Source organism: Photobacterium jeanii, assembly GCF_001650345.1.
In the GTDB taxonomy this organism is placed as follows: domain Bacteria; phylum Pseudomonadota; class Gammaproteobacteria; order Enterobacterales; family Vibrionaceae; genus Photobacterium; species Photobacterium jeanii.
This window is the reverse complement of the sequence record NZ_LVHF01000012.1, coordinates 576715-634385: the sequence shown is the minus strand read 5'-3', so window position 1 is coordinate 634385 and position 57671 is coordinate 576715. Positions and strand designations below refer to the sequence as shown.

The window sequence follows — 57671 nt, the reverse complement described above, 5'->3', positions numbered from 1 at the left end:
CTTTTACCTGATGCTGTTCAATGAAAATAGCAAATTCTTCGCCACCAATTCGACCAAATAAACTCTGGTCGCCAATACAGTTGGTACATACTCGGCAAAAATGTTGAAGAACATCGTCACCAACTAAGTGACCATGCGTGTCGTTGATTTTCTTGAAGTTATCTATATCGAGAATTAATAACCAGCCTTTGCTTTGGTATTTTCGCTGCTCCATTTGTTGCCAGAAGAAACGGCGGTTAGCAACTTGGGTTAATGGGTCGATATTGGCTAGGTACTGTAACTGTATGTTGGCGTTTTTTAGCTCAGCGGTTCTTTCTTGCACCTTTTGTTCAAGCTCTGCATTGCTTTTCGCCAACAGTTCGTTCAAGCGGGTGGTTTCACTTTGCTCTAATTTAAGTTGTTGGATAGTCGCTTGAAGGTGATCTGCCATATCGTTAAATGAAGAAGCAAGTAGCCCAAGTTCATCTTGACGATTGACTTTTATTCGCGAGCTCCATTTACCACCACTGATCAGTTTGACGCCACGTTGGAGCTGAGCAATAGGGCGAAGCATATAGTGGGTTACTTTTGAGCCGTAAAAAATAGCAAGAGAGACCAAAAAAAGAGTGAAGGCAACAGCGAAGTATTTGGTGGCAATAAATTCCCCGATGAAATCACACATAGGGGATATAAAAAGAATGGTTAAATGACGCTTTTGCCCAATTTGATATTGGGTATGGGCACCAATCCACGGATCGCGCCCGACATGAAACTTTGAAACGCGGGGCTCACCGCCATTGGGCGCTAAATTGATTTTGTTCCATAGGATATTCGCGACAGGAGTAAGCGGGGTGCCTAACTCCATTAGAGGAGGAAATTGGTCTGTTGAGCTAGCAACAATCGTCCCTTCTTCACTGATCAGCATAATGCTGCTGTTTTTACTGAGGGTGTTTTTCGCCAACTCGTGTTGGAGTGTGTTTAAGGTTAGATCTAAGCCCCATACACCAAGAAGGTTGCCCTGCTCATCGTATTGCGCTTTCGCTAAGCTCACACCTAATACTTTTTCGATAGCCCCTGGGTAGATATCACTCCACACAGGTCTATTACTGGTTACTGCCCGGCGATACCATTGGCGAACACGAGGGTCGAAGTGTTCATTCGTATTGATGATTTGAGTACCTTTGCCCGATGCGTCAGCACTATAGCTAATGGTTTTCCCTGCTTTGGGATGCTCAGTTTCAATCCGAATAAAGTTACCGTTTTTGTCACGACCAAGTGAGAGTAGGCCGCCTTCAGCATTGGCAAAGTAGAGATAATCGATTTGTTGGTGGTGAGCGAGAACGCTAGAAAGGTAAGCCAGTAATTTGTCGCGATCTTGCACAATTTGAGCAAAGTCCTGATCGCTTTTATCTTGATGTTGGTAAACAGTGTAAGCTTCGTCGAAGAAGTCATCGAGATGGTTGGTGATAACACGACTAGATTGTCGAAACATTTGTTCGACACTTTTTTGCAAAATTTGGTCAGAGCTGGCATACCACATTAAGCCGATAGGGATCGCAGTTATCAGTACGAGAAGTGATAACGTTACTTGGACCCGAAAGCTCAAATTTTTGGTGTTTATATTCACCATATTAGGCATCCAACGTGGCACGTAAGTAATATTCTGCTAAAAGAGATGGCGAAAGGATAATATAACAAGTATGAATGTTTCAAACGTTATAGAAGAAATAGAAGATTTATCTATCATGAAACGTTAAGGTAGCAAGAAAATAACTACATTCATGGTGATGCTAGTATGCTTACTCATACAAGTATCTCGATGACATCTTAAATGGTGGAGACAATATGTTTACAGGTATTGTGCAAGGTACGGCAGAGATTGTTGCGATTGAGAAAAAAGAGCAGTTTCAAACCCATGTTGTACGCTTAGACCAAGCTTGGCTAGCGGGAATTGAACTCGGGGCGTCTATTGCTCATAACGGTTGTTGTTTGACGGTGACTAAGGTTGATGGCGATCTTGTTTCATTTGACCTGATGCAGGAAACACTTAAAGTGACTAACTTAGGTTTGATGCAAGTGGGCGATAAGGTCAACATCGAGCGAGCTGCTAAGTTTGGTGATGAGATTGGCGGTCATTCTATGTCTGGACACATTATGTGTACAGCGACCGTGAAGGAGGTGATCCGCACTGAAAACAATTGCCAAGTCTGGTTTACCATGCCTGCTGCGCAGATGAAGTATGTGTTCACCAAAGGTTATATTGGGATTGATGGTATTAGTCTGACTATTGGTGATGTGGTGGATAACACCTTTAACGTTAATTTGATCCCTGAGACGTTAGCGCGTACTAACTTATCTTGGCGTGAGCAAGGCGATGTCATCAATATCGAAATCGATCCGCAAACTCAAGCCGTAGTGGATACGGTTGAGCGTGTGATGGCGAGTAAAGCCGCGAGCTAAACAAGATTCAATGAAAATAATAACGCCCAGCATTAGCTGGGCGTTGTTGTTTCTAGTGCTTATAACTCTGCTGCCATACGAATTGAATTGAAGCCAACAACATCAACTTTACTTGTCTTTTATGAGTGCTCAGAAGATTTGCTCATCATCGGCATCAATAAAGAGGTTAATGGTTTTATGTTGTTCATCAACCTGCATGTTGAGATGAATAGCATGACAGCAAGCAGGGCAATCATCATAAAACTCTTGGCTTCCACCGCTAGTGTCTAACGTAATGTGAATATGATGACCACAGTGTGGGCAGGTGGCCGTTTGTTCTGAATAATGTTTCATCTGTAACTCCTCAATGCGCTAGGCACATACTGCTTAAGCGTCCTTGCTTATATGCGAACATCTTTTGTGTATCGTGTTAGTGGACGTCGATATATTTTCACTTTAGCGTGTCGTTATTCTTTCTGCCTAAAATTAACTATAAAGTTTGATTTCGTAAGTAAATTGAGAGACTGATAAATAACTAGATCCCAAAATTGGATAATTTTTCTAGCTATATGCTCAAACAGGCTTATGCGAAGGATTTATAAAGTGTTGAAAAGGGAACAAACGATGAAGCGCAGAGGAGACAAAAGTTGAGCTTGATGCAAGATGTTATGACTTTGCACCAAGCTGTGAAAAATTATTAATTATAAAGAGGTTAATAATTCTTGATTTACTTCGTGAAGCGAGGAAAGTTTACTATCGGCAATCGCCCAGCGAGGATCACTTGCCACAACATCTTCTGGTACTACGATCCCTTTCATGCGAGCAGCTTTTGCTGCTAATACACCATTAAGTGAATCTTCAAATGCGACACAATATTCAGGGGCAACACCCAGTGCATCAGCAGCATTGATGTACACCTCTGGGTGAGGTTTACCAAAACGTAGGTGTTCAGCAGACACAACTACTTCAAATTCGTCTTCAATTTCAAGTGATTTTAAAGTGGTTTGGATCAGGCTCATCGGTGAAGATGATGCTACCGCCAGTTTCAAGTTCAGTGCTTTACAGTGCGCTAATGTTTCACGAACACCCGGCATCATAGGTTTGTATTCTGCAACTAACTCTTCAACGCGACGAACAAGATTTGCCGTCACTTCTTCGCAGCTAGGTCCTTGCCATGGTTGGCGAGAAAACCAAAGCTCAACCACTTTATCGACACGTAAACCAGTGGTTTCTAATGTGTCTTCTTGGGTCATTGCAACCCCAAGGTTTTGAAATACTTCAACTTGCGCTTTTTGCCAGAAAGGTTCGGAATCGACCAATAGGCCATCCATATCAAATACAGCCGCTTTTAACATCTTACATAGCCATTATGGTTATCAAACAGAAGCATCGCCTGAACATGTTAATGATCAGGCGATGTGAAGAAATGAGATTATGCAGCGAGGATTATTCCGTCAAGCCAAGTTTATTGATTATGTGCTCTGCCTGCCGTAGATATTCTCCACCGAATAGATTGCAGTGGTTCAGAACATGGTAGAGATTATAAAGGTCGCGACGATCTTCATAGCCTTCATCCAGTGGCCATACTTGGTTGTAGCCTTCATAAAAACTTGGAGGGTAGCCGTTAAATAGCTCTGTCATAGCAATATCGCATTCACGGTCGCCCCAATAACTGGCAGGGTCAAAAATGATAGGGCCATTAACTGAAAGTGCACAGTTGCCATGCCATAAATCACCGTGAAGCAATGAAGGTTTTGGCTGATGATGAACGAGATAGTCAATGACGTTGCCAGTAATGGTATCTATGCTACCAAAGCGAATCCCTTTTTCTTCGCAGAGTTGTAGTTGCCATGCGATACGTTGTTCCGCAAAGAAACGGCACCATTTTCGACGCCACTTGTTAGGTTGCGGTGTTAGCCCAATATAGTTATCGAGGTCAAAGCCGTATTCTGCTTGTTCGCCCCATAGGTGCAAGTTAGCCAGTGAACGCCCTAACTCAAATGAGGATTCATCGTCCATCGCTTTGGTTGGGAGATAATTGAGCACTAAGAAGGATTTCTCTCGGCAAGTGCCAAGGTGGATCAGTTGCGGGATTTCAATGCAGTCCGCTTCATTGAGCAAGCGTAAGCTTTCCGCTTCGGTTTCAAATACGGCGACATGTTCGCGGTCATTCAATTTGATGAAGAAACGATCTTCACCATCGCTGATACAAAAGCATTGATTGATATCGCCACCATCAACAGGTTGGTGTTCCCGAATTTTGAACGGTCGATCCAGTACATCTGAAAGCTGGTGAGAAATTGCTTGCCACATAGCACCCTCCACGGCAAATCGATCAATGAAGAAATGTATCAACGCTTGAAAAGCCTAAGGTTTCATCAACATATTAGACTATTTATCGAACAAATAACCGTGCGTTTATCAAGGTTTTATCGCTATGTTGATTTGATGCGTGGACTTTCCTGCCAAATCACTGCCCAAAAGCGCATGAAATAAGACGTTTGACGAAGGTTATTTCTAAGGCGGGAAAGGAAACGTTTCGCTGTAGTGAATGTGGTAATTGGCTGAAAAAACAGGAGGTATTAGCATACCTCCTGTTATGTTAACGCGTAATTCGAAGTTACTTTTGAGCTTAATGCAGGCTTGGAAGTAAGCGGCTTGGCATCAAACTGTTGTAATGGGCTTCGAGTAATAAAGTATTCGCATTTTCGATATCTGGTGCGAAGTAACGATCTTTGTCGTAAAAGCTGACACGCTCACGCAGCAAATGTTTGGCATGTTCAATCCGTTCAGAACTTCTATGTGGTTGGCGGAAATCAATCCCTTGCGCTGCTGCGAGTAATTCAACCGCTAAGATACCACGAGTATTGGCTGACATATCGGCTAAGCGGCGTGCTGCGAAGGTCGCCATGGATACATGATCCTCTTGGTTTGCCGATGTAGGCAAGCTATCAACCGACGCTGGGTGGGCGAGGGTTTTGTTTTCACTTGCCAGTGCTGCTGAGGTGACTTGTGCGATCATAAAGCCTGAATTAACACCGCCATTGTTGACCAAAAACGGTGGTAGTTTACTTAAACCACTGTCGATTAAGAGTGCCATTCTGCGTTCTGATAAACTGCCTATCTCGGCTATTGCTAGCGCTAAGTTGTCTGCCGCCATAGCTACAGGTTCAGCATGGAAATTACCACCAGAGATAATATCGTCGTCTTCGGCAAAAACGAGCGGGTTATCAGATACAGAGTTAGCTTCCACTTCGAGTACTTGTGCAGCATGGCGGATCTGTTGGAGACACGCGCCCATCACTTGTGGCTGGCAGCGTAGTGAATAAGGGTCTTGTACCTTTTCACACTGCTTATGTGATTGCCCGATTTCGCTGGTGGTATCGAGTAGGTGGCGATAAGCCTCTGCGGCATCCATTTGGCTACGATGACCACGAACACGATGAATACGTGGGTCAAACGGACGGCGACTACCTAATGCGGCTTCAACCGACATGGCACCGCACACGGTGGCAGATGCGTATAAATCTTCGGCTGCAAATAAGCCTTCGAGCGCAAAAGCCGTTGATGCTTGGGTACCATTAAGCAGGGCTAATCCTTCTTTCGGTGCCAGCGTAATAGGCGTGAGTCCTGCATACTCTAATGCGGTTTTTCCAGAAACAATATCGCCCTTAATACGGGCTTCACCTTCACCCAATAACACTGTGCTCATATGTGCTAATGGGGCTAAGTCACCGGATGCACCCACAGAGCCTTTTTTAGGAATACACGGGTACACTTCGGCGTTTAACAGTTGGATTAGGGCTTCGACCACCATAGGGCGGATACCGGAATAGCCGCGTGCCAGACTATTGATTTTTAACACCATCATGAGGCGAACAGTAGCGTCGTCCATGAATTCACCAATACCAGCAGCATGGGAGAGCACGATACTGCGCTGTAAGGTTTCAAGATCTTCTACCGCAATACGTGTGTTGGCGAGTAAGCCAAATCCAGTGTTGATGCCATACACGGTTTTGTCTTCTTCAATCACACGAGTGACAGCATCGACACTGGTTAGCATGTCATCGTAAGCCGAAGCATGAAGTGAGATTTGCACACTATGACGGCTAACGTGACGGAGCTGATTAAGGGTCAGCTTGCCCGGTAAGATTTCAATATGATGCATGTTTGCTTTCCTTTGCCGTCATTATTATTGGTTTGATGGTGATGACTGGGCATCTAACATCGGCAGATCGAGCTCTTGCTCTTTGGCGCAGTTAATAGCGATGTCGTAACCCGCATCGGCGTGACGCATCACTCCCGTCGCTGGGTCGTTGCGAAGTACACGCTGTAAACGCTCAGCAGCTTCATCACTGCCGTCACACACAATGACCATGCCTGAGTGTTGCGAGAAGCCCATACCCACACCGCCACCATGGTGGAGTGATACCCACGTTGCCCCTGATGCTGTGTTGAGAAGGGCATTCAATAGCGGCCAGTCAGAAACTGCATCTGAACCATCCATCATGCCTTCGGTTTCGCGGTTTGGGCTAGCCACAGAGCCAGAATCAAGGTGATCTCGACCAATTACGATTGGCGCTTTTAGCTCGCCATTTTTCACCATTTCATTAAAGGCAAGACCAAGGCGAGCACGGTCTTTTAATCCTACCCAACAAATACGCGCTGGAAGTCCTTGGAATTGGATACGCTCTTTCGCCATATCTAACCAATTATGAAGGTGAGGATTATCTGGGATCAGCTCTTTAACTTTTTGATCGGTTTTATAGATATCTTCAGGATCACCTGAGAGTGCCGACCAACGGAAAGGACCAACACCTTCGCAGAATAATGGGCGTATATATGCCGGCACAAACCCAGGGAAATCAAAGGCATTAGTCACGCCTTCTTCAAAGGCCATTTGGCGAATATTATTGCCGTAGTCAACTGTTGCAGAGCCGCGAGATTGTAATGTCAGCATGGCTTTCACCTGTACCGCCATTGATTGCTTCGCGGCTTTTACGACGGCAGCTTCATCTTTTTGGCGCATTTCAGCAGCATGAGTCATGCTCCAACCTTGTGGTAGGTAACCATTTAGCGGATCGTGAGCTGAAGTTTGGTCTGTCGTAGCATCTGGGGTGATATTGCGCTCAACAAGTTCGCTGTAAACATCGGCAGCGTTGCCAAGTAAGCCAACAGAAACCGGTTTACCTGTTTGTTTGGCTTCTTCAATGATCGCGAGTGCTTCATCTAAATTGGTCGCTTTGCAGTCGACATAGCCTGTACGTAGGCGATAATCGATACGACTTTCATCACATTCAACAGCCAGCATAGAGAAACCAGCCATGGTTGCTGCGAGCGGCTGAGCACCACCCATGCCGCCAAGACCACCTGTGAGGATCCAACGACCGTTCGCGTCGCCGTTGAAATGTTGTTTTGCCATTGCGACGAAGGTTTCGTATGTTCCTTGGACTATGCCTTGCGAACCGATGTAGATCCAACTGCCCGCTGTCATCTGGCCGTACATCATCAGCCCTTGTTTATCGAGTTCGTTGAAGTGTTCCCAATTCGCCCAATGAGGGACAAGATTAGAGTTCGCAATCAGTACCCGAGGGGCATCTTTGTGGGTTTGGAAGACGCCAACAGGCTTACCGGATTGCACCAGCAGAGTCTGGTTATCTTCAAGGCGTTTTAGTACTTCAACAATCTTATCGAAGCATTGCCAGTTACGGGCTGCGCGTCCAATACCGCCATACACCACAAGAGCATGGGGATGTTCAGCAACATCAGGATGCAGGTTATTCATCAACATACGAAGTGGGGCTTCGGTTAACCATGATTTCGCATTTAATGTGGTGCCTGTTGGGGCGATGATACGGCGGCTTTCATCTAACCGTGATGTAGCGGTATGGTGCGTCATTATAAACTCCTTGTTACGAACACCTTTTATTCCTACTGCTAAGGTGTGTTGTCTTTAGCGGATTGCTTGGGCAATGAGCCAAGCTAATCGAGCTGCTAGTAGTGTAGTTTGATTATCGATATCAAACCTCGGATTTAATTCTGCAATATCAGCGACCAGTAACTTACGCTCGTGATGCGCATTTCTGGCGTTGAAAATCGGTTGTAAGAGGGCTTCAGCAATATCCAAAGGGATCCCTTTAGCGGCAGGAGCACTGACTCCAGGTGCGACGGCAGCAGGAAAGGCATCCATGTCGATGGTGAGATAAAGGTGATCACACTGCGCGATAAAGTGATTTAAGGCCTCAAGGGCGTGATCAAGCTTGTTATAGGTAAGCTCGGTGTCTTCAATATAAGTCACGCCAAGTTTATCGGCTTTGGCGAATAACGCTTGGGTGTTGCTCGGACGGCTGACACCAAGGCAAGCATACTGAAATGGCCAGCCTTGTAGCTCACAAAAACGCGCAGCTTGATGAAATGGCGTGCCAGAACTGCCTAATGTGCCACCGAGTGAATCCGGTAGGTTACGAAGGTCAAAATGAGCATCAAAGTTGATGATGCCAATACGCGGTATATGGTTATTGGTGGCTTGGTTTGCATGTTGCGTCGCTTGTGATGACGGTGTTGCCGTCCAACTGACATCGTCAAGCGGTTGCTCAATGTTTTGCTTTTGCAGCAAATAATTGCCTAAACCTTGGAACGTGCCCCAAGCAACTTCGTGACCACCACCAAAAACGATAACTTTGTGCTTTTGACGCAGTGCTCGGGCGACATCATCGGCTAATCGCAGTTGAGCTTGCTCAAGATTACCGTCGTTACAATGAATGTTGCCACCATCGTAAACGGGTTCTTTGTGATGCCACGCCATATTGGCGAGAGTTCGACGGATTGCCATTGGTGCATCGTAAGCGCCTGTGCGCCCTTTATTGCGATTCACGCCTTCATCACAAGCAAAGCCTAGCAACATGATCCCTTGTTCATTAGCGTTATCTGCGGGCATGACTTTATGATGCCAACGCATACCAAGTTCGCCATCTTCAGGATCGTGTCTACCTTGCCAAGGGCTCATGTCGATAACTGCAGTTCGGGTATCAATCGGCATAGAAGAAAGCTCCGTCAACAACGCGCGCCAATAAATCAGGTACGCCAATTCGATAAGTTAATTCTGCAGGATGTTCAAGCTGCCAAATCGCTAAATCTGCTTCCATACCAACGCGAATTTGACCTCGAGTTTCGTGCAGGCCAAGCGCTTGGGCTGCATTGCAAGTGACACCGCGTAAACTTTCTTCTGGCGTTAAGCCAAACAGTGTTGATGCCATGTTCATCATTAAGCGCAGCGAAGCCATCGGCGATGTGCCGGGATTAAAATCAGTGGCTATTGCCATTGGCACTTCGGCTGCTCTAAGGTGCGCGATAGGGGGCATTTGGGTTTCACGTAAAAAGTAAAAAGCCCCGGGTAATAAAGTGGCCACTGTTCCGTGATGTTTTAAGCTGTTAACGCCTTGTTGGTCGAGGTGTTCGATATGATCAACAGAGGTGGCTCCCATTGAAGCGGCAAGGGCACTACCTCCTTGATTCGATAGCTGTTCGGTATGCCCTTTGAGCGATAAACCATGCTCAATAGCGGCGATAAATACGCGTTGACATTGTGCATTAGTAAAACCGATGTTTTCGCAGAACACATCAACAGCATCTGCGAGTTGTTGCTCGGCTGCCGCTGGGATGATTTGCTGGCAAATCAGGTCAATGTAGTCGTCGGGTTTATCTTTGTATTCGGGTGGAAGCGCATGTGCGGCGAGTAGGGTAGTCGAAACCTTGATGTCATCGAGTTCGTTAATGCGTTTTGCAACGCGCAACATCTTGAGTTCATCCTCAAGGCTGAGCCCATAACCCGATTTGATTTCCACGGTAGTTACGCCGTCACGCTTAAGCCCTTCCAATCGTTCAATGGCTAGCTCGTATAAGGTGTCCTCTGAAGCTTCGCGTGTTGCTGTGACGGTAGCGAGGATCCCACCGCCTTGTTTGGCAATGGTTTCGTAAGGCACGCCCTGAAGTCGTTGTTCAAACTCATTGGCACGATTACCTGCAAATATAAGGTGAGTATGACAATCGATAAAACCTGGAGTGACAAGGGCGCCTTGGCAATCAATTACATCAGGATGACCATGTAAATCAGCGTCATTTGATTTACCTACAAAGCTAATTTTGTTTCCCGTAATGCCAATAACACCATCGTGAATACACTGGTAGCCAGTTTCAGGCTGCATAGAAACAAAACTCAGATTTGTTAGTACGCGATCCATGATCATTTCACCTTGTCTATTAATGTATATACAAATAAATAGACAATTATTGCGCTAATCTCAAGCTGGTATGTAAAAGAAATGTGATCATAATGCGATTAAAAAAGCAGCGCATACTAATTTTGTGAGTAATGTCAGTGTGATGCACTATTACGTGAGTACATGACATTACACTTGGTTACGAGAGCTCAATTTGTATTTATCTCCAGGGTGATAAAGCAAGGCGGTGCTGATCAAATTCTTATTACTCCAAGTGCGACGGTTGAGTAATAGACAGGGCGTTGATTCGTGCATTTGGAGTAGGGTAGAAATACGCTTGGACGGCAAAATAGCCTCGACCGTATGTTCAATATCACTCAGTGGGCAAGTTTGAACGAGGTACTCGTTGGGGGTCAGTTCAGTGAAGTCTTGAGCTAGATATTCAGGGGCGAAATCCGGATTAACCCACCGTTCCTCAAGCTGGATTGGCGCTTGATCTTGATAGTGCACTATCTGTGTAAAAAAAAGCGGCGTGCCGTGCCTTACACCCAGCTTCAACGCGGTATCGTCATTTGCCGTGACAGTCTTTTGATTAATCACTTTACTGGAATAATGATGACCACGTTCTGTCACTTCAGTGGCGATGTTACTGATGGTCATCAAAGGAGATTCAGCTTTCTTGTGACAGACAAAAGTCCCACGGCGAGGGGAGCGTTGTAGTAGACCTTCGGCAACCAATTCTTTGATGGCTTTGTTCGCCGTCATGCGGCTGACACCAAATTGTTCTGATAGCGCGATTTCGGTGGGAATGCGAAAACCAGGAGTCCATGTCCTGCTTTGGATATGTTGCTTGAGGTATTGTTTAATTTGTAAGTATCGCGGTGATTGACTCATTGTTGCTTTCCATAATTGCCTATACAAATGAAAGCAACATTCAACGATTATTGCAAGTAATGGCAACGATGAGTTTGGCGTGGCTCAAACTATTGCAGGCGTTGATTAACAGTAAAACGGGTTGAGTAAGAATTTAGGCGAATATAAGGATTGGTGGTATTTTATCGACTTTCAAATCAAATGGTTAAATTGGTTGCTATGAACGATAGATATCAGCGCGGATACAATAAACTTAACGAACTCGAGCCAAACGGTGCTGAAGGCTTGATGGAAGCTTTTGCTGATGTATGTCCTGATTTGGCTAAGTACACCATTGAATACCCATTTGGTGATGTACTGCAGCGTGATGGTCTTGATTTTAAAACCCGTGAGCTGGTCACTATCGGTGCATTAACGGCGATGGGTAATTGCCAGCCTCAACTTCATGGCCACATTGTTGGTGCGCTTAATTTAGGGTGCTCAGAGAAAGAAATTAGTGAAGTGATTTTGCAAATGTCTGTCTATGCTGGTTTCCCGGCGGCAATTAATGGTATGACAGTGGCAAAAGCGGCTTTTGCTGAATTTCGTAACAAACAAGAAGCGCAGTAATAAGCCTGAATAAAAACAGCCATAAAGCTAAGCTTTGGTACAAAGAAAGCTACGGTAATGGCTATTGAGTCATCTTTTATTAGCATCTGTGCTTATTTTCAACAAACGTATCTATTTTCAATAATACATATCTATATAGAGGCATGATCCCCTATGCAAACTGCGCCAACAGAAATGACGTTCTTTGAGCGTTTTGAGGCAGATATTCTTGCCAGCAAGAAAACCATCACTATTCGCGATGAAGCTGAGAGTCACTACAAAGTTGGCTCAGTGGTCGATGTGTCTACTTATGAAGATGATCGTTGGTTTTGCCAATTGAAAATTCTCGATGTGTCACCAATTCAATTTTCCGCTTTGAATGACTTTCATGCTGAGCAAGAAAATATGACACTGGATGAGCTTAAAGCGGTTATCCATGACATTTATCCGGGTATTGAGCAGCTTTACGTCGTTACATATCAACTGGTTGAGCAATAATGACTCATTGAGTCTTTGCATTACAGTCAAAGGCTCTGTTATCATCGCCAGACTTTGCTCTCTCTATCGCTCTGTATTGCGGGGTTGGGGAGCAAGTTTCTCATTTTATTCATCAAAGCTTTCAAAGGCTTTACTACTAACATGTGCTACTTGGTGTGTGGCACCACTGTAAGGATAATTCAATGCCTGTAATTACTCTTCCTGACGGCAGTCAACGTCAATTCGACAACGCAGTTTCAACAATGGACGTAGCACTATCTATCGGTCCTGGCCTTGCTAAGGCTTGTATCGCTGGTCGTGTTAACGGTGAACGTGTTGATGCATGTGACCTGATTGAAAACGATGCTTCTCTGGAAATCATCACTGCAAAAGACGAAGACGGTCTAGAAATCATCCGTCACTCTTGTGCTCACCTTTTGGGTCACGCGATTAAGCAACTGTACCCAGATGTGAAAATGGCAATCGGTCCAACGATTGACAACGGCTTCTACTACGATATCGACCTAGAGCAATCTCTAACTCAAGAAGATCTTGAAGTTATCGAGAAGCGCATGGTTGAGCTTGCGAAAACTAAGTACCAAGTTATCAAGAAAAATGTAAGCTGGCAGGAAGCACGTGATACGTTTGAATCACGTGGCGAAACCTACAAGATGGAAATCCTAGACGAAAACGTATCTCGCGATGATCGTCCAGGGCTATACCATCACGAAGAATACATCGACATGTGTCGTGGTCCTCACGTACCAAACATGAGCTTCTGTCAGCACTTTAAACTGCTGAACGTTGCTGGTGCATACTGGCGTGGTAACAGCGACAACAAGATGCTTCAACGTATCTACGGCACAGCGTTCCAAGATAAGAAACTTCTTAAAGCGCACCTAACGCGTCTTGAAGAAGCGGCTAAGCGTGACCACCGTAAACTAGGTAAGCAATTAGACCTATACCACATGCAGCAAGAAGCGCCTGGTATGGTGTTCTGGCACCACAACGGTTGGACTGTTTTCCGTGAGCTAGAAGTATTCGTACGCGACAAGCTAAACGAGTACGGTTACCAAGAAGTAAAAGGTCCACTAATGATGGACCGCGTTCTTTGGGAACGTTCTGGTCACTGGGACAAATACGCAGAGAACATGTTCACGACGTCTTCAGAGAACCGTGAATATGCTGTTAAACCAATGAACTGCCCAGGTCACGTACAGATCTTTAACCAAGGTCTAAAATCTTACCGTGATCTACCATTACGTATGGCAGAGTTTGGTTGTTGTCACCGTAACGAGCCATCAGGTGCACTTCACGGCCTAATGCGTGTTCGTGGTTTCACTCAGGATGATGCACACATCTTCTGTACTGAAAGCCAAGTTCAGCAGGAAGTGACAGCATGTATCAAGATGGTTTACGATACATACACAACATTCGGCTTTGAAAACATCGAAGTTAAGCTATCTACTCGCCCAGAGAAGCGTGTAGGTTCTGACGAAATGTGGGACAAAGCGGAATCTGACCTAAAACTTGCGCTTGAATCAATGGAAATTCCATACGAGATTCAAGAAGGCGAGGGTGCGTTCTACGGTCCTAAGATCGAGTTCACACTGCACGATTGTCTAGATCGTGCATGGCAATGTGGTACAGTTCAGCTAGACTTCGCTCTACCAGAGCGTCTAGGTGCAACTTACGTGGGTGAAGACAACGAACGTCACACTCCAGTAATGATCCACCGTGCAATTCTAGGTTCGCTAGAGCGTTTCATCGGTATCCTTATCGAAGAATACGCTGGCTTCTTCCCTACGTGGCTAGCTCCACAACAGGCTGTTGTAATGAATATTACTGACAGCCAAGCAGATTATGTTCAAGAAATTGTCGAAAAACTGCAAAAAAGTGGAATTAGAGTAAATGCGGACTTGAGAAATGAGAAAATAGGCTTTAAAATTCGCGAACATACTTTGAAGCGAGTGCCTTACATGCTTGTTTGCGGCGACAAAGAAGTTGAAGCAGGCGAGATTGCAGTTCGTACTCGCAAGGGTAAAGATTTGGGTAAATTTAAGATTGATGATCTTGTTGCATTTATGCAGGAAGAAATTAGCAGTCGTAAGCTCAATATTGTGGAGGAATAAGGTATTAAAGGCGGAAGAAGAACCCAAGCACCAGTTAAGCAAAACGCACATCGTCTTAACGGTGAGATTCGTGGCGTACGCGAAGTTCGTTTAACTGGCATCGATGGTGAGTCAATTGGTGTTGTTTCAATTGATGAAGCGATGAATCATGCTAACGAAGCTGGTGTAGACTTAGTCGAAATTAGCCCTAATGCCGAGCCACCAGTTTGTCGTGTGATGGACTATGGCAAGTACCTGTTCGAAAAGAGCAAGGCTGCTAAAGAGCAAAAGAAAAAGCAAAAACAAATCCAGGTTAAGGAAGTTAAATTCCGTCCTGGTACAGACGAAGGCGATTATCAGGTAAAACTACGCAACCTGACTCGCTTTTTAGAAGAGGGCAACAAGGGTAAAGTCACACTACGTTTCCGTGGTCGTGAAATGGCCCATCAGAATCTTGGTATCGAGCTTCTAAATCGTATTAAGGCAGAACTAGAAGACCTAGCGGTCTGCGAAAGCTTCCCTAATCGAGTAGAAGGTCGTCAAATGACGATGATGCTTGCCCCTAAGAAGAAGTAATTACGGCATTAGAAAGTAGCAAAAGCGCTGCTTAACCGCAGCGCTTTTTGTTCGCCTGATTACTAGATTATTAACTATCAACAATGCGGAGTCTCATCATGCCTAAGATGAAATCCAACAAAGGTGCTGCTAAGCGTTTCAAGAAAACTGCTGGTGGTTTCAAGTTTAAGCACGCTACTAAACGTCACATCCTGACTAAACGTACTACTAAGAACAAACGTCAGCTTCGTCCAAACGCTATCCTTCCTAAGTGTGAAGTGGCAGCTGTTGCACGTATGCTTCCGTTCGCTTAATCGTTTTTAGTTTTATTTTTAATATTTTAGTTAGGAGTCTCCTATGCCTCGCGTAAAACGTGGTGTACAAGCACGTGCACGTCACAAGAAAGTTCTTAAACAAGCTAAAGGTTACTACGGTGCACGTTCACGTGTTTACCGCGTAGCTTTCCAAGCTGTTACTAAAGCAGGTCAATACGCTTACCGTGACCGTCGCAACAAGAAACGTACTTTCCGTCAACTATGGATTGCACGTATCAACGCTGCTGCTCGTCAAAATGGCATGTCTTACAGCCGTCTAATCAACGGTCTTAAGAAAGCGTCTATCGAAATCGATCGTAAGATCCTTGCTGATATCGCAGTATTCGACAAAGCTACTTTCACAGTACTAGTTGAAAAAGCGAAAGCTGCACTGTAATTTCAGTCCAGTTTGATCTGAAAAGGAGAGCCTCGGCTCTCCTTTTTTTATTGCTGCCATTTAATATCCCTCTACCTTCTACCTTCTACCTTCTACCTTCTACCTTCTACCTTCTACCTTATTTAATTTCTTCATATCGATGAAAAACCGAGAGCAATTTTAGCTGCGTTGATACGTAACTGTTTTTCCATTGCGATTTGCAATGTAAGAGGGCAGGTATGTGGTTCTAATGCGCTCACTTTGCTGCAATCTTCTAATAGCTCCGTGGTGTTTATGAGTGCTATTTTCGTTTGCTGGTAAGACTTTTCTCGTTTCTTCGTAATAATCTGCAATTGCTTTAAGCGTTTCTGCTGTTTCTGACTCGCTTTTATTTGGCGCATGAGATCGGAGGTCTTGGTTGGGCGAGCAGTAAGCTTTTTATGGAATCTATCTTGTTGTTCAATAAGTATTCCGCTGTGTTGCTTTTCTGCTTGTTGGCTTTGTTTGATTGCGAGTCGGTGATTAGCCAGCAGTGTGGCTAACTGCTGGCGTTGTTGTTGTAGTTGCTGCTTGAGGTGGAGCATAGAATGCATAGCTTATTATATTGGCTGTGTGAGATGACTAGTGTGGCTTACTCATCCATTTCATTGAGGATCTGAACGGTTTTCGCTTCTTCAAGTTTATTGATTAAGCGGTGAGATTCAGCTTGGTCTCGGACGGCTTTACTCAAGGTAATGGTCGCGCTCACTAGAAATAAACTACAAATGCCGTAGTAGCCTTTTACCAGTAAGTCACCAGGTAGCTTTATGATACTGATAACCATAGCAACAACAGCGATAACAAAAGTAGCTTTAGCATAGATTAACCAATACTTGTCTTGATGATTCATAGTTATTTCCTTTTTAAATATAGAGAGTTAAGTTATTGAGTGTTTTTAGGCCGTTTTAAATAGTTCTTAAAAACACTCAATCGAACAGTGTTTTTAATTTATGCGTGAATTTGGATTAATGCAAGCTTAGATGCGATAAATTTTAAACGTTGTTTTTTATTTGGGGTGTTTTGCGATCAATATTGCACCCAAATGAAACAATGTTGTTAGTTGGTTAACGTTTGCTGTTCACGAGATTGAGGTGGCCAAGGATCGTTTTTGAAACAGTTAATTAGGGGCTGATTTGGGTGTGATTGCGTGCTTTCAGGACAGGGGATCTGGAAAGGCGTTTTTTTTTCACTCAATCCCATACTTTTCTTGTAATTCAATTTGGATTTAGACGCTTGTTTCTTTAGTATGTATCGTTACGCGAATTTATATCTCCCTTATGGACGCCACCTATGGGGTGGATGAGGAAATGATGCAACATCTAGACGAGATTATTGCCAACGCAACGGCAGCTATTGAGCAGGCTGATTCACTAGTCGCTCTGGACGAAGTCCGAGTTCAGTACCTAGGTAAGAAGGGTGAGCTAACTCTTCAACTTCAACAACTAGGTAAACTACCACCAGAAGAGCGTCGCACTGCTGGTCAGGAAATCAACAAAGCTAAGCAAGCGGTTCAAGCGCTGTTAGTAGCTCGCAAAGACGCGCTACAAAAAGCAGAGCTAGAAGCGAAACTTGCAGCTGAAACGATTGACGTGACTATGCCTGGTCGCCGTATCGAGAACGGTGGTATTCACCCTGTAACTCGTACCATCGAACGTATTGAAAGCTTCTTTGGTGAGCTAGGCTTCACAACTGAAGCAGGTCCTGAAATCGAAGATGCTTTCCACAACTTCGATGCGCTAAACATTGCTGAAGATCACCCAGCACGTACAGACCACGACACTTTCTTCTTTAACCCAGATCTAATGCTACGTACGCACACTTCTGGTGTTCAAATCCGTACTATGGAAGAAAGCAAACCGCCTCTACGCTTTATCGCACCAGGCCGTGTTTACCGTAACGATTACGACCAAACACACACGCCAATGTTCCACCAAGTGGAAGGCATGCTGGTTGACGAAAACGTAAACTTTGCACAGCTTAAAGGCATTCTGCACGACTTCCTATGTAACTTCTTTGAAGAAGAAGTTGAAGTACGCTTCCGTCCGTCTTACTTCCCATTCACTGAGCCTTCGGCAGAAGTTGATGTTAAAGGTAAAAACGGTAAATGGCTTGAGGTTCTAGGTTGTGGCATGGTTCACCCTAACGTACTTCGCAGCGTAGGTATCGACCCTGAGAAATACTCTGGTTTCGCATTTGGTATGGGCGTAGAGCGTCTAACCATGCTTCGTTACGGTGTAAACGATTTGCGTGCGTTCTTCGAGAACGACCTTCGTTTCCTAAAACAATTCAAGTAATCCAGAGGATTTATCACAATGAAATTCAGCGAATCTTGGCTTCGTGAGTGGGTAAACCCTGCGGTTACCACTGACGAACTAACTCACCAAATTACTATGGCTGGCCTAGAGGTAGACGACGTACTACCTGTAGCTGGTTCATTTACTGGTGTTAAAGTGGGTCAGGTTGTTTCGTGTGAACAACACCCAGATGCAGACAAACTGCGCGTAACTAAAGTTGATGTTGGTGCTGAAGAGTTACTAGACATCGTATGTGGTGCGTCTAACTGTCGTCTTGGTATTAAAGTTGCGGTTGCTACTGTTGGTGCAGTACTTCCTGGTGATTTTAAGATCAAGAAAGCGAAACTACGTGGTCAGCCTTCTCACGGTATGCTTTGTTCTTTCTCTGAGCTGGGTATTGATGTTGAGTCTGACGGTATTCTTGAGCTAGCAGAAAGCGCAGTACTAGGTACTGACTTCCGTGAATTCCTAGGTCTTGAAGATGTAACCGTTGATGTAGACCTAACGGCAAACCGCGCTGACTGTTTCAGCATCCGTGGTCTTGCTCGTGAAGTAGGTGTACTAAACCGCGCAGATGTGACTGAGCCAGCAGTTGAAGCTGTTGCGCCATCTATCGATGATACTGTTTCTATCGACGTTAAAGCGACGGCTGCATGTCCACGTTACCTTGGTCGTGTAGTTAAGAATGTTAACGTTCAAGCTGAAACACCACTTTGGATGCAAGAAAAACTGCGTCGCTGTGGTATTCGCTCGATCGATCCTGTTGTTGATATCACTAACTATGTACTGCTTGAGCAAGGCCAGCCAATGCACGCGTTCGACCTAAACAAGGTTGAAGGTGGCATCGTGGTTCGCATGGCAGAGCAAGGCGAAAAGCTAACTCTTCTAGACGGTACTGAAGCTGAACTGAATGCAGATACACTCGTTGTCGCTGACCAAAACAAAGCACTTGCAATTGCAGGTATCTTTGGTGGTGAAGAGTCTGGTGTAACGACTGAAACTAAAGACGTACTACTTGAGTGTGCATTCTTCGCACCTGATCACATTCGTGGTCGCGCACGTAGCTACGGTCTACACACTGATTCCTCTATGCGTTTTGAGCGTGGTGTAGATTTTGCTCTACAACACAGCGCAATGGAGCGTGCAACAGAGCTGCTAGTTGAAATCTGTGGCGGTGAAGTAGCGCCTGTTGTTGCTGTAGAGTCAGAAGCTGACCTACCTAAGCCAAACACAGTTGCCCTACGTCGTACTAAGCTAGACAACCTTCTAGGTCACCACATTGCTGATAGCGATGTTGTTGAAATCCTAGAGCGTCTAGGTCTAACAGTTGAAGCTTCAGCGGAAGGCTGGACAGCAACTGCACCAACATGGCGTTTTGATATTGCTATCGAGCAAGATCTGATTGAAGAAGTTGGTCGTATCTACGGTTACGATAACATTCCTAACCAATCACCTGTTGCTGCGCTAAGCATGAACGATCACAAAGAAGCAAACCTACCGCTTAAGCGCGTACGTGACCTTCTTGTTGACCGTGGTTACCACGAAGCAATTACTTACAGCTTCGTAGAACCAGAGCAACAAAAACTGATCGTGCCTGACGTTGAGCCGCTAATCCTGCCATTCCCAATTTCTGCGGATATGTCAGCGATGCGTCTTGGCCTTATTCAAGGTCTGCTAAACACAGTTGTACACAACCAGAAACGTCAGCAACCACGCGTTCGTCTATTCGAATACGGTCTACGTTTCATTCCTTGTGAAGCCGCTGAAAATGGCATGCGTCAAGAGCCAATGCTTGCTGGTGTTATCGCTGGTAACCGTAGCGAAGAGCACTGGGATATCGAAAGCAACACTGTTGATTTCTTCGATCTAAAAGGTGACTTGGAAGCGGTTCTTGAGCTAACTGCAAATGAAGCTGCATTTGGTTTCAAACCAGCTAAGCACCCAGCACTTCACCCAGGTCAAACAGCGGCTATCGTTGTTGACGGTAAAGAAGTAGGTATCATTGGTACTGTTCACCCTGAGCTAGAGCGTAAGTTTGGTCTTAACGGCCGTACTATCGTATTCGAGATCGAGTGGGATGCAATCAATACTCGTGAACTACCTGAAGCTGTTGTTGTTTCTAAGTTCCCTGCAAACCGTCGTGATATCGCGATTGTTGTAAACGAAGAAATTGCTGCTGGTGACGTAGTTGAAGTATGTCGTGCAAACGGTGGTGAGCTTCTAACTGGCGTTAACCTATTCGACGTTTACCGTGGTAAAGGTGTTGAAGAAGGTCAGAAGAGCCTAGCAATTGCGCTAACACTACAATCTGCAGAGCGTACCCTTGAAGAAGCGGACATTGCTGGTGCTGTTGATAGTATCGTTGCTGTTCTTGCTGAGCGTTTCGGTGCTAGTCTACGTGACTAAGTAATTTGACGCGAATTGCGAATACAAACCCCGCCATTATGGTGGGGTTTTTTTGTGCTAAAATCGAATGGATATTGAACAGTAACTCGCTAAGTTACTAATAAAACACAGAGAAATAGTGATTTTTTTTGATCTATTTCTCAAAAATATCATCCTGAACGAGGGTGGTCGATGATACTGAAAATTGTGATATTGCTGGCAATTAATTTTGGATAATAGCGCTCTAATGGTATTTGCTTTCAATTGATATGCGTGATAGGCATGTCCAACGTTATTTAAATATGCCATTAGTTCGTGATTTTAGTGCTGAAAATTACGTTTGTTCAATTAAAAAAGTTGGCGGAAATCAGCAAGTTGGCTTAAACTTGACTACAGTTGAGCTTGAGCTGAATCACAACAAATGAACAAGAGGGTAATATCATTTGGATTCAGTGTCGGCACAGCCAACCTATTAAGGGCTGCAAGACATAGTCTTGTATGCAATCCATTCAACTAGTCTTGAGGGAGTTATCTATGGCGCTCACAAAAGCCGATTTGGCTGAGAACCTGTTTGAGAATGTTGGATTAAGCAAACGGGACGCCAAGGATACGGTGGAAGTCTTTTTTGAAGAAATCAGAAAAGCACTAGAAAACGGAGAGCAAGTTAAGTTATCAGGTTTTGGTAATTTTGATCTTCGTGATAAAAACGAACGTCCAGGACGAAATCCAAAAACGGGTGAAGATATTCCTATTTCTGCGCGTCGTGTAGTGACTTTCCGCCCAGGCCAAAAGCTTAAAGCTCGTGTAGAAAACATCAAGATTGAAAAATAACACGAATTTTTGCTTCTAATCACCGAGTAACCCAAACGGATACGTGTAGATTCGTTTGGGTTTTCTTTTATCTGCATCTTCTCTCCTTAATTGCTTCCTGCTTTATTTCTTCCTTTTCTTTGTTTACCGCTTTCTTTGAATTTGAGCCGTTAATATTGCTTCACGCTATATTGTTACCTGTGTTTACCTTGCTGTAACAACTGTGTAATATCTATGTGTATGAAATATCGAACCACAAGGAGGTTATCGATGTCATCACTGGATCAGGTGAAAGCTGGAGCATTTTTATCTGCCACACTCGATGTAAATAGCGAATTTGAAGCAGGGCAATGGGAGCTTGCTTCTGGGGTGAGGTGCAGCTTAAAAGCGCGCGGTGTACTTTATATAGAGCCAGTTACTTTTGACCTTTCAAGTAAAGATATTGTGGTTTCATCTGGAGTTCATGGTGATGAGACAGGGCCAATGGAGCTGCTTGGTAAGTTAGCCCAAGAGATCTTGATAGGTAAGTGGCAGCCTAAACATCGATTGCTTCTGATTATTGCTCATCCACAAGCCACGCTAGCGCACACCCGTTTTTTGGTTGAAAACATGAATCGTTTGTTTGCACAACAGAATGATGAAACCAATGTCGAACGCCAGTTAGCCAATCAATTACAGCACCATGTTGATGCTTTTTTTGAGGGCTCTCCTCTTGTTAAATCAGGAGCAGTCGCGAGCGAACATCGCTGGCATCTTGATCTGCACAGCGCTATTCGAGATTCAGCACATTACACCTTTGCGGTGAGTCCATATACTAAGAAAGCCACTCGTAGCAAAATGCTATTCACCTTTCTTGAGCAAGCGAAAATTGAGGCGGTCTTGTTATCGCAGTCACCGTCACCGACGTTCAGTTGGTACAGTGCCGAAAACCATGGTGCTCAAGCATTAACGATGGAATTGGGACGTGTTGCTAAGCTAGGGGAAAATGAGTTAGGGCGTTTGGCTGATTTTGAAAATGCACTTCGCATTTTGCTTTCGGAGCTAACTCCGGTGTGGCATTGGCAAAATGATGGGCTGATTGTGTATAAAGTTACACGCACCTTAACCAAGCAAAGTGATGAGTTTCAATTTAACTTTCCAGCCAGCCAAGCAAACTTTACTTTTTTTGACCAAGGGGTATTGCTTGGACAAGATAGGGATACGAAGTATTTCTCACTAGAGGGTGGAGAAGCGGTGGTATTTCCTAATCCTAATGTGGCGATAGGTCAGCGTGCTTGTTTGTTAGTACAACCAACCAAGGTTAGTGTAAACGAGCAAATCAAAGCCCTGAACTAGTCTTATCGATTGATAATGCGTATTAAATCTAAGGCGTGAGTGAGGCTCGCGCTTTTCATTTCTCGCGATTAGCTGGTATGGTTACGGCATTATTATCAATACTTTATTTAGCCTACCTCAATCATGCATCTCAATGATCTTATCGCTCATCAACAGCAACGTTGGAAAATTGCCGGCGTCGTTATTGCCGTATTACTTGTGGCAGTTTCGCTGTTTTCTCTTTCCGTTGGTGAGCTATGGATTCTGCCTTGGGCGCCAGATGGTGCTTTAGAAACGCAATTACTGCACCAACTGAGGTTTCCTCGTCTAATTGCAGCTCTGATGATAGGTGCCGCTCTAGCTTCTTCAGGTGCTGTGCTGCAAGTGTTATTGGGTAACCCGTTAGCAGAGCCCGGTGTATTAGGGATCTCTGGTGGTGCTAGCTTAGCATTAGTGATCTTATTGTTTTTAGTGCCGATAGACCCATCAGCAACTTTGACGATGACGGCTGCAATGCTCGGGGCGATGGTATTTACCTTGCTATTGGTTGGGCTGTCGCGAGGTGGGCGTGTTTCGACTGCTAAGTTACTTTTAATTGGTGTCGCGTTGGGTATTTTATCTGGCGCTGTGGTGACGTGGGCGTTTTACTTCAGTACGGATTTAAGCCTTCGTCAGCTGATGTATTGGCTGATGGGGAGTGTTGGTGGCGTTAACTGGCAGCAATTATCGATTGCTGTTGTCGTTGCCCCTGTTCTATTGTGGTTATGTTGTCGCGGACGTCAACTAGATGTGCTGATGCTCGGTGAAATTCATGCTAAGCAATTAGGTTTGGATGTGATCAAGCTCAGGTGGAAGTTGATCTTTGTTGTGTCACTTTTGGTTGGGGCTTCAGTTGCATTAGGTGGGGTAATTGGCTTTATTGGGTTGGTTGTTCCTCACTTGTTACGTTTAGCTTTGGGGACGGAAAATCGCTTCTTAGTGCCGCTTTCCGCAATGAGTGGTGCACTAATATTAGCCTTTGCAGATACCTTATCTCGCATCCTATTATCGTCGGCGGAATTGCCAGTTGGCGTTGTAACAACAACCATAGGCGCGCCCATCTTTGTGTGGATGCTACTTCGATCTCATATTGATTAAGGTATTGCAATGACAGTGTTAACAGTAAAAAACCTTGCTATGCCACCACGTCTATTACCCGTTTCTTTCGCGTTACAGCAAGGGGAGATTCTTCACCTCATTGGTCCTAATGGGAGTGGTAAAAGTACAGCGATCTCTTTGTTATCTGGTTTATTTCAAGCCGATGGTGACATTGATTTTTTAGATAAAGCGCTTACCTCTTATGACTATCCATCGCTTGCGCAGCGACGCTGTTATTTATCGCAGCAAGAGCGTCCAGCCTTTTCTGTGGCGGTGTTTCACTATTTGACACTGGCGACGTCAGCGATGCCGGGTGTAAACCAAGTAGAATTACAATCGGCAGTGGATCAGATTTGTCAGGCTTTGAGTATCAGCGACAAGCTGAGTCGTAATATTCAGCAGTTATCAGGGGGCGAATGGCAACGTGTACGCTTAGCTGCAGCTTGCTTGCAGGTTTGGCCAACTCTGAATCCTGACGCGAGTTTATTATTGCTCGATGAACCTGCTGCAGCACTCGATATTGGTCAAGAGGCAGCGATGTATCGATTAGTGCGAGAAATCGCGGCTCAAGGTATCGCAGTGGTCATGGTGAATCATGATTTAAACCGTACTTTGTCAGAAGCCGATAAAGTGATATTGCTCAACAACGGTTCGTGTGTAGCGAAAGGGTTACCTGATGAAGTGATGAATGCCGTGCTTCTGAGTGAGGTTTTTGCCACTAGAGTTGAGCGACGTGATATTGATGGTCAAGCGTGCCTACTTTTCCGAGATTAGTGTTTCGAGGCTAATGCTTTGAGGTGGGGGGCTTTGAGATTGGTGCTTGAGAGTAGTGGATTGCGTAAATAACGCTGTGACTCTTTGATGAAAATAAAACGGCAGCCATATGGCTGCCGTTTGTGTTTCTGTTGAAGAGGAACTGCTAGCTTGTTTTGAATTGGCCTACAAGCTGTTGAAGTTCATTACCTGCCGAGTTTAGCTCAGAAACGACTTGCTCAGAGTGGTTGTTCGATTGAATCAAGTTGCTAACGATATCTTGAATAGAAATCATGTTACGGTTGATTTCATCCGTTACCGAGCTTTGCTCTGTTGCTGCTGTCGCGATTTGGCTCGTCATGTCGTTAATGGCTTCAACGGCGCCAGTTACAGACGATAGGCTGTCGGTAATGGAGTTTGCCGCACTCACAGCTTCAGTACAGGTGTTTTGGCTGTGTTCCATAGAGTTTACTGCGTGTGCAACTAGCGAATGAAGTTCATCTAGCATCTCTTTAATTTCTTGAGTGCTGGTTTGAGTGCGACTCGCTAGGCCACGTACTTCATCAGCCACGACCGCAAAGCCACGACCTTGTTCACCTGCACGCGCGGCTTCGATTGCTGCGTTCAATGCGAGTAGGTTAGTTTGCTCTGCGATTTCGCCGATCACTTTTAGTACGTTGTCGATTTTCTGTGATTGCTGGTTCAATGAATCAATATGTTTCGCAGCTTGATCGACTTCATCTACCAACGCACTGATGGATGCCACAGAAGTATCAACACGTTGTTGAGCGAGTTGTGAGTCTTGGCTTGCGTTGCTTGTTGCATCAGAAACGTCGTTCGCGTTGATAGCCACTTCACTTGCCGCAGAGCTCATTTCCGTTACAGCCGTAACAACTTGTTCAGTTTCGTTGTTGTGCTCGTTTAGCTGTTGAGTAAAGCTGTGTGTTTGCTGCTGAATGCTGCCAGCTGCGTGTCCTACGTGCTCAGTGACATCGGCAACTTGTTTGATTACCGCTTGTAGCTTTTCAACAAAACGGTTGAAAGCTCGACCAAGATCCGCGATTTCATCGTTACCCTGTACATTTAGACGACGTGTTAAATCACCTTCACCGTCAGCAATGTCGTTAAGAGTATCAACCATGTTCTTAACAGGTGTTGTGATGCGGTTAGTTGAGAACCAAATCGCAAGCATCGTAATGATTGCCAGCGCGAGTGAGCTTAGGAAAACGAGGTTGAAGCGTTCTTGCATTGCAGCTTCAGCTTTTACGCGGTAAGCCGCAACGTCTTCTTCGATGTCATCAATGTAAAGACCTGTACCGATGAACCATTGGTTGTTATTGACTGGTGCTGCGTAGCTAAGTTTAGGGAATGCGGTGCCACCTGCTTTTTTCGGGTAGGTGTAGCTGACGAAGTCACCACCATTTTGCGCTGCGGTTACTAAGTCTTTTAGGAAAGCCACGCCATTGACATCACGGGCACCGATGCTGTTAGAGCCGTGCTTGTTAGGTGCGCTAGCATGAACAATGTTGGTGCCTTTCATGTCATAGATAAAGAAGTAGCCAGAATCCTCGTCTGCAAAACGGATAGGCGTAAGTAATTCCCGTAGTTCGGTAATTGCTTGCTGCTCAGAAGGGGCATCATCAAGGATTTCTTCTACAGAGTATTTAATAATGCGAACAGCGTCTTGGAGTTGGTATTTTCGTTCGCTAATTAAACGTTCTTGATAATGTGTGATTTCGTCAGTTAGAGCGTTTTTTTCCAAAGATACGATCAACCCAATCGCAACCGAAATGGTAATAAATAGCGGCAGTAAGCTTAGTAGTAGCAACTTGCCTTGTAACTTTAATCTCTTCATACAGCACAGCCTAATTGTAATATTTATACGTCGTACAGGAATAATTCATTTACTCCCTGTATATATATCGACATAAAAGTGCTTGCCTTTATAGAATGTTATGCTGTTTTTGTGATGTAGAGATGTAAAACGACTGGTCTGATGAGGTCTTTCGTTTACAAGATGACCAGTAAGCTGGTTACTGGTCGATCTTGATCACAGAGAGGTGTAGGGGATGTGCTACATAGTCCAGAGCAACAGCGCGAGTATCTGCGGGGAGAGTATCCGTAGACACATTACCAAAGGGTAGACTGTGGCATAAGACAGGGCAGCCGCACCGCTACTGGTATGGATATTATTAGCGAATGCGAGGGCTGGTGGATCTGTCATTGAGCCAGCGAGCATTCCGCAAATCGTCAGGTAGTTTACTTTGGCAAACATGCGAGCGAGAGTGCCGACAGTGATCAAAGGGATCAAGGTGATCATCGCCCCATAGCCCATCCAACTTAGACCGTCGCCATTAACCAAGGTATCGACAAAGCCGCCACCTGATTTAAGCCCAACCACGGCTAAGAAAAGTACGATCCCAATTTCACGTAAGGCAAGGTTGGCACTTGGAGGCATAAACCAGTACAGCTTACCAATGCTACCCACACGCGCTAAGATTAGAGCGACAATAAGTGGCCCACCTGCTAGGCCTAATTTGATTGCCGCCGGAAAGCCCGGAAGATAGAAGGGGATAGAGCCCAGCAAGACCCCTAAACCAATACCAATAAATACTGGCAGCATTTGTACTTGCTGAAGTTTTTGGTGCGCATTACCCACAATGCCGCTTACCGCTTCAATGGCTTCGTGACGACCAACGAGGTTGAGAATATCACCAAATTGAAGGGTAGATTGACTGGTAGGCACCAACTCAACACCCGCCCGGTTAAGGCGAGACACCACCACATCGTATTTTTCTTTTAGCTCAAGATCGCGGATCTTTTTGCCTAACACGATTTCGTTGGTGACGACTAAACGCTGAACACGCAGTTCTGTGCCACGAGTAGATAGCGAGGCATCAACTTCTTCACCGATAACAAGCTGTGCTCGTTTGAGTGCCTGTCGCTCACCAACCAAGTGTAATAAGTCATTGGTTGCGATAGTCGAGTCAGGACGAGGGATGTGAAGTTGTTCGCCACGTTTTAGACGAGAACAAACGATAGAGCCTTCAGTTAACGCTGGAACATCTTTAAGCATTAAGCCATTGAGGTTAGTGTTTTTCACTGCCACATTAATGGTGTGTAGGGTATGCTTTTTTTGTCCATGGGTAACTTCAAACTCTTGGGCTTCGTCTTCGATATCGACACGAAATGCCAACCTAAGGATCCACATGGTTAATAAGATCCCACAGATCCCGAATGGGTAAGCCACGGCGTAGCCCATACCGGTAAGATCTAACATGCTTTCTTGGGCGCCTAGTTCGCTCAGAATTTGCTGTCCAGCACCTAAGGAAGGAGTGTTCGTGACGGCGCCAGAGAATACCCCGAGGATCACAGGAAGGGGGACATCGAATAGTTTGTGTAGCAAAATAGCCACTACACAGCCGAGTAACACGATTAAGGCAGCAAAACCGTTAAGCTTCAAGCCTGAGCTCCGAAGAGAGGCGAAAAAGCCGGGTCCGACTTGGATACCTATGGTGTAAACGAATAAGATCAGACCAAACTCTTGGATGAAGTGCAGGGTATGTGAATCAAGACCTATGCCCCAAGCATCGGTAAAGTGACCAACTAAGATACCGCCAAACAGTACCCCGCCAATTCCTAAACCCACGCCATAGACTTTCCAGTTCCCAATCCATAAGCCCAGCACCGCAACCAGCGCGAGTATGCTGATTGAGAGTGCAATATCACTCATGATGAGTCTCCATTTTTATACGAAATCGTGAAAACTATCCGCGATAGCGTGTACTTGAAGTACATCAAAGGCTGGCGCCAGGGGTAGTGAAGCGGAACTCAGTAAATACTGATTTCGCCAGTGCGAAAGGAGTAGTAGGGAGTGTGCGGCTAGCTACGGCTGGTGATATTTGATTACCTAATCAAACCCAATCTAAATAGAGCATGATGTGACCTGTTTGCTATCATCAAAAAGTTAATGTCACAAAAATACCTTATAAAAATTAAGGTGTTAAGTTTTGTCATACATATTTGTGGTAAGAGGCACAAATTGCTGACATCTTTCGTTACATTTTCTGATGTGATGCAAAGGATGAATTGATTTTGTAATCGTTGATGCGAGTAAATAAGAAAGCTGCCGAAGCAGCTTTCTTTTGGGGAAGTTTTAGGTTTTGGTTAGAAGTTATAACGTGCCAATAGGGCGTATTGGTCGGCACCTGTGTCGACACCATTATTGTCTTTCGCTTTAGTGCCAAGTTTAAGCTCTAGTGCAATAACGATATTGGCTGGAACCCAAGCTGCACCGATTAGACCGTAAGTTAATTCAGCATCGCTGTTATCATCGGTAACGCTGTTATAACCGCCGTAGACTTGGTACATATCTTGGATTGTGTAGGCACCAATTAACTCGTAGCCTTTTGCTTTTTCAGCAAGATAAGTATTACTGAAGCTGATGTGATTTTCATACTGACCATATTGTGCTGCAGCGTAGATATTGTTGTTATCGTACAGCGCAGCTAGTGACCACACTTTGTCATCTTCTTCGCCTTTGTACTTGGTTTGACCGTAAGTACCACCAAGACTTAAGCCGACTTGCTCGATATCGTAGATTACACTACCTTGTAGACCATATTCACGATCACCAGTAGATGAACCATTTTCGAACTGATATTGCACACCCACTTTCACAGGACCGAATTGATTACGGTAGGTAATGGCTTCATCAGCACGACCTGTACCCGATACACCGCCGTCACCACCAGCAGCACCGCCTTCATCACGACCGTCATAAGTACCTGACGCTGTACCACCGTATACCCAGAATACATCCGTCCAACCGGTTACATCGTAGTAAACAGACCATTGTTTACCGACAGTAATCAATCCAGCATCATCGTGTGCAAAGTAGATGTTACCCAAACGGTTACCAAATTCTTGGTCGCCATTTGCTACAGGGTTATAACCCCATTCCGCTTTTGCGCCTGCGACCCAGTCATTGACTAAACCGTGGGTGAAGCCAAAGTTGATACGCGAACTACTATTGATGAGTTTATTGGTGCTATCTTCGTTACCAACAGACTTAGTGTGTTCAGCACGAACAGCAAGACGACCACCTACTGAGAACGAGGTATCGCCATCACGGTAAACTTCTACTGCTGATGCTGGAAAAGCTACTACTGATGCCACTGCTAGGGCAATGAATGACTTATTCATCTTTGATCCCTTCATTATTGTATTGTGTTTTTAATGAGGTTGTTAAACCACAAACAACCATTCCTTTCGCGTATAAAGCTAGACGTTGGGGTCAAGAAAAACGAATGAAAGTTCCACAAAAAAGTGACATAAGTAAGGTTATGTGAGTGCACCTAAAGAACAGCGTACGGTGATTTGCTTATATGCAATTATGAGCTATTAATTAAAGATTATGCCTATATAAAATAGCTGGATTTACGCTTAGGTGGGTAAGATTGATACTTGCTGAACTGAGCAATGGCAGCAATCCAGAGGCTTTTTAGAACGGATGCGGCAAGGAGAGATATGTGCGCTGTAATGATTACAGCGCACATATTGATTATTTCTTAAGTAAGGAAGACATAGTACCAGTAATGTCTTCGATGCTGCTGTGAGCACCCATATTGATAAGGTATTTACCTTTAATAATGAAAGCTGGGATCGCGTTAAGCTCAGAGCTACGCATAATACCATCAGCGTATTCCATTTTTGCCACAACGGATTTTTGTTCTTCTTCAGTTAGCTCGTATGGCGTTTTCATGTCATTGTTTTTATAGATGTTTTCTAACTGTGTTTTACGCTCTTGTTCTGAAGCTTTTGATGGCTCTTGGATGTAACCAAATAGGTCATCCATAAACTTAGCGCTTGGTTTACCTTCCGACTGAATCACCCCTGTGTAGTACATGAATGCAAGCATTTGAGAACCACGATCGAAGGTAGCATGTACTTTGCTAATTTTCGTGTTGGTGATTTTTTCCATTTCAGGAATAAGGGTTTCCATTGTACGGCAGTGACCACACCCAAATGAAAAGACTTCCATAACTTGTGGCGCATTGGTGATTTGATTCGGAAGTAGGGTGTAATGTTCACCTTGCTTTGGTTTATCAGCCGCGTGACTGCCAGTTGCTACCATCAGCATTGAAGCTGCCACTAGAAAAGGTTTGAAAAAGTTCTTCATTGTCTATTCTTCACTTGGGGAAAAGTTGAGCACACTATAGGTGAAAAGCGACTCAGCGAAAACAGGAAAAGAGTATTTTATTTGAAATAAAACCATTGTGTTTGGCTGACGTTAATAAATTGGGGTAAATCACACAATTATTTATACGGTTTGCTGTGGTACTAAGTCTGATTTGTCTCACAACTCACTTATACACTCGAATCAAGACAAAAAAGGGCGCTATAAAAGCGCCCAAAGGATTCAGAAAAAGCAGTAACCTGATTAGAAGTTGTAACGCACTAATAGTGCAAGTACGTTGTCTAGGTCTGCATCTGAGCCGTTACCATTTTTGCTGCTGGTATCGATTTTGTACTCAGTTGCAAGAATAATTGGGCCAGTGAAGTACGCTGCACCAACGGTTGCGTAAGCGTATTTCGCATCTGAGTTATCATCGCTTAATTGGTTGTAACCACCTAATAGTTGGAAGTTACCAATATCATAAGAACCAAAGACTTCTACGCCAGTTGCTTTCTTAATTGCGCCATGGGTAGTCGTTTCTGCGCCAGAGAATACGTAGTCACCTTCGTATTGGTGATTGCGTGATTGGCTGTAGTTTGCTGCTAGGTAAAGACCATTGTTTTCATAGTTCGCGACGATGTTGCCAATTTTCGCATTTTCGCGATCATCGAATTGGGTTTCAGAGTAAACACCGCTTAAGCCAAGACCGAAATCAAAGTCGTACCCAGCCATAGCTTGGTATCCGCCCTTACGTTTCCAATCTTTGTTATTACCGTCAGTACCATTACCTTCAAATTGGTATTGTAAGCCAACTTGGAAACCACCGAAGTTATTACGGTATTGAATTACGTCGTCAGCACGACCTGTACCATGGATGCCGCCATCACCGCTGATACCGTCGTAGTTACCAGCGGTATCACCACCGAATACCCAAAATAGATCGGTTTTTCCTGCGACATCGTAGTGAATTGACCATGCCTTACCAATAGTAAAGTGACCAATGCCTTCTTTATCTGCCGTAATGTAACCTAAACGGTTGAAGATATGGCTACCTTCACCGCTGTTCGCCAGAGCATCGTAACCCCATTCCGCTTTGGCACCCACATCCCAGCCACTTTCTAGGGCGTGAGTGAAACCAAAGTTAATACGAGAAGATTGGTTTTTTAGCTCGCTATCGCCATCGGCGAACTGCGCACTGACTGCTAAACGACCACCAACAGAGAAGGTGTTGGTATCATCGTTGTAGACTTCAATTGCGTGGGTGTAAGAAGAAGTTGTTAGTGCTGCTACTGCTAGAGCAAGAATTTTTTTATTCATTTTAATACGTCCTAATTGTTATGTGGTGCGCACTTACATGTCCTAAGTGCTGGTAAGTATTGTTAAGTTTCGAGGACGTATTTCACCAGTGAAAGAATGTAAAACGATCCATTGATATTTTATATTTATCAATAACTTCAGTGACTTAAAGTTTTTTAAACAAATATTTAGCTTTTTTGATTATTGAGGAAAATAACATTAGCTTTTTATTTGGCTTGTTATTGTTTCATGCTTCGAAGTACACGTTGAAAATGAAGAAGTGTGGTTTCAGGTTTAATAGGCTTAACGTGTGATAATACAGTTAAGAAAGTTAGCTAAGTTTCGGTAGGGCGCTGAATAGTAAAGGGCAGCTAGGTACAGGAAGCCAAGTATAGAAAATTCAATATAGGTAGGATGGCCAAGTATAAATCATGCTTGTGAATAAAACTGAGGGCAGTAGGCGGTGGAGTGCGTAGGTAAGTAAGAGAGATAGAAAATCACTTGGTGAAGCAAATAAGGCTTCACCAAGCGATTAAAGCAGATAACTTGCTCTCATAATGAAAGGCGATTTAGAGCTGTTTTAAGTACTGGATAGTGCTAGCCAAATCTTCAAGGTTTTCATGCGCTTCGCTTTTCACAAGGTATTTGCCTTGGACAAGGAAAGCAGGAACAGACACGATTTCTGCATTTTCAACCACAGTCTCAGCTTTGGTTAGTTGCTGATAAACTTGTTTATGTTGTTCTTCTGACAGTTCAAATGGACTTTTAAGCTGGAAGTCTTTGAAAATCCCCATCAGCTTTGCTTTACGTGCGGTTTCGTCTAACTCTGCTGGCGTATCTTGAATGTAGGCAAACAGTTGTTCCATTAACTTAGGATCTGGGTGGCCTTCTGATTGGATAACAGCGGTGTAGTAGATGTAAGCCGCGACTTGTGCGCTTTTGTTAAAGGTAACGTGCACTTGTTGGATATCTGAATCTGTCATCTTTTGGATTTCAGGCAGAATGGTTTCCATGTTACGACAGTGGCCACAAGCTAATGAGAAAACTTCAATTACAGGTGCGCTGGTATTGGTTAGTGGTGTTTTGATAGTGGTGTATTCAACCCCTTCTTTGGGTGTGCTGTTATCGCCACAACCGGTCAGTGCTAAAAGGGTCAATAAAAATGGAATTAGGGTCTTTTTCATGATGAATCATTGTTGTGAGTTATAAGTCGATATTATGAGTATAAACCGCAAAAAAAGCCTGAACCAAACGCAAAACTTACACTGTTTTACACTTATTTTTCGCTAACAGACTGATCCTTTTGGCTGAGGTAGTTATTTTTAATCGTAAAAATGTGAGTAGTGGATTGCACTATCAATAAAATCCAGTATGATTTCCGGCTTTTTTTGATGTGGAGAGCGCTATGTATATCGGTTTTGACTATGGTACTGCGAATTGTTCAGTTGCCACCATGAAGGACGGGAAGCCAAACTTACTTGCGCTGGAAAATGAGGATTTCTATATCCCTTCAACCTTGTGTGCACCGACTCGTGAGTCTGTTAGCGAGTATCTTTATCGTTTTATGGGTGTTTCTCCACAGGGAACAATCGGCGAGCAGGTTTTGCGCCGTGCGATTGCCGCCAACCGCGAAGAAGACATTGAGTTAGAAAAAAACGACCTACTATTTGGTCGCGCTGCGCTTGATTGCTACCTTGATGATCCTGAAGAGGTCTATTACGTAAAATCGCCAAAATCCTTTCTAGGGGCGAATGGTCTTCACGATGTACAAATTAGCTTCTTTGAAGATTTAGTTTGCGCCATGATGAAGAATATTAAAACGAAGGCGGAGCAATCGACCCAGCAAGCCATCACCAGTACTGTGATTGGTCGCCCAGTTAACTTTCAAGGTACAGGCGGTGAGCGTGCCAATATCCAAGCTGAAGGCATTTTACGTCAAGCGGCTCAGCGTGCGGGTTTTGAGCAAGTTGAATTTCAGTTTGAACCTGTTGCTGCGGGCTTAGAATACGAAAGTACGTTAACTGAAAACAAAACTGTATTGGTGGTCGATATCGGCGGTGGTACCACCGACTGCTCGTTAATCGAAATGGGGCCACAGTGGTTAGGTCAGCATGATCGAACTCAAAGTTTGCTGGCGCATAGTGGACAACGTGTTGGCGGTAATGATCTTGATATTCATCTGGCTTTTCGTCAGTTAATGCCGTTATTTGGTTTAGGTAGTCAAAACCAAAAGGGTACTGATATGCCGATCAGCCAATTTTGGAATGCGATTGCCATCAATAACGTAGCGGCACAAACTGATTTTTACGGCAGCAGTAACTTTAAAGCGTTAGATCAATTACGCCGAGATGCAGCAGAGCCTCGAAAGCTTGAGCGCTTATTACAGGTGTATCACGATACTTTGGGTTACCAGATTGTACGTAAAGCCGAAGAAAGCAAAATCGCATTGTCTGATAGCGTTAATCATAGCGCGCAATTGCAGATTTTATCTGAAGCACTCCAAACGGATATTTCGCAGCAAGCATTGGCTGAATCGATTGAAGCGCCTCGCGCGAAAATGGCGGAATTAGTGGTAGAAGCAATGGCGCAAAGTGGAAAAAAGCCAGATGTGGTCTTCATGACGGGGGGCACCGCACGTTCTCCAATCTTGCGTGCAAGCATTGAAGCGCTATTGCCGGATGTTCCTGTTGTCAGTGGTAACTACTTTGGCTCGGTGACGGCTGGTTTAGCGCGTTGGGCAGAGCACTGCTTCCGTTAATACCTTTGTACATTTAATCAATCATTAGCTGAGCTTCGAGCTATTTATCCAAGTTTAATCCAAGCTAAAAACAAAGCCCATCAAATCTAGCGTTAACTAGGTTTGGTGGGCTTTGTTATTTTTGGTGTTTATCGCAGACCAATATGTGAGAGGGCTAAATAGTCATTAACTCGGCTTTGGGGCATAAGCAGAGCACCATCCGTTAGCATTAACGACTTTGCCAGGGAAAAGGGCGCATGGTCGCCATTCATCGCCATCGTTACCTTGAATTAGGGCGCAGTTAGCACAGTGTTTGGCTTCATCAGGTGTTTGGTGAACATATTTTAGCGCGGCTGCTTGCGGATCATCTTCTGCCAGTTTAGGTAGCTCTTCGGCAAGGGCGGGTTTTATTAGTTCTTTGCCCCCCAGTGTCATACCAACAAGACCACCAATACTGAGCTGCAAAAAGCGACGACGTGTAGGGTTAGATTTCATTGCTCATTCCTTTTGTTATTGATACCAATTTTTATGGTTTTGAACCGTGCGGCTTAAGCCGTCTATTGATTAGTACTTATTACGTATTGAATACGAAATTAGTTTAGGTGGTGAGTAAAATCTTGCTTGCTCAAAATTGCTACAAAAATCAGAGGTTTTTCGTATGTATTTTCACCGTATCGACATATTCACTAATCACAATATGAGCGTGTGCATGGTTTTAGACATAAATATCAGCAATGACTTGCAGCAAAATGTGCGCAGGCGCAATATGACGCTGCTTTTATAACAAGAAGGATCGACAATGAATCTATTTTTACTGGACGTTGATGGCACGCTAGTTAATTCAAAAGTGTTGGATCAACGTTGCTTAACGCAAGCAATTAGCGATGTTTTGGGCGTAACCATAGATCCTGACTGGAGTCATTATCAAAATGTGACGGATTCTGGTGTGCTTGATGAGATTCTGAGTAAGCATCAAATCGATGAAAGCCGCTCGTTAGTTCACCGCAAAGTAGAGGCGCGTTACCTTGAGCTTGTCCGTACTGAAATGGCGACTCACCCTCACGCTGAATACCAAATCGAAGGCGCAAAAGAGTTCGTATCGCATTTAGCACAACGTGCCGATACCCATGTGGCGATTGCGACAGGTGGTTGGGAATCAGTGGCTAAATTGAAGCTACGTACCGTAGGTATTGATACTTCATCGCTGACGTTTGCTTCATCTTCTGATGCGATTAGCCGAACCGAAATTATGGCGCTAGCTACTTTCCGCGCTAAGCAAGATAGTGGTGCTGTGTTTGAGCGCCGTGTCGTGATTGGTGATGGTGAATGGAACCGTAATGCATCTCGTGAGCTAGGCTATGATTTTGTGGCTGTTGGTCATCAAGTAGATCATCACACGCAACTGACGAATATGACGCACTACCAGTCGGTTTTCTCACAACTGGCTCTGCAATAAGCTGTTGGCGAGTGTAGATTGATTCACTAAGTGCATCAAAAAGTTAAACAAAGAAGGTAAAAGAGGAGAGCAGTACAAATCACCGTTGAGAGGTGATCGTAGTTCCATCTTTGCAACATATCACCACCAAGCAGCAATGAGTCGGTTAGATTTAGAGGTAAGATTTCTTAGCCGTGTTCTTTATGCCTCTTCACTGCACGCCATTGTTGCTTTTGATTTCTCTGCTGCTTCCAGTGTTATCTGTTCAAGCAGCAGATGATGATTTTACCTATTGCCATAGCTATGCGGGCTTAAACTTTCCGGATTATCGCGCGCTGTGGAATCCAAAGTCACCACAACAAACAGAACTTAGTTATAAAGCCTTACTGAATTTGGCAACTAAGAGCCACGATAAAACCTACCTTAGCGAATTACTGAGCCAAATTGCTCGCACTTATACGGTTCGCCAGCAATATCAATCAGCCGCGTATTTCTTATCACAAGCCGCGTTATATTTTGATGATGCAGCGCCAACAGCGCGAGGACATTATTGGAAAGAGCAAGCACGGATGAATTACGCTCAACAAGATATGGCAGCAGCAATAGCTTCGCTTGATAAAGCGTGGTTTTGGGCGGAGCAGGGGCAAGACGATAGGTTGAAAGTTGAAGTTGCGCGGCTATACGATGATTACCAATTTCGCCCCGATGAAAATTGGCAGCAAAAGATAAGTCGTATTATTGAGATAACTCAAGATCTCAAACTAAAACATGATGTTATTTCATTAAATTAATCAATTATTAGTCTAGTTTCGACTATCCTTTTAGGCAGGATATGCGCCAAAAGGAGTCGTGGCGATGGATAAACAGCAGTGGTTAGAGAAATGGTTTAACGGTGTGTTAGCAAGAGGCGATCACACGGTTTTGGCAGAATGCGCGGCGGACCCTTTTGTTTTTCATCTTCCCGGTGGGCGAGTGCTAACCATTAGCCATGAAGAGTATGTTGAATATCTAGAGTATTGGCATCAGCGCTTTAAAGGTATGACGTTTATGCTCAAGCAAACGCTGGAAGTCGATAATAAGCTGGTGGCTGTGTATCAATCGAGTGCAACCTATTGTGGCGGTTGGCTGAAAATTCCAGCTCGTAGCAATAAAGCGGTAACCATGACGGGTATGATGCTGTTTATCTTAGAAGATGGCGTAATGACTGAATGCTGGCTTGAAGACAGTAGTTTCGATCTTTATCAGCAACTCACGCGTTCAGGCGTCGATAAAAGCCATAGCTAATTAAAAATCACAGGTAATAAAAAAGCTGCATAGGAGTATGCAGCTTTATGTTTTCTAGCTTTTGCTGTGGTGTGAAATACTGAGCTTTAAGCTAATTGACCTTCACTATCTTCACGAGCGCTCACTTCTTCTTTCATTTGGGCGAAATAAAGTTTGCTTTCAGAGACAACCACTTCACGTAGTAGTACCAAACCAATCAGGTTAGGAATTGCCATTAAGCCGTTAACGATATCGGCAATCAGCCAAATCATATCCAGTTTAAGGAAAGCACCGCCGGCAATTAATACCAAAAATAAGAACTTGTAGGGTTTGATAGCTTTCACGCCGAATAGGTAAGTGATACAGCGTTCACCATAGTAGTTCCAGCCCAGAATGGTGGTAAAGGCGAAGAACATCAGACCAACAGACACCATCAACGGACCCCAGTAAGATGAGTCTAGACCAGAGGCAAAAGCAAAAGTCGTCATCGCAGCACCTGCGTAATCACTTTGCCATGCACCCGTTACCACTAGCGTAAGGCCTGTCATGGTACAAATAATAATGGTATCGAAGAAAGTACCTGTCATAGAGGTTAAGCCTTGGCGAACACAAGAATCGGTTTGTGCCGCTGCTGCTGCCATAGGTGCACTACCAAGACCGGATTCATTTGAGAAAACACCACGTGCGATACCCGATTGAATAGCCAGCATAATACCCGCACCAACAAAACCACCTGTTGCCGCATGACCCGTGAAGGCAGAGCTAATCACTAAGTTTACTGCCGCTGGTAATGCAGATGCATTGGTCGCAAGCACCGTAATACATGCCAGGATATAAAAGCCAGCCATTACCGGAACCACTTTGCTGGCAACGTTCGCAATGGATTTGATACCACCTAGTGTTACGGTTGCTACTAGTAGTGTCAGTAGTACAACAGCGTATTCGCGCGGTACTTCAAACGATAGATATGCAGCATCTACAATGGCATTAACTTGCGGGAAAGTACCAATACCGAAGCACGCTACCCCTAAAGTGAATAGTGCAAAAAGTTTAGCGAGCCATTTGCTGCCAACGCCTTTTTCAAGGTAGTACATTGGACCACCTAGCATTTGACCATTCTCGTCTTGCTCACGGTATTTTACCGCCAATAGGCATTCAGCGTATTTCGTTGCCATGCCAAATAGGGCGGCAAGCCACATCCAGAATAGCGCACCAGGGCCACCCATTTTGATTGCGGTTGCCACACCTACGATGTTACCTGTACCTATGGTTGCTGATAGCGCTGTACATAGCGCGGCAAAGCTTGAAACATCACCTTTACCCGATGATTGCTTTGATTTGTCGCGTGTGAACACATAGCTAAGAGCTAAGGGTAAGTGACGAATTTGGATAAAACCTAAGCGTAATGTCAGGTACAAGCCTGTACCGACCAGAAGGATCAATAGCGGGGGACCCCAAATAAGGTTATCGATAGTTTGTAAAACAGTTTGTACGGTTTCTAAAAGCGGATTCATTGATGCCTTCCTCAATACAACACAAGGAAGAGATACAGAACAACAGAAAATGTTTTTTGACAGAATAGGGGATCTGCCTGCTGATCTTATCTCCTCTGTCCTTTTGCCTGAGAGTTTCACTTACAGCTAAGCTGTAAACTTGCTCCTTCGGCGACCGATTTAACGGTTCTCTCCAGAGGCTCCTCCAACAACAGTCCATACCGATAGCTAATGCTAAATTCGGTGCCTGAAAGATTTACTGCTCATAACCCAAAAGAGTTGGATTGGATGAACGGCTTACTTCTTCGGCGGGCGACCCAATATCAAAAACTGATACTTTTGGTAGCCACTCTCCTGCTGCCTTCAACGGAACTCAAATTTTGAGCGGAAATCATAATCAAAAAAATCTCGCTTGTCTGCCAAAAATTTAACCGATCGAAATAAACTAATTGCTAAAGAAGGTAATTTCTTATGGTTGAGGTTTCATAGAATAATGATGCGTCAAGACTCAAATATGAAAACAATTGTGGTGAAAAGGGCAGAAATTTGGTGCTTAAGTTAGTTTTTCACTTTTGGATTCGTAATTAAATGCCAGCGTTTTTAGATTACTTCGTTGTAATGAAATAAGCTTTTAAAAGCTAAATGTTATATCGATGCCTGCAAATTAAGACAATCTTCGTACTAACTCATTGATGCGCTGTTGCTAGTTTAGTTTTTTATCTTAGGTTTCAAAATATGAGACAAAAGGGTGGAATTGGATTTATTGCACAATTTAGACCTTACTTATTCATATCTAAGAAAAATTTGTATGCAAAAACATGCAAGATAATTAGTAGCATTTTAAGCGTGTTAACAATATTCATCGACAAGGAGTGTCAACGGTTTAGCAACTGAGATTGCTAAGTTTGGTTTTTACCGACACATTCAAAGGTGAATTTGTGATTTGGGTAAGTTGTTACCAACAGGATAAGCCCGTACCGGCAAGGGAAAACTTGAAAGCATCGCACTCTGTTGTTGATGTTTCACCGTTTGAACTACTGTCGACTATGACAGGGCACGAACTGATTTTTCTCGAAATATATAATTCTTCTTCGGAGGGGTTTGAATTACTTCGAGCCGTAAAGAATCGTTTTACATCAGCAAAGATCGTAGTGGTTTACCACAAGCTGGATGCTGATCTTGCGTTGAATGTATTGCGAGCTGGTGGTGAGGATGTCATAGGTGCTGACGCGAATCGACAAGAGTTAGATGAATGCTTTAGTCGTATTCACACCCACAGCATTAGTATTGATACCAGTGCCAATTTTGAGAGTCGGGAAGTCGCGATCCGTCCTGCGTTGAAGATCATTGATGAAAACATCAGTGCACCTTTGCGCGAAGAAGATTTAGCGAATGCGTGTCAGTATTCGCCAACGTATTTTTCACGCTTATTCCATAGCATTATGGGAGTGACACTCAAGCAGTACATTATTAAGAAACGGTTAGATCTTGCATGTGGTTTGTTGCGCTCTGACCGTGAAAAAATAGCGACGATAGCGAATTCGACGGGTTTTAAAGACGTATCGTATTTTTCTCGGGTTTTTAAAAAACACATTGGCTGTTCACCGGGAGAATTTAGAATGCGGCAAAATAAACTCGATGCTTAATCGTGAACAGGTCTGCATAGTTTAAAACTTCAGAACTAGGCTATTTCGTGGAAACATTCGACAAACGCAATTTACGTTAATGTAAGTTGCGTTTTTTATTTAACTGAATATGCACCCATCCTATCTTGGCAGGTAATCTCTTTTATGGTGATTATTGAATATTTTAACCATTAGGACGTTGTACTGAAAAAGGTGAAAAACAGGGTTATTGTCTAAGCTTGATTATGTATAATCGCCACCGCTTCACTTTTATTGAGTGAATTACTCATAGAAGTTTAAGTGAGGTAATTTCATAAGCGGTAAACTTGGCAATAAGACTTAATGACCTCTTTTCACGATATTCTTGGTACTAATGCTTCAATGTCACGTGATGACATAAAGAAGCGTTATAAAATGCTGTCAAATCGTTCACACCCTGATAAAGGGGGCTCGAAAGCTCTGATGCAAATGGTGCGTCAAGCCTATGAGCAAGTGATGAAAGGTAATGGTGAGCGCGAAGCTGTGCGCACCATAGTTAAAAAAGATCCAAGTGGTGAAAAGTATCGAGAGCAGCTTAAAGCGCTAGAGAAAATCCATGAAGATCTGCGTTTTGCTTTTGATGAGAACCAAAGTCGACTCAAAAAGACCGAAGCAGAGCTCAATCACCTTCGTAATACCCAAAGTCAGTCATCTGTAGATGACTACGAGTTAACCCAGCTTCGTCGTGAAAACCTTCGTTTAAAGCGTGAATTGAAAGAAACACAGTTGGATTTAGCCGCTGCGACGCGCTCTAAATCGACCGATGTGAGAGCTCGTGATTATGGTTCGAGTGATCGCAATGATACAAATTCACCCACGTTTACCGCCGCGACAGGCGCATTCCAGCAAGTAAAAAATGCAGGGGTCGAGCATAAGCGCAAGTTTATGGTGATGCTTTTGTTGCCTGCGTTAATCATTGCCGCCATGTTGCTACCTGCGGGGGAGCACATCAGCACGATTTTATCTTTCTTTGATAAACCTGCGGCTGAAGAAAATACGCGCCCAGTGATTATGGACGTGAATCCGATCGATCAAGCTCAACGTGAGGCGCAAGAGCGCGAGTCTGTGGTGATGTCGATTCCGGAGAAACCGAAAGCATTGCCAATGCTTAAGTTAGTGCGTAATCACAGCCGTTGGCATGTGGATTATTTTGCTGAGAATCAAATGCCGTATATTGCGATTCGTAGTGAAGGTGGTTCTTATGTGGTGCGCAGTTGTGATGGTATTTTTAAGTACTATCTTAATCAAAACCAACGTAGTCGTCGCTTACCAGCTAACTTAATTTATGAGCGTAAAGACCGTCATTTTGCGGTGTATAAAATGCCTTATGGTAACGGCTCTACGTTGGAGCAGTGGTCTGGCAGTAAGAGCTTATTGATTAACGATGAGTACTTCCCTAATGCTGGTTTTGATATGGCTTACTATGAGCTTATAAATGCGTGCCAAGTAACGCGTTAAGCTACTCATTATTTGCTAAAACAGTGAAAAAGAGGCGCAATTAGCGCCTCTTTTTGATCCTGGTTTCTTGTCGATCTTAGCTTGGTAACAGTGAGCGATATTTGGGCTCAGCTAAGATGAAGCAACTTGAGCGGGGGTAACTTCGAGTGGTTTTTTCATTACCGCCAAACGAAATACCGCAGGCACAAAGTAGAACGAAATCATGGTCGTTAGTAGCGTACCACCAGCTATGGTGATCGCGAATGGAGGCCAGAATCCGCCACCTGCCAGTATCAAAGGCATAAAGCCACCAAGGGTCGTGATAGTGGTAGAGGTGATATGGCGAGTACAGCTCATGACGGCATTGAGTATGGCTTCTTGATCTCCAGTTACCGCTTTGGGATCAGCCTTGAGTTCAGCCAAAATCACAATCGCGGCATTAATGGCAAGGCCAACTAAGCCCAAGATGCCGATAATCACCGTAAAGCCGAATGGATAGTTAAATACCCACACCGAGAATAGCCCAAGACCTGATGCTAAAAAGCCGACAGTGAAAATGATTTGGCTAAGGCGAAATGAGTTGAATGACAACACAACCACCATTACCAATAAAGTCATGACCATGACAAGGTTGGAGAGTAAGTTGCCGACAGACTCATCACGCTCAGCAGACTCGCCGCCAAAGTCGATCCGATAACCGGACGGAAGAGTTTGTTGGTAATCCGCTAATCGTGCTTGAAAATGATCCAAGGCGGTTTGTGGTAGCACCCCAGCTCGAATATAACCTTCAATCACGTTAACGCGCTCGCCGTTACGACGAGGAATCGCACCACGGCTTGGTGTGAGTGATAATTCAGCAAGGGCGGAAACAGGCATCCCCGCCATTTCGTTTTGAGAACGCACAGGCAAGCGCAAGTTACTCAAGTGCGTCATGTTTTCACGCCCTTCATCATTAACGCGAACTCTAACTGGAATTGACTCGGTTGCTTCAATGATAGAGCCACTTAGGCTGCCCGATAATGATGCCTGCAATAGGTTAGCAAAATCTGTTAACGATAAGCCGCTTAATTGGCTTGCTTCTTCATTGACTTTCACCCATACCTTTGGCGTCCCCGGCTGCAAGGTTTCACGTGTATGAGTGACATCAGGAGTTTGCGCCATGATAAGGCGAATATCTTCTCCTATTGCTTTTAATCTATCTAAATTAGCACCGTAAACGCGTACTTCTAGCGGCGCATTAAACGGTGGGCCTTGTTCTAGCTTTCTTACCAAAATTTGTGCTTGTGGCAGTGCTTGATCCAGTTGGTGCTGTAATTGCGGGATCAAACGGTTGGCAGCTTTGAAATCGGAGGCTTTAACCATGGCTTGAGCAAAGTAAGGCGCACCACGCTGTCCGGCGACTAAATTGTAATAAAAAGATGGGAAGTTGGTACCAATTAGCCAGTTGGTATGTTCAATCTCAGGATGTTGTGCCATCAATTTATCGATTTGTGCCGTGGCATTGGCGGTGGCGAAAATGCTGGCTTGTGGGGGAAGGAATACCTGAATTTCAAACATGTCACGGTCTGAAGGCGGGAAAAATTGTTCGGTTAATTGTGTTGCTCCCCAGAAGCCAGTGAATGGCACAATACTGACGAATAATGCGGTCAGTAATGGATGTTTGATACTTTGAGCGATAGTGGCACGAAACCATTGACTGACTTTTGGTAAATGGATGCCCGTGTTGTACCACGCGTCTTGATGGCGATCACCTTGGAAGCTAGGTAGCCAGCGGGCGGCGAAGCCTGCCACTATGGTGTGTGAGATGAAATACGAGCCAACCAGCGAAAATGACACAGTGATCGCGATAGCGCCCACAAACTCTCCACCAGGCCCCGGCATTAAGAAGATAGGAGCAAAGGCAAGCACAGTGGTGAGTGTTGATCCCAATAATGGCACCCACAAATGCTTGATCGCTCGAATGGCACTTTGGATTCTTGCGATCCCTTGTTGGCGATAATGCTGAATGGTATCGACCATCACGATCGCGTTATCCACCATGATACCAAGAGCAACAATCAAGCCTGTTACCGACATTTGGTTGATGGGGACGCCTGTGAATTTCATCATGGTGAGGGTGAGAAGGCTGGTTAGCGGTAGCGAAAGCGCAACAATAACCGCTGAGCGAAAGCCTAAGGTGAGCAGAAGCACAACGAGGATGATAGAAAAACCTAGCATCAGGCTTTCTGTTAGCTCTGATAAGCGGTTTTCGGTATAGCTTTGCTGTTCAAAGACCAGGTTTATTTTGATATTGCTGGGGATCTGCTGTTGGTAATTATCAAGTAGTGATTTAACTCGCTCGGTCCAGTTATCGACCCGCAGGTGCGGCTGCATTCGCGCAGCTACAATAACAGCAGGCTGACCTTGAACATAGGCAAGCTCTGCGGGGGGCGTTGCCGCTTGGCGAGTCACTTCAGCGACATCCTCTAGGCGAATAACATGCCCATTTTCGGCTACCGCAACGGGCACGCGCTTAACACGATCAACTGAGCCAAGAGAGTCAGCAACTTCAAGAGCAAAACGGTTCTGACGGTTTACTAATTCGCCTGCTGAATTTTTGGCATCTGCTCCTGCAATGGCATTCGCGATTGAAACCGATGAACGACCAAGCGCACTGGTGGCTGCGGGATCCATACTGACCAGAATTTCTTCATCGGGCATGCCGTATTCATCGACAAACTCGGTGCCACTGAGGTTTCTGAGGCGATTAGCCAACTCGACGGCATAACGTCGTAGAGTTAATAAATCGGGGGAGGTGTTACCTTGCCAGGTGAGGGCGGTGATAGCGGTGAATGCATAGGCATGATCACTGTCTAAATCAGGTTTGCTAGCCCCTTGCGGTAATAGCGGTTCAGCATCGGTAAGTTTATCTCGCGCACGTGACCATACGGGCTCACTGTCTGTAATTTCATCTTTTAGCTCAATGGTGATCACCGAGATTCCCGGACGAGACACCGAACTGAGCAAGTTAATTTCATCCAGTTGGCGCAGCTGTGTTTCGAGCTTTTCTGTCACCAGTGCTTCGACACGTTCGGCTGTCGCATCAGGGAAGTGGGTGATCACACTGGCATGGCGATTATGAATGATGGGATCTTCGGCTCTTGGCAGAGAATTTAGTGCCGATAAACCACTGACAATAACTAAAGCGACGGCCAAAACAAGTAGGCGGGTATTACTGATAATCTTAGACATACCCTTATGCCCCTTCGTTATTCAGGGGCAGGGGAAGCTTTTTTATTAATTCCACCGTTTGTCCCGGAACCAGACGGTGTAAGCCGTCAGCAACAATCTTCTCGTTAGCTTCAATTGCACCATTGATATATGCCTGTTCATTATTGGCATACAGCACTTGAACACTGCGACGTTCAATAATGTAGCCTTGTGAATGCTCTTGAAGTGCGAATACATTCCATACTCCTCGTAAGCCGTCGGTCAACGAACTGAGTGGGATCCAATAACCAGGATTTTGGTGCCGGTCGTTAAACTCTAAATACGCCAGCTCACCATCAATCACAGCGGCATCAGCAGGAAGGGCAAAACGTAGTTGTACGGTTCGCGAATTTAAATCAACGCGCGCACCGGGATTGAGTAAGGATACAGGGTAGTGTTGATTGCCAACGCGAACAGACCAATTTTGTTGTTGCTTGAGTTTTGCTAATTGCTTGGCTGGTAAACCAATGTGCGCTTCTTGTTGGGTACGTGCTAACAGGGTCAGGGTAGGGGCGCCCAAATTGACGACATCACCAGTTGAAATATGACGAGCGCTGACAGTACCGTCGTAAGGGGCGTATATCGTCGATTTTTCCTGTTGCAGAATATTGGCCGCCAGCGATGCACCAAGCTGACGATAATTGGCTCTTAGTGCATTGCGCTGACTGTTAAGGTTATCGATTTCAGCTTCAGCACTAAAACCTTTATTTTTAAGAGAGCGCTGACGTTTTAAGTTCGCTTCGACTAAGTCGAGTTGGGCGGTAACTTGAGCTTGCTGCGCTTTAAGTTGATCAGCTTGGGTTTGCAACAATTGGGTGTCGAGTACCACCATCGGCTCGCCCTTGTTGACCTTATCTCCCACATCAACCAATAGACGCGCAATCTTACCATTCAGCTCAAAGCCTAGGTTGGCTTGCTGTCCAGCTTGAATGGTACCGACATACTCACGGGTAACATCGTAGTGAGTAAGTGGTGTCAGTGTGACGGTATTAACTCGCATTGACTCTGACTTTTGCTGTGGCTGTTCATTATCAGCTGAAGATAGATTACAGCCAGCCAATAAGCTGATGCAGAGCACAGCCCCTGCTGTGAACTTTAAGGGTGTGAGTCCAATTCCGTTGTTTATACCTGCCATAACTGATCCTGTTATTTGTGTTATAGATTAAAAAATATACGAACAAAACTAGACTGTCTAGTTTGATTGTAATATTAATGATAATGAAATGTTTCAGTGAGGGCGGTGTAATGGCAACGCGTAGCGAACAAAAGAAAGAGCAGATTTTAGGCGCGGCAACCCAGCTTTTTTTTGAGCAAGGTTATGGTGTGAGCATGGATGCTATTGCTGACTTGGCGCAGGTATCAAAGCAAACCGTGTATGCCCACTTTAAAACTAAAGATGAACTGTTTGAAACCTGTATTCGAGCAAAATGTGTTGCTAATCAGATTGATGGTCGTCTCGTTGATGATCCGCGTCCAATTCAGATTGTTCTTACGGAATTTGTATATCGTTTTCAGGCGTTGCTATTGAGTGATGAAGCATGTCAGACCTTTAAAGCCGCGGTAAGCCAAAGCGACACGCACCCGCAATTGGCTCAGCTTTACCTCAATGCGGGCCCTCGAATGACCACTGAAATGTTGGCGCAGTATCTTGCGTTAAAAGATCAACAAGGTGAGATAAAGTTACTTCTTCCTGCCGAAGATGCCGCGATGCAGCTGCTTTTAATGGCGCACGGTAAAGTCGTGTATTGGGCATATTTGGGGCAAAGCTCGGAAGAAACTGACGCTGAACGTTACGCGTATTTGAATGCATGTGTAGAAGTATTCTTACGTGCACATCAGTGTAATCCTTAATTTCATATCCTGTTTTTCAATTACTATCTTTTGCTGTTTGTTGTAACTTTTTTGTTGCGACAAGTTTGTCGTTTTATCGTGAAATACTGCTATGTTTATAGCTATGGCAGGCTTGGTATCGTTATGAAATTAAGCGATATCTCCCACAGCGACACACTCTTTTTCTTCTCTGTGTACCTGTCTGAAATCATGGTATTGAGTCTTGCAGTGGAAAGGAGTCGCTATGCGAAGTGCGTTATCCCTCAATAATATCTGCTGGCAAAAAGGGATGAAATTAGCCTTGCTGCTGTTTTGTTTTTGCGGCTTAGTGAGTCCTGCATTAGCGGCCAAAAGCCGTTTACAAGAAATTATTGATCGTGGGGTATTGAGGGTTGGTACTACGGGGGATTGGCACCCAATGACGATGCGAGATCCTGCGACAAATTTTTACAAAGGCTTTGATATTGATATCACCACGGAACTGGCAAAAGACTTAGGCGTGACTGTCGAATATGTTGCTGCTGATTGGCGAACTTTAGTCAGTGGCGTGGTTACAGATAAATACGATATGACGGGCAGTGCGTCATTAAATATGCAGCGCGCCAAAGTGGCGGGTTACAGTAAGCCTTATTTCTATTTAGCTTTTGTGCCTGTGATCCACAGCGATAATGCGAGCCGATTCCGTCGTTGGCAAGATTTTAACGCCAACTATGTCAAAGTGGCTGCTACTGCTGGAACAGTGCAATCAATGATCATGAAAGAGCTCTTTCCTGATGCGCAATTACAAACTGTTGCGGCAGGAACAACACCCTATAATGAATTACTTGCTAAGCGCGCGACGATGACGCTCAGTTCCAATATTGAAGCTGCATCTTTAACGAATCGCTTTCCTAAATTGCAAGTTGCTAAAGTACCGGGAATGCAGCGCCCAACGCCGATTGCCATGCTATTGCCAAATGATGAGCAAGTGTGGATTAACTACGTAAATCATTGGATCACCCTTAAACAAACTCAAGGTTTCTTCGATCGTATTGCGAAGAAATGGGGGATAGCCCATTTAGAAACTCGCTAGTTTATTGCTACCAATATCACTGATGTTATCTGTTTCTGCAGTACCTGTTTTGTTATAACTAAAGACATTATCAAAACAAGGATACAGCAATGGACTTATCAAAATATCAGGCGCTTATTTTTGACATGGATGGCACGCTCATTGACTCTATGCCTGCACACCTTGGCGCGTGGCGACGAACTTGCGAAGCGTTTGGTATTCCTTTTGATCAGGAATGGCTCCATAGCTTAGGTGGGATGCCAACCAAGAAAACAGCGCGAGCCATTATTGAACGCTACCAATTGGATGTGCAGCCACAGTTATTGGTAGAGACAAAGTTTCAGTATTACGAAGCCACCGAGCATAAAGGTGTTGTTATTCCGGCTACGGTTGATTTGCTTAAACAATTTCGCCATGAAAAGAAAACGGCGGTGGGAACTGGCTGTATTCGACGCCATGCTGATGAATTATTAACGATGACAGAGCTATTGCCGTTACTTGATGCTGTCGTCACGGCTAGTGATGTGATTCGTTATAAGCCAGAACCCGATACCTTTTTACTTGCCGCTGAGCGAGTAGGCGTGAAGCCGCAAGATTGTGTGGTCTTTGAAGATACCAATCTTGGCCGACAAGCCGCGCTTGCTGCTGGAATGGATTGTATCTTGGTCAAAAATGGTGAGTTGGTGGAATTTACCAAGGCATAATAACCATTTCATAAAGTGAAAAGCTTCGCTATTTATCATTTTGTGATTAAAATCGTGCCGTTTAAAAAATTAGTACGGCACGATATGAATCGCTCATCAAAATCATCTCAGGCTAAGCAGCCTTCATCGCAATCTTCATCACAGCCTTTAGAGAGTGATTCTCCTCAAGTAAGCCAACACAAAAAGCGTGGCGGAAAACGTCAGCAAGAAGAGTTTGGCATGTCTGAAACTCGTTTTTGGATCCGTCGCTTGAGTAAAACCGGACTTCGCGCCCTGCATATTGCGGGTATCGCGATGGCAAGTGCTGGGGTCTTGTTTCAAGTGGAAAGCTACCCATGGCAATGGTGGTGGATGTTAGCTATGACGACAGGTGTGCTGATGATGATTTCCGAAATCATGAGTTCGCGCCTGTGGTTAATTCAGCTGAAAGGTGTGCTGACATTTGTGAAACTCGGGCTGTTAGCTTCATTTGTATTCTTACCTGAAAACAAACCAGCGCTATACGCAACAGTGATAATCATGTCAGTGTTTATTGCTCATGGTCCCGCAGGGCTTCGCCATTATTCTATTTGGCATCGTCGTCGCATCGATGAGAAGAAACACGTGAAAGGATAACTTTTTTGCCCACTTAGTAATGTTTTTCTGCTATCAAGTCAGTTGCCTACTAAACTGAATGTAAAAAGAAATTTATCGATAGCAGAAAGGAGCATGGCTATGATGCGAATATTAGGTGTCACTTTCTTGATGTTACTTTTGAGTGCTTGTAGCAAAAGTGTGGATCAACAAGCTGACGATTATGTTGAAGCTAGCTACGCTCTTTGCGGTGCGAAGGTAAAAGCTTTTTCAAAAAGTGATGACGGCAAGATCCGCATCATTTGCCAAAACGACAGCTACTTTGTGGTTAAAAACCAAGGCACGTTAGCGTATATGCAAGAACTCAATGGCGCCTATTGCCATGGGAAAGGTTTCGCTGTGTTTAGCGAACGTGAAAACTACTACACCTTCACCTGTGCGGATGATAAAAACTTTAATATTCCTAAATAAGGTAAATACTGTCTTCGTAAATACACATGGCGAAAGATAGGTAATCAAGTAACCCCTTATTACACAAGACATAAGCCGAAGTGACGAAAGTGCTTCGGCTTTGTTTTGCCTGTCATTCTGCTCAGTTTAACGATTTGAGCTTTCTATCAACAAAAACGGCAAAATTTGACCAAATTGATCTTGCAAGCTACGTTGTAACGTAATACTGTGGTTATATCCAGTAAGCAAAAATTGCTCATTGGTATTGAAGGAGGCGCTTATGATTCAAGTGAATTTTGAACTAGCTAAGCAAGCCTATGAAAAGTTGCTGAAGTACCCTTATGGCGGTGAAATTGAACAACACGAATATACAGCATTAAGAGTATTTCGCTGGGACCTTGCTCGTGCCGGTATGCCAATTAATCAAGCTATCGACCTCAGATTAAAAGCTGCAGGTTATCGCCCAATAACAACGAAACCTTCTCAAGCTCACCGACCACTACCAGCTTGTGTGTTAGATCAAATGAGCAAAAGCTGGAAAAATGAACACGGTTACCGCTAACCGTCACCTCTAAATCACGATCAATAAAAAAGGCTTGGCAAATTAAAATGCCAAGCCTTTGTCTATGTAGCGTCTTTAACCGAATTTCGGCGATTAAATACCTAGCTCATCAAGCAGATCAAGATCAGCTTGAGAGATTGGCTCTGCCGCATCTTTCTTCGGTGCTGCTTTCTTGTTTTTTTCTTGCTCGATCAGGCTATCTGGATCAACGTCAGCCGCTTGCTCGAATTCATCAATTTGAATGAACTCAGTTTTATCCATTGCTAGCTCAAGGTAGAAGATGTTGTTCTTCTGAGTTGTGAAGCTAACACGGCGAGCTTGAGGGCGATCTAGGTTAGTATCAACCGATAGTAAGATCTGCTTATTTAGCGCCAGCATTTTAGGCTGGTTCTGCATGATTGAGATTTGAAGCTCACGGCGGATCTTGCTAGTGAAATCACCAACAACTTGGTTCATTAGCTCACCAAGCACATTCGATACATCATCAGAAGTATGAAGGATAGCTAGCTCATCTTCAGGAATACCCATTTTCAGCATGTATTCTTGGTAAAGCTCAAGCGCTGCTTGTTGCGAGAAGTTCGCTACAACTAAGCCAGTAAAACCACCATCAAATAAAACGAAGCAGCCAATATCGGGTTTTAAGCTTGTTTTATTAATCTTTTGCACCATTGCTGAATAGTTAACATTGGTGTCTGTTGCTGTAGATAATACCGTTGAAAATGACTGACATAGCTTTAGCAAAATATCATCAGTCGTGATGGTTTTGGTTTTTTTCATTCTATCTCTCAAACTTATTTTTTTATTACTGCCTGAGCGTTATGCAAAACGCTGTTCTAGGTAGGCAATAATGTCATTTGATTCGTACATCCATTGCACCTCGCCTTGATCGTTTTCAATTCGTAGGCAAGGAACTTTACGTTTTCCGCCTTGCTCAATAAGTTCCTGTTCCCATGGTGAAACTTTGGCATCACGTGTTTCTAAAGGCAGGTTCAGGCGTTTAGCACTGCGGCGAACTTTCACACAGAAAGGGCAAGCTTCAAATTGATAGAGCTTTAATTTTTCTACCTGTGAATCGACTTCCTGTTGTTTATCGGCGTCACGCTGCAAACCTTTAGGTGAAAATACAGCATTTATAACTAGGATAATTCGACCTAGAACCCAACGGATGACTTTCATTTGATATTTACCTTGTTGTTATGTTTTTGTGATGAGGAGTGTATCACAACGCTGAAAAGATAAAATGATGTTATCAATGGATGTTAATTGCCTTTAACATCTTGGTTATTCAGTATAAGGCGATAATTTATGCGGAAGTGAATCGGTAAAAATGACGCTTTGATTTATTTATACAACACATTGCATTGTTAATGATGAGTTAATACTGACATAAAATCGTCTGCTAATAACGATTTTTTGGACGGTAAATATCAAAACACATTATGAAAACAATAACTTTGCCAGCCAAAAATTTGGCATGCATGTCTAAAAAGACGATCAAAGTCACTTAATAGCAAATTTAAACTAGATGAAAATACCTTATATAAAATCGTTTTATTATTATTAATAGCCTAAATCGTCATTATCAGGGCTAGCTTGCGACGTGTTACATAACTATAACATTCTGATCTGCGATGACTCACCTTTTGTACACCGAACCATGACGCGTTACCTCAATAATATGGATAACGTGGTACTGCATTACGCACTAAATGGTAAAGAAGGGTTAGAGTGTTTGCGTCAACATCCGATAGATGTGCTGTTCTTAGACCTCACTATGCCTGTTATGGATGGGTATACCTTGTTAGAAAAAATAGCAACGCATCAAATTGATACTCGCGTCGTTGTTCTTTCTGCTGATGTACAAAAAGAGGCATCAAACCGCTGTCGAGACTTGGGAGCTAGCCACTTTATTGGTAAGCCGTTTGAGCCTGAAGAACTGTTTGAGCTGTTGCAAACTTTTGGGATTAACTCACCCAAGTGCAGTGATTTACGTTTGCCTTCAGCTGAAACGAATTATCTTGAGGTGTTTCGCGAAGTCGCTAATGTTGCGCTAGGTCGCGGTGCTGCCATTATCTCTGATCATCTAGGTGAATTTATCCGGATGCCACTTCCGGTAGTCACGACTACTGACGCCAGTACGTTAGCGGTGTCGCTAAGTGAGATCCGTGACAATAATGGACTAGCAATATCACAACGTTTTGTTGGTGGTGGAATCTACGGGGAAGCTTTGGTTCGTTTACATGGTAAAGATATTGCGCTGTTTGGTGAGCGTTTGGGCTTTAGCCAAGTCGACGAGCAAAAAAATGAAATAGTGACAGACATTGCCAATCTTATGGTGTCGTCATTTTTGGTTGCGTTAACCGAACATATGAATATTCCGTTCTCGGTTCGTCAACCTATTGTTGTTGAAGAATATATGGGGTGGGGGGATACCACTACACAAGCTAATCATACTTTTTCTAGTGTTGGCTATGCTTATCGCGCAGAGTCTCTCGATTTTGAATGTGATGTGTTGTTTTTGATGGATAACAGCTCAACAACAGTCATAAAAAAAATAATGGAAACCCTACATTGAACCAGATGAATATTGCCGACTTTCACCTGACTCTCCAAGTTATGGATAACATTGATGCAGGTGTTGTAATACTCGATCGCAGTTATACCGTATTGGCTTGGAATACTTTCATGCAGGCTTATAGTGGTATAAATAGCGATTGCATTTTAGGACATAACTTATTCGACGTTGTGCCCGATCTACCAAAAGAATGGTTGAAAAATAAAATAGCCTCTACGTTTAAGCTGAGGATGCGATCTTTTTCAAGTTGGGAAGATCGTACGCACGTGTTTAATTTCCAAAACTTTAGCCCAATTTCTGGTGGCACTAGTTTGATGTTCCAGAATATGACGCTAACCCCGCTTAAATCCCTCAGTGGTGAATACACCCATATTTGCATGACGATCACCGATGTATCAGATATTGCGAAAAGTAAAACTCACCTGCGTGAATCTAATGAGCAATTGACTCACCTTAGTATGACAGATCGCTTAACTCAGCTTTATAACCGAGGCCACTGGGAAGGGTGCTTACAAGAAGAGTTTGAACGTTGTCGTCAATTCCAACAACCTGCAACCTTAGTCATGTTCGATATTGATCACTTCAAAAAGGTAAATGACACTTACGGTCATATTGCAGGCGACGGGGTGATTCGCACAGTCGCCAGTTTATTGCGACGCACCAAACGGCAGAGTGATATTGCTGGTCGCTACGGTGGCGAAGAGTTTGGTGTCATCCTGCCCAATACGACTGCTGAAATGGGATTGTATTTTACCGAGCGTCTCCGAAAGCGGGTGGAAAAGTCGTATGTTTCTGTTGATGTGCGATCGATTAACGTCACTATTAGCCTCGGTGTTAGTGAGTGGAATCCTACAATGCGTAACCATGAAGCTTGGATGGAAAGTGCGGATAATGCGTTGTACCAGTCGAAACAACGTGGTCGAAACCAAAGTGTTATAGCTGAAATTATTTCGAACACTAATGAGTTTGCGGCTTCAAGTTAGCCAAAAATTACTTAAAAGTGGGTAATCATCGACCAATATTTTGATGTATAGCAACCTCAGCGGTAAATCTGATTGTAATTCTCATAGCAAGTTTTAGAATTGACCCAATTGTAAATAATTATGAAGAACGAACATGGTTGTTGAATCTGAAGGCTACTTAGCACTTATTGAGTATTTTACAGAGCATCTATCGTTATTTGAGAAAGTAAGCACGGATACTTGCACCGAAACCGTTGAAGACGTTGTAACGGATATGGTGGCATCGAATGTGATGGCAGTATTTAGTCAGAACCCAGATATCGAACAAGATCTCCGTTTCAAGCTGTTGCAAGAAGCTGATGCTGTGGTTGATGACTTAAGTGAAGTTTTAGCGGGCGCGTGGAAACGTTGTCCAACTAATGAGCAAATTGCTTTTCTTGAAGACTATATCGGCTTGGTGAAGAACCTATTCGATAGCGCCATTACACAATAATCTGGCTTTATTATCCAGAATAACAAGGGTAGCAGAGATGCTGCCCTTTGTTTTTGGTGTCTGCAAAAGGTTTATGACAGCTGTATCCAAGACTCGAACACAGTGAATACCTTGCAACTTAGTTCAACGACAGTAAAATGCTGGCGTTTTTTGTTTTAAGGTTATACGCAATATGCGCATTCACGCTGTCCATGAACTTTATGAAGAACGCCTTGCGCGTTCAACTCGCCCATTCCGTGCTCGCGGAGCTAAAGTGGAGCGTTGTCGCCACTGTATGTTGCGTCCTCACTTATGTATTTGTGCTCACAAACCTGAAATCGAATCTAACGCTGCTTTCTTATTGGTGATGTACGATGATGAAGTGCTGAAACCAAGTAATACTGGTCGCTTAATTGCTGATCTTTTCCCTGATACCTTTGCTTATATTTGGTCGCGTACTGAGCCAAATAGCGAAATGCTAGCGTTATTAGACGACCCTCAATGGCAGCCGTATGTGGTATTCCCGGCGGAGTATGCTGAGTCTGAGCGGGTTGCAAGCGATGTGACTATTGAGAGTGGTAAGCGTCCATTATTTATTATGCTTGATGGTAGCTGGGCGGAAGCAAAGAAAATGTTCCGTAAAAGCCCGTATCTTAATCGCTTCCCAGTGTTGTCGATTGATCCTGATAAGCCGTCACGCTATACAGTGCGAGTTGCCTCAAAAGAAAACCAGTTAGGTACAGCGGAAGTGGCTGCGCGTATTGTGGATGTTTATGGTGAAGTGAATAACGCAGAAACCCTTGATTTGTGGTTTGATGTTTTTCGTGAGCACTACATTACTGGCAAGATGAATCGTCAGTTGCCAGATCATAAAGCGCTCAATGATTTAAAAGCACATTTATCTGCTTAATCGAGTAGTTTAGCGATTAACTGGCGCTTTTCACATTCGCTATTAATCAGTCGATCTTATTAGAAGGCACTTTATGCTGGTGTTAAGCATAAAGTGCTTTTTTGTCTCTGTCGGTAATTAATTCCAATAATTCATGCGGTTATGCTAATTGCCAATACTGTAAATAGTTTTCAAAGTCTGCTAGTTTTAAGCATTACGAATAAATAATGTAATGACTTGCTGTTTCTTTCAACAAACGCGAGTGAATACCCAACAAATCCCACTTAAACTTGGTTTGCATCACAGTCTGTAGGTGTAGAAGTGTGGATAATTTTCATAGATTTTCTGAATTTTATTTTTCTGGGAGAACAGGATGTACTACGGCTTCGATGTAGGCGGAACTAAAATTGAATTTGGCGCCTTCAATGAAAAACTAGAGCGCGTGGCAACTGAGCGTGTACCAACACCGGGCGATGACTACGACAAACTAGTAGATACCTTGGTATCTCTAATCCAACAAGCAGATCAGCAATTTGGCTGCGAAGGTTTGGTGGGTATCGGTCTACCGGGTATGGAAGACGCACGTGATGGCTCTGTTTTAACATCCAATATCCCAGCAGCGAAAGGTCGATTCTTACGTAAAGATCTTGAAGCTAAATTAGGTCGTAACGTAACTATCGATAACGATGCTAACTGTTTTGCTCTGTCTGAAGCATGGGATGAAGCGCTACAAGGCGAAAAATCAGTATTAGGTCTTATTTTGGGTACTGGTTTTGGTGGCGGTCTTGTATACGACGGTAAAGTGTTCTCTGGCATGAACCATGTAGCCGGTGAGCTAGGTCATACTCGTATGCCAATCGATGCGTGGTTCCACTTAGGCGAGAAAGCGCCACTGTTCTCATGTGGTTGCGATAATAAAGGTTGTATCGATAATTACCTATCAGGCCGTGGTTTCGAGCAACTTTACGCTCACTACTATGATGAAAGCTTAAAAGCGATTGAGATCATCAAAAACTACGAAGCAGGTGAGGCTAAAGCGGTTGAACACGTTGAGCGTTTCCTAGAGTTATTGGCAATTTGTATGGCGAACCTGTTTACTGGTATGGACCCTCATGTTGTTGTGCTTGGCGGTGGTTTATCTAACTTTGAGCTACTGTACCAAGAGTTGCCAAAACGTATTCAAAAACACCTGCTTTCCGTTGCTCGTGTACCTAAGATCATTAAAGCTAAACACGGTGATGCTGGTGGTGTTCGCGGTGCCGCATTCTTGAATATTGCGGCGAAATAATCGACGGATACGACAAGCGCGATAAAGACAAGTTATTAGTGCATAGCGCTGAGTTTTCTCGCCCCTGTGATGTTTAACATTGCAGGGGCGTTTTTATTGGCTCGATATCAAGGGATAACACTGGAATGTCACTGAGCGAGATATTATTATGCGCGGTCATCCAAATAGTTACAGGTAAACCATAATGTCATTCCACGCGCTGGATTTGCATCCACAGTTATTAACCGCTATCGAAGAGTTGGGCTTTGAAACCCCGACGCCTGTTCAGCAACAAGCTATTCCTGAAGTGTTGGCGGGCAAAGACATTATGGCTGGCGCGCAAACGGGGACGGGTAAAACCGCCGCATTTGGTTTGCCACTGTTACATAAAATGCTGACACAGCCAGCACAACAGTTAGCGGCAGGGCGACCGCAAGTACGTGGCCTCGTGTTAACGCCAACCCGTGAATTGGCGCAACAAGTATTTGATAGCTTAACCAGCTATAGCAAGAATACAGACCTAAAGATCGCAGTCGCTTACGGTGGCACCAGCATGAATGTGCAAGTGAAGGCGCTACAGGCTGGTGTTGATATTTTAGTGGCAACACCAGGGCGTCTGCTTGATCACGCCCATGTTGGTACAGTTGATCTTTCTACAATCGAATACTTTGTGTTGGATGAAGCTGACCGAATGCTGGACATGGGTTTCATTGTTGATATCAAGCGCATCATGAAACGCATTGCCAAGCAGCGTCAAACTTTGTTCTTCTCGGCGACTTTCTCAAAGCAAGTAAAAGATTTAGCGTACTCAATTCTTGAAGAGCCTGTGCTTATTGAAGTAAGCCCAAGCAATAGCGCAGCTGAAACTGTAGAGCAAATTGTTTATCCGGTTGATAAACATCGTAAACGTGAATTGCTATC

Annotated in this window: 54 protein-coding genes and 1 riboswitch (2 of these 55 only partly in view); of the genes, 31 read left to right on the top strand and 23 right to left on the bottom strand. The window is 44.2% G+C overall.

The genetic code is table 11. The features are described 5' to 3' along the window. Window positions 1-1519, bottom strand: the 5' portion of a protein-coding gene (locus tag A3K86_RS04190; RefSeq protein WP_269747605.1) for a sensor domain-containing diguanylate cyclase. The gene continues 218 nt to the left of window position 1, outside the view; only the first 1519 of its 1737 coding nucleotides appear in the window; the start codon lies at window positions 1517-1519; its stop codon lies off the left edge, out of view. Window positions 1520-1824: 305 nt separating this feature from the next. Here A3K86_RS04190 and A3K86_RS04185 point away from each other — a divergent pair, with 305 nt between their 5' ends. After that, window positions 1825-2439, top strand: coding sequence for a riboflavin synthase (locus A3K86_RS04185; protein WP_068328155.1), 615 nt, complete (start codon window positions 1825-1827; stop codon window positions 2437-2439). Window positions 2440-2568: 129 nt separating this feature from the next. Here A3K86_RS04185 and A3K86_RS04180 read toward each other — a convergent pair whose 3' ends face one another. The 8 genes from A3K86_RS04180 to hutC all read right to left on the bottom strand — a co-directional run bounded on the left by A3K86_RS04180 (window position 2569) and on the right by hutC (window position 11531). Beyond that, window positions 2569-2772, bottom strand: a complete 204-nt coding sequence (locus A3K86_RS04180) for a CPXCG motif-containing cysteine-rich protein (RefSeq protein ID WP_068328153.1) — start codon at window positions 2770-2772, stop codon at window positions 2569-2571. Window positions 2773-3119: 347 nt separating this feature from the next. Further along, on the bottom strand, window positions 3120-3773 hold the full coding sequence (gene hxpB, locus A3K86_RS04175) for a hexitol phosphatase HxpB (RefSeq protein WP_068328151.1): 654 nt from the start codon (window positions 3771-3773) through the stop codon (window positions 3120-3122). Between the two features lie 91 nt (window positions 3774-3864). Further along, entirely contained in the window at window positions 3865-4731 is an 867-nt protein-coding gene (locus tag A3K86_RS04170; RefSeq protein WP_068328149.1) for a fructosamine kinase family protein, read from the bottom strand. Between the two features lie 319 nt (window positions 4732-5050). Continuing rightward, window positions 5051-6586, bottom strand: a complete 1536-nt coding sequence (gene hutH, locus A3K86_RS04165; RefSeq protein WP_068328144.1) for a histidine ammonia-lyase — start codon at window positions 6584-6586, stop codon at window positions 5051-5053. A 24-nt stretch (window positions 6587-6610) separates the two neighbouring features. Next, window positions 6611-8317 carry a urocanate hydratase gene (gene hutU / locus A3K86_RS04160; RefSeq protein WP_068328141.1) on the bottom strand — a complete coding sequence of 569 codons (1707 nt, stop codon included), beginning with the start codon at window positions 8315-8317 and terminating at the stop codon, window positions 6611-6613. Window positions 8318-8371: 54 nt separating this feature from the next. Beyond that, window positions 8372-9457: a formimidoylglutamase gene (locus A3K86_RS04155; protein WP_068328137.1), complete on the bottom strand. Its 1086-nt coding sequence runs from the start codon at window positions 9455-9457 to the stop codon at window positions 8372-8374. After that, window positions 9447-10658, bottom strand: coding sequence for an imidazolonepropionase (hutI, locus tag A3K86_RS04150; protein ID WP_068328135.1), 1212 nt, complete (start codon window positions 10656-10658; stop codon window positions 9447-9449). Before hutI ends, A3K86_RS04155 begins: the two co-directional genes overlap by 11 nt. Before the next feature lie 168 nt (window positions 10659-10826). Next, window positions 10827-11531, bottom strand: a complete 705-nt coding sequence (gene hutC, locus A3K86_RS04145) for a histidine utilization repressor (protein WP_068328133.1) — start codon at window positions 11529-11531, stop codon at window positions 10827-10829. 198 nt (window positions 11532-11729) lie between these two features. Between hutC and A3K86_RS04140 the strand changes: the two genes are divergently transcribed. The 6 genes from A3K86_RS04140 (at window position 11730) to rplT (ending at window position 15952) form a co-directional block, all read left to right on the top strand. Then, the gene (locus tag A3K86_RS04140) at window positions 11730-12119 is read left to right on the top strand and encodes a carboxymuconolactone decarboxylase family protein (RefSeq protein WP_068330192.1); all 390 of its coding nucleotides are present in this window, start codon (window positions 11730-11732) and stop codon (window positions 12117-12119) included. A gap of 153 nt (window positions 12120-12272) precedes the next feature. Beyond that, window positions 12273-12596 (top strand): N(4)-acetylcytidine aminohydrolase, encoded by a 324-nt coding sequence (yqfB, locus tag A3K86_RS04135; protein WP_068328130.1) that lies wholly within the window; start codon window positions 12273-12275, stop codon window positions 12594-12596. A 182-nt stretch (window positions 12597-12778) separates the two neighbouring features. After that, on the top strand, window positions 12779-14707 hold the full coding sequence (gene thrS / locus A3K86_RS04130; protein WP_068328127.1) for a threonine--tRNA ligase: 1929 nt from the start codon (window positions 12779-12781) through the stop codon (window positions 14705-14707). Between the two features lie 3 nt (window positions 14708-14710). Further along, on the top strand, window positions 14711-15262 hold the full coding sequence (gene infC, locus A3K86_RS04125; protein WP_084406507.1) for a translation initiation factor IF-3: 552 nt from the start codon (window positions 14711-14713) through the stop codon (window positions 15260-15262). Window positions 15263-15360: 98 nt separating this feature from the next. Beyond that, window positions 15361-15555, top strand: coding sequence for a 50S ribosomal protein L35 (gene rpmI / locus A3K86_RS04120; protein WP_036832349.1), 195 nt, complete (start codon window positions 15361-15363; stop codon window positions 15553-15555). Between the two features lie 43 nt (window positions 15556-15598). Further along, window positions 15599-15952, top strand: a complete 354-nt coding sequence (gene rplT / locus A3K86_RS04115; protein ID WP_048897216.1) for a 50S ribosomal protein L20 — start codon at window positions 15599-15601, stop codon at window positions 15950-15952. A gap of 131 nt (window positions 15953-16083) precedes the next feature. On the opposite strand, the gene A3K86_RS04110 is transcribed toward rplT, so the two are convergent. After that, window positions 16084-16515 (bottom strand): hypothetical protein, encoded by a 432-nt coding sequence (locus tag A3K86_RS04110; protein WP_068328121.1) that lies wholly within the window; start codon window positions 16513-16515, stop codon window positions 16084-16086. Between the two features lie 47 nt (window positions 16516-16562). Beyond that, the gene (locus tag A3K86_RS04105; protein WP_068328118.1) at window positions 16563-16820 is read right to left on the bottom strand and encodes a YiaA/YiaB family inner membrane protein; all 258 of its coding nucleotides are present in this window, start codon (window positions 16818-16820) and stop codon (window positions 16563-16565) included. A gap of 460 nt (window positions 16821-17280) precedes the next feature. Between A3K86_RS04105 and pheS the strand changes: the two genes are divergently transcribed. The 6 genes from pheS (at window position 17281) to btuD (ending at window position 24684) form a co-directional block, all read left to right on the top strand. Next, window positions 17281-18264 (top strand): phenylalanine--tRNA ligase subunit alpha, encoded by a 984-nt coding sequence (pheS, locus tag A3K86_RS04100; RefSeq protein ID WP_068330190.1) that lies wholly within the window; start codon window positions 17281-17283, stop codon window positions 18262-18264. 18 nt (window positions 18265-18282) lie between these two features. Continuing rightward, window positions 18283-20670 carry a phenylalanine--tRNA ligase subunit beta gene (pheT, locus tag A3K86_RS04095; RefSeq protein WP_068328115.1) on the top strand — a complete coding sequence of 796 codons (2388 nt, stop codon included), beginning with the start codon at window positions 18283-18285 and terminating at the stop codon, window positions 20668-20670. Between the two features lie 513 nt (window positions 20671-21183). Continuing rightward, the gene (gene ihfA / locus A3K86_RS04090) at window positions 21184-21480 is read left to right on the top strand and encodes an integration host factor subunit alpha (protein WP_036752850.1); all 297 of its coding nucleotides are present in this window, start codon (window positions 21184-21186) and stop codon (window positions 21478-21480) included. 249 nt (window positions 21481-21729) lie between these two features. Continuing rightward, on the top strand, window positions 21730-22794 hold the full coding sequence (locus A3K86_RS04085) for a succinylglutamate desuccinylase (protein ID WP_068328113.1): 1065 nt from the start codon (window positions 21730-21732) through the stop codon (window positions 22792-22794). Window positions 22795-22917: 123 nt separating this feature from the next. After that, window positions 22918-23910 (top strand): vitamin B12 ABC transporter permease BtuC, encoded by a 993-nt coding sequence (gene btuC, locus A3K86_RS04080; RefSeq protein WP_068328111.1) that lies wholly within the window; start codon window positions 22918-22920, stop codon window positions 23908-23910. 9 nt (window positions 23911-23919) lie between these two features. Continuing rightward, window positions 23920-24684 carry a vitamin B12 ABC transporter ATP-binding protein BtuD gene (gene btuD / locus A3K86_RS04075; protein WP_068328109.1) on the top strand — a complete coding sequence of 255 codons (765 nt, stop codon included), beginning with the start codon at window positions 23920-23922 and terminating at the stop codon, window positions 24682-24684. A 145-nt stretch (window positions 24685-24829) separates the two neighbouring features. Here the strand turns inward: btuD and A3K86_RS04070 are convergent, their stop codons facing one another. The 6 genes from A3K86_RS04070 to A3K86_RS04045 all read right to left on the bottom strand — a co-directional run bounded on the left by A3K86_RS04070 (window position 24830) and on the right by A3K86_RS04045 (window position 33321). Next, window positions 24830-26518, bottom strand: a complete 1689-nt coding sequence (locus A3K86_RS04070; protein ID WP_068328107.1) for a methyl-accepting chemotaxis protein — start codon at window positions 26516-26518, stop codon at window positions 24830-24832. A gap of 219 nt (window positions 26519-26737) precedes the next feature. Then, on the bottom strand, window positions 26738-28396 hold the full coding sequence (locus A3K86_RS04065) for a putative transporter (RefSeq protein WP_068328105.1): 1659 nt from the start codon (window positions 28394-28396) through the stop codon (window positions 26738-26740). 434 nt (window positions 28397-28830) lie between these two features. Then, window positions 28831-29868: a porin gene (locus tag A3K86_RS04060; RefSeq protein WP_068328100.1), complete on the bottom strand. Its 1038-nt coding sequence runs from the start codon at window positions 29866-29868 to the stop codon at window positions 28831-28833. A 358-nt stretch (window positions 29869-30226) separates the two neighbouring features. Next, entirely contained in the window at window positions 30227-30844 is a 618-nt protein-coding gene (locus A3K86_RS04055; protein WP_068328096.1) for a thioredoxin domain-containing protein, read from the bottom strand. Between the two features lie 261 nt (window positions 30845-31105). Next, on the bottom strand, window positions 31106-32158 hold the full coding sequence (locus A3K86_RS04050; RefSeq protein WP_068328094.1) for a porin: 1053 nt from the start codon (window positions 32156-32158) through the stop codon (window positions 31106-31108). Between the two features lie 548 nt (window positions 32159-32706). Next, window positions 32707-33321, bottom strand: coding sequence for a thiol:disulfide interchange protein DsbA/DsbL (locus A3K86_RS04045; RefSeq protein WP_068328093.1), 615 nt, complete (start codon window positions 33319-33321; stop codon window positions 32707-32709). 221 nt (window positions 33322-33542) lie between these two features. Here A3K86_RS04045 and yegD point away from each other — a divergent pair, with 221 nt between their 5' ends. Next, on the top strand, window positions 33543-34895 hold the full coding sequence (yegD, locus tag A3K86_RS04040; RefSeq protein WP_068328085.1) for a molecular chaperone: 1353 nt from the start codon (window positions 33543-33545) through the stop codon (window positions 34893-34895). A gap of 165 nt (window positions 34896-35060) precedes the next feature. Here yegD and A3K86_RS04035 read toward each other — a convergent pair whose 3' ends face one another. Then, window positions 35061-35369: a high-potential iron-sulfur protein gene (locus tag A3K86_RS04035; protein ID WP_068328084.1), complete on the bottom strand. Its 309-nt coding sequence runs from the start codon at window positions 35367-35369 to the stop codon at window positions 35061-35063. 304 nt (window positions 35370-35673) lie between these two features. Here A3K86_RS04035 and A3K86_RS04030 point away from each other — a divergent pair, with 304 nt between their 5' ends. The 3 genes from A3K86_RS04030 to A3K86_RS04020 all read left to right on the top strand — a co-directional run bounded on the left by A3K86_RS04030 (window position 35674) and on the right by A3K86_RS04020 (window position 37593). Beyond that, complete coding sequence (locus tag A3K86_RS04030; protein WP_068328083.1) at window positions 35674-36330, top strand: HAD family hydrolase; 657 nt, start codon at window positions 35674-35676, stop codon at window positions 36328-36330. 182 nt (window positions 36331-36512) lie between these two features. Next, a complete protein-coding gene (locus tag A3K86_RS04025; protein ID WP_068328080.1) occupies window positions 36513-37100 on the top strand; it encodes a hypothetical protein in 588 nt (195 codons plus the stop codon). Between the two features lie 64 nt (window positions 37101-37164). Next, window positions 37165-37593 (top strand): nuclear transport factor 2 family protein, encoded by a 429-nt coding sequence (locus A3K86_RS04020; protein ID WP_068328078.1) that lies wholly within the window; start codon window positions 37165-37167, stop codon window positions 37591-37593. A gap of 86 nt (window positions 37594-37679) precedes the next feature. Here A3K86_RS04020 and A3K86_RS04015 read toward each other — a convergent pair whose 3' ends face one another. Next, entirely contained in the window at window positions 37680-39086 is a 1407-nt protein-coding gene (locus A3K86_RS04015; RefSeq protein ID WP_068328076.1) for an alanine/glycine:cation symporter family protein, read from the bottom strand. Window positions 39087-39171: 85 nt separating this feature from the next. After that, window positions 39172-39272: riboswitch (glycine riboswitch) on the bottom strand. Between the two features lie 731 nt (window positions 39273-40003). On the opposite strand from A3K86_RS04015, the gene A3K86_RS04010 reads away from it, so the two are divergent. Beyond that, window positions 40004-40711, top strand: a complete 708-nt coding sequence (locus A3K86_RS04010; protein WP_068330188.1) for a helix-turn-helix domain-containing protein — start codon at window positions 40004-40006, stop codon at window positions 40709-40711. A gap of 321 nt (window positions 40712-41032) precedes the next feature. After that, window positions 41033-42187 carry a DnaJ domain-containing protein gene (locus A3K86_RS04005; RefSeq protein ID WP_068328073.1) on the top strand — a complete coding sequence of 385 codons (1155 nt, stop codon included), beginning with the start codon at window positions 41033-41035 and terminating at the stop codon, window positions 42185-42187. 111 nt (window positions 42188-42298) lie between these two features. On the opposite strand, the gene A3K86_RS04000 is transcribed toward A3K86_RS04005, so the two are convergent. Both A3K86_RS04000 and A3K86_RS03995 read right to left on the bottom strand, forming a co-directional pair. Then, entirely contained in the window at window positions 42299-45397 is a 3099-nt protein-coding gene (locus A3K86_RS04000; RefSeq protein ID WP_068328070.1) for an efflux RND transporter permease subunit, read from the bottom strand. A gap of 4 nt (window positions 45398-45401) precedes the next feature. Continuing rightward, on the bottom strand, window positions 45402-46550 hold the full coding sequence (locus A3K86_RS03995; RefSeq protein WP_084406505.1) for an efflux RND transporter periplasmic adaptor subunit: 1149 nt from the start codon (window positions 46548-46550) through the stop codon (window positions 45402-45404). A 110-nt stretch (window positions 46551-46660) separates the two neighbouring features. Here A3K86_RS03995 and A3K86_RS03990 point away from each other — a divergent pair, with 110 nt between their 5' ends. The 6 genes from A3K86_RS03990 (at window position 46661) to A3K86_RS03965 (ending at window position 50585) form a co-directional block, all read left to right on the top strand. Beyond that, entirely contained in the window at window positions 46661-47266 is a 606-nt protein-coding gene (locus A3K86_RS03990) for a TetR/AcrR family transcriptional regulator (RefSeq protein ID WP_068328067.1), read from the top strand. Window positions 47267-47534: 268 nt separating this feature from the next. Continuing rightward, complete coding sequence (locus A3K86_RS03985; RefSeq protein ID WP_068330182.1) at window positions 47535-48317, top strand: transporter substrate-binding domain-containing protein; 783 nt, start codon at window positions 47535-47537, stop codon at window positions 48315-48317. An 89-nt stretch (window positions 48318-48406) separates the two neighbouring features. Continuing rightward, entirely contained in the window at window positions 48407-49000 is a 594-nt protein-coding gene (locus tag A3K86_RS03980) for an HAD family hydrolase (RefSeq protein ID WP_068328063.1), read from the top strand. Between the two features lie 84 nt (window positions 49001-49084). Continuing rightward, on the top strand, window positions 49085-49615 hold the full coding sequence (locus tag A3K86_RS03975) for a hypothetical protein (RefSeq protein WP_232321904.1): 531 nt from the start codon (window positions 49085-49087) through the stop codon (window positions 49613-49615). A gap of 99 nt (window positions 49616-49714) precedes the next feature. Further along, the gene (locus A3K86_RS03970; protein ID WP_068328060.1) at window positions 49715-50044 is read left to right on the top strand and encodes a hypothetical protein; all 330 of its coding nucleotides are present in this window, start codon (window positions 49715-49717) and stop codon (window positions 50042-50044) included. A gap of 259 nt (window positions 50045-50303) precedes the next feature. Then, complete coding sequence (locus tag A3K86_RS03965) at window positions 50304-50585, top strand: hypothetical protein (RefSeq protein WP_068328056.1); 282 nt, start codon at window positions 50304-50306, stop codon at window positions 50583-50585. A gap of 93 nt (window positions 50586-50678) precedes the next feature. Here A3K86_RS03965 and A3K86_RS03960 read toward each other — a convergent pair whose 3' ends face one another. Beyond that, on the bottom strand, window positions 50679-51362 hold the full coding sequence (locus A3K86_RS03960; protein ID WP_068328054.1) for a DUF3334 family protein: 684 nt from the start codon (window positions 51360-51362) through the stop codon (window positions 50679-50681). 39 nt (window positions 51363-51401) lie between these two features. Beyond that, window positions 51402-51761 carry a glutathione S-transferase N-terminal domain-containing protein gene (locus A3K86_RS03955; protein ID WP_068328052.1) on the bottom strand — a complete coding sequence of 120 codons (360 nt, stop codon included), beginning with the start codon at window positions 51759-51761 and terminating at the stop codon, window positions 51402-51404. A gap of 424 nt (window positions 51762-52185) precedes the next feature. On the opposite strand from A3K86_RS03955, the gene A3K86_RS03950 reads away from it, so the two are divergent. From A3K86_RS03950 to A3K86_RS03925, 6 genes are all read left to right on the top strand, one after another. After that, the gene (locus A3K86_RS03950; RefSeq protein WP_232321903.1) at window positions 52186-53160 is read left to right on the top strand and encodes a response regulator; all 975 of its coding nucleotides are present in this window, start codon (window positions 52186-52188) and stop codon (window positions 53158-53160) included. 5 nt (window positions 53161-53165) lie between these two features. Next, window positions 53166-54143 carry a sensor domain-containing diguanylate cyclase gene (locus A3K86_RS03945; RefSeq protein WP_415860029.1) on the top strand — a complete coding sequence of 326 codons (978 nt, stop codon included), beginning with the start codon at window positions 53166-53168 and terminating at the stop codon, window positions 54141-54143. 133 nt (window positions 54144-54276) lie between these two features. Then, window positions 54277-54615: a DUF3802 family protein gene (locus A3K86_RS03940; RefSeq protein WP_068328047.1), complete on the top strand. Its 339-nt coding sequence runs from the start codon at window positions 54277-54279 to the stop codon at window positions 54613-54615. A 172-nt stretch (window positions 54616-54787) separates the two neighbouring features. Beyond that, window positions 54788-55504, top strand: a complete 717-nt coding sequence (locus A3K86_RS03935) for a tRNA-uridine aminocarboxypropyltransferase (protein ID WP_068328042.1) — start codon at window positions 54788-54790, stop codon at window positions 55502-55504. Window positions 55505-55856: 352 nt separating this feature from the next. Then, a complete protein-coding gene (nagK, locus tag A3K86_RS03930) occupies window positions 55857-56771 on the top strand; it encodes an N-acetylglucosamine kinase (RefSeq protein WP_068328040.1) in 915 nt (304 codons plus the stop codon). A 184-nt stretch (window positions 56772-56955) separates the two neighbouring features. Then, window positions 56956-57671, top strand: the 5' portion of a protein-coding gene (locus A3K86_RS03925) for a DEAD/DEAH box helicase (protein ID WP_068328036.1). Its footprint extends 541 nt past the window's final position; the window shows 716 of its 1257 coding nt (coding positions 1-716); its start codon is at window positions 56956-56958; the stop codon falls past the right edge of the window.

Bases quoted from the DNA above. Each gene is read 5' to 3' on its own strand.
- A3K86_RS04185 (WP_068328155.1), top strand. From the start codon at position 1,825: ATGTTTACAGGTATTGTGCAAGGTACGGCAGAGATTGTTGCGATTGAG.
- A3K86_RS04180 (WP_068328153.1), bottom strand. From the start codon at position 2,772: ATGAAACATTATTCAGAACAAACGGCCACCTGCCCACACTGTGGTCAT.
- hxpB (WP_068328151.1), bottom strand. From the start codon at position 3,773: ATGTTAAAAGCGGCTGTATTTGATATGGATGGCCTATTGGTCGATTCC.
- A3K86_RS04170 (WP_068328149.1), bottom strand. From the start codon at position 4,731: ATGTGGCAAGCAATTTCTCACCAGCTTTCAGATGTACTGGATCGACCG.
- hutH (WP_068328144.1), bottom strand. From the start codon at position 6,586: ATGCATCATATTGAAATCTTACCGGGCAAGCTGACCCTTAATCAGCTC.
- hutU (WP_068328141.1), bottom strand. From the start codon at position 8,317: ATGACGCACCATACCGCTACATCACGGTTAGATGAAAGCCGCCGTATC.
- A3K86_RS04155 (WP_068328137.1), bottom strand. From the start codon at position 9,457: ATGCCGATTGATACCCGAACTGCAGTTATCGACATGAGCCCTTGGCAA.
- hutI (WP_068328135.1), bottom strand. From the start codon at position 10,658: ATGGATCGCGTACTAACAAATCTGAGTTTTGTTTCTATGCAGCCTGAA.
- hutC (WP_068328133.1), bottom strand. From the start codon at position 11,531: ATGAGTCAATCACCGCGATACTTACAAATTAAACAATACCTCAAGCAA.
- A3K86_RS04140 (WP_068330192.1), top strand. From the start codon at position 11,730: ATGAACGATAGATATCAGCGCGGATACAATAAACTTAACGAACTCGAG.
- yqfB (WP_068328130.1), top strand. From the start codon at position 12,273: ATGCAAACTGCGCCAACAGAAATGACGTTCTTTGAGCGTTTTGAGGCA.
- thrS (WP_068328127.1), top strand. From the start codon at position 12,779: ATGCCTGTAATTACTCTTCCTGACGGCAGTCAACGTCAATTCGACAAC.
- rpmI (WP_036832349.1), top strand. From the start codon at position 15,361: ATGCCTAAGATGAAATCCAACAAAGGTGCTGCTAAGCGTTTCAAGAAA.
- rplT (WP_048897216.1), top strand. From the start codon at position 15,599: ATGCCTCGCGTAAAACGTGGTGTACAAGCACGTGCACGTCACAAGAAA.
- A3K86_RS04110 (WP_068328121.1), bottom strand. From the start codon at position 16,515: ATGCTCCACCTCAAGCAGCAACTACAACAACAACGCCAGCAGTTAGCC.
- A3K86_RS04105 (WP_068328118.1), bottom strand. From the start codon at position 16,820: ATGAATCATCAAGACAAGTATTGGTTAATCTATGCTAAAGCTACTTTT.
- pheS (WP_068330190.1), top strand. From the start codon at position 17,281: ATGCAACATCTAGACGAGATTATTGCCAACGCAACGGCAGCTATTGAG.
- pheT (WP_068328115.1), top strand. From the start codon at position 18,283: ATGAAATTCAGCGAATCTTGGCTTCGTGAGTGGGTAAACCCTGCGGTT.
- ihfA (WP_036752850.1), top strand. From the start codon at position 21,184: ATGGCGCTCACAAAAGCCGATTTGGCTGAGAACCTGTTTGAGAATGTT.
- A3K86_RS04085 (WP_068328113.1), top strand. From the start codon at position 21,730: ATGTCATCACTGGATCAGGTGAAAGCTGGAGCATTTTTATCTGCCACA.
- btuC (WP_068328111.1), top strand. From the start codon at position 22,918: ATGCATCTCAATGATCTTATCGCTCATCAACAGCAACGTTGGAAAATT.
- btuD (WP_068328109.1), top strand. From the start codon at position 23,920: ATGACAGTGTTAACAGTAAAAAACCTTGCTATGCCACCACGTCTATTA.
- A3K86_RS04070 (WP_068328107.1), bottom strand. From the start codon at position 26,518: ATGAAGAGATTAAAGTTACAAGGCAAGTTGCTACTACTAAGCTTACTG.
- A3K86_RS04065 (WP_068328105.1), bottom strand. From the start codon at position 28,396: ATGAGTGATATTGCACTCTCAATCAGCATACTCGCGCTGGTTGCGGTG.
- A3K86_RS04060 (WP_068328100.1), bottom strand. From the start codon at position 29,868: ATGAATAAGTCATTCATTGCCCTAGCAGTGGCATCAGTAGTAGCTTTT.
- A3K86_RS04055 (WP_068328096.1), bottom strand. From the start codon at position 30,844: ATGAAGAACTTTTTCAAACCTTTTCTAGTGGCAGCTTCAATGCTGATG.
- A3K86_RS04050 (WP_068328094.1), bottom strand. From the start codon at position 32,158: ATGAATAAAAAAATTCTTGCTCTAGCAGTAGCAGCACTAACAACTTCT.
- A3K86_RS04045 (WP_068328093.1), bottom strand. From the start codon at position 33,321: ATGAAAAAGACCCTAATTCCATTTTTATTGACCCTTTTAGCACTGACC.
- yegD (WP_068328085.1), top strand. From the start codon at position 33,543: ATGTATATCGGTTTTGACTATGGTACTGCGAATTGTTCAGTTGCCACC.
- A3K86_RS04035 (WP_068328084.1), bottom strand. From the start codon at position 35,369: ATGAAATCTAACCCTACACGTCGTCGCTTTTTGCAGCTCAGTATTGGT.
- A3K86_RS04030 (WP_068328083.1), top strand. From the start codon at position 35,674: ATGAATCTATTTTTACTGGACGTTGATGGCACGCTAGTTAATTCAAAA.
- A3K86_RS04025 (WP_068328080.1), top strand. From the start codon at position 36,513: ATGCCTCTTCACTGCACGCCATTGTTGCTTTTGATTTCTCTGCTGCTT.
- A3K86_RS04020 (WP_068328078.1), top strand. From the start codon at position 37,165: ATGGATAAACAGCAGTGGTTAGAGAAATGGTTTAACGGTGTGTTAGCA.
- A3K86_RS04015 (WP_068328076.1), bottom strand. From the start codon at position 39,086: ATGAATCCGCTTTTAGAAACCGTACAAACTGTTTTACAAACTATCGAT.
- A3K86_RS04005 (WP_068328073.1), top strand. From the start codon at position 41,033: ATGACCTCTTTTCACGATATTCTTGGTACTAATGCTTCAATGTCACGT.
- A3K86_RS04000 (WP_068328070.1), bottom strand. From the start codon at position 45,397: ATGTCTAAGATTATCAGTAATACCCGCCTACTTGTTTTGGCCGTCGCT.
- A3K86_RS03995 (WP_084406505.1), bottom strand. From the start codon at position 46,550: ATGGCAGGTATAAACAACGGAATTGGACTCACACCCTTAAAGTTCACA.
- A3K86_RS03990 (WP_068328067.1), top strand. From the start codon at position 46,661: ATGGCAACGCGTAGCGAACAAAAGAAAGAGCAGATTTTAGGCGCGGCA.
- A3K86_RS03985 (WP_068330182.1), top strand. From the start codon at position 47,535: ATGAAATTAGCCTTGCTGCTGTTTTGTTTTTGCGGCTTAGTGAGTCCT.
- A3K86_RS03980 (WP_068328063.1), top strand. From the start codon at position 48,407: ATGGACTTATCAAAATATCAGGCGCTTATTTTTGACATGGATGGCACG.
- A3K86_RS03975 (WP_232321904.1), top strand. From the start codon at position 49,085: ATGAATCGCTCATCAAAATCATCTCAGGCTAAGCAGCCTTCATCGCAA.
- A3K86_RS03970 (WP_068328060.1), top strand. From the start codon at position 49,715: ATGATGCGAATATTAGGTGTCACTTTCTTGATGTTACTTTTGAGTGCT.
- A3K86_RS03965 (WP_068328056.1), top strand. From the start codon at position 50,304: ATGATTCAAGTGAATTTTGAACTAGCTAAGCAAGCCTATGAAAAGTTG.
- A3K86_RS03960 (WP_068328054.1), bottom strand. From the start codon at position 51,362: ATGAAAAAAACCAAAACCATCACGACTGATGATATTTTGCTAAAGCTA.
- A3K86_RS03955 (WP_068328052.1), bottom strand. From the start codon at position 51,761: ATGAAAGTCATCCGTTGGGTTCTAGGTCGAATTATCCTAGTTATAAAT.
- A3K86_RS03945 (WP_415860029.1), top strand. From the start codon at position 53,166: ATGAATATTGCCGACTTTCACCTGACTCTCCAAGTTATGGATAACATT.
- A3K86_RS03940 (WP_068328047.1), top strand. From the start codon at position 54,277: ATGGTTGTTGAATCTGAAGGCTACTTAGCACTTATTGAGTATTTTACA.
- A3K86_RS03935 (WP_068328042.1), top strand. From the start codon at position 54,788: ATGCGCATTCACGCTGTCCATGAACTTTATGAAGAACGCCTTGCGCGT.
- nagK (WP_068328040.1), top strand. From the start codon at position 55,857: ATGTACTACGGCTTCGATGTAGGCGGAACTAAAATTGAATTTGGCGCC.